Origin of the sequence: Rhodococcus sp. ACPA1 (assembly GCF_002300195.1) — a bacterium.
GTDB lineage: Bacteria > Actinomycetota > Actinomycetes > Mycobacteriales > Mycobacteriaceae > Rhodococcus_F > Rhodococcus_F opacus.
Window position 1 is genome coordinate 344,013 of sequence record NZ_NSDX01000001.1, and the last position, 55,898, is coordinate 399,910.

Genomic DNA, 55,898 nt, shown 5'->3' on the forward strand with positions numbered 1-55,898 from the left:
GCCACAGTTGGTGCTGCCACGTGTCCGGGGTGATCGGGACGGCCGTGAGGATCGGCCACAACCAGATGAAGTTGGCGACCACGAGCCCCACATAGAGGCAGACGGCGAGCAGGCCTGTGGTGCGGCGTTCGAACGACGCCTTCGCGCTTCCCAGGATGTCACCCAGGACCAGCGCGAGACCCATCACCATGAACGGCGCCAGCGCCACCGCATAGAAGTAGTACATCTGGCGGTCCAGGGTGGTCAGCCACGGCAGGAACGCGGCGCCGTAGGCGGTGAGGACGGTGGCGTACCGCCAGTCCTTCCGCACCACGGTCTGCCACAGCGCCCACGCGAGCATCGGCAGTGCCAGCCACCACATGGCGGGCGTCCCGATGAGCATGACGGCCTTGACGCAACTCGACGCTCCGCAGCCGGTGACGTGATCGCCCTCGGCGAAGTAGTACAGCATCGGGCGCAGACCCATCGGCCACGTCCACGGCTTCGACTCCCACGGGTGATGATTGCCCGCCGAATTGGTGAGGCCTTCGTGGAACTCGAGGACGTTGCCGCTGTAGTACCACAGCGAGCGGAGCGCGCCCGGCACGAACGACCAGGGGCCGCCCGTCCCGATCTCGTTGCCCACGGCATGCCGGTCCACGCCGGTCTCGCTGGCGAACCACGCCCAGTAGCTGGCGAGATACATGAACAGCGGCACGACGACGAGCGCGTACAGCGCCGGGCCCACGTCGCGGACGCCGGCACCGAACCACGGGCGCCGCACCCCGTAGGCGCGTCGGGCCGACACGTCGAATGCGACGCTGAGCAGCCCGAAGAACACGATGAAGTAGACGCCCGACCATTTGGTGCCGCACGCCAGACCCAGCATGATCCCGGCGCCGAATCGCCACCAGCGCACACCGAGGCGTGGGCCCCAGTCGCTGTCGCCGATCCGGCCCTCGTCGTATACCCGGGCCATCCGCTCGCGGACCTGGTCGCGGTCCACGATCAGGCAGCCCAGAGCGGCGACGGCGAACAGTGCCAGGAAGATGTCGAGCATGCCGAGCCGGGAGGACACGAACGTGACGCCGTCCGCGACCAGCAGGATCCCGGCGAGGCCGCCGATCAGAGTGGATCGGGTGAGCCGGCGGACGATGCGGATCACCAGGAGGACCATGATCGTGCCGGCCACCGCGGAGGCGAAACGCCAACCCCAGCCGTTGTAGCCGAAGATCGCCTCGCCCATTGCGATCAGCTGTTTGCCGATCGGCGGATGCACCACCAGTCCGTAGCCGGGGTTGTCCTCGAGCCAGCCGCCGGTGAGCACCTGCCAGCCCTGCGGCGCGTAATGCTTCTCGTCGAACACGGGAGTGCCCGCGTCCGTCGGGTATCCGAGCATCGTGAACCGGGTGATCGCCGCGATCGCCGTCACGAACAGCGTGACCACCCAGCCGCGGGCGCGGTCGACGGGACCGAAGTCGGGGGGAGGCACGAGCGGCGCCGGTCCGACCATGGACGGCTGTCGTGCGGAGGGCGTCGGTCGCTCGTCCGTCAGCATCGTCACGCCGCAATCGTAGGCTGTGGGTCATGACTGGTCGCCTAGTGCTCGCCGCAACGCCGATGGGGGACGTGGGTGACGCCTCGCCGAGGCTGCGTACGGCGCTCGGGACGGCCGACGTCGTCGCCGCCGAGGACACCCGCCGCACCAAAGCCCTCGCCTCCGCTCTCGACGTGACGATCACCGGCAAGGTCGTCAGCTTCTACGACCAGGTCGAGACGGCCCGGCTGCCCGCCCTCGTCGCCGACGTCGCGTCCGGCAAGACCGTTCTCCTCGTCACCGACGCCGGCATGCCCTCGGTCAGCGACCCCGGGTACCGGCTGGTGTCGGCGTGCGTGGCCGAGGATCTGGCGGTGACGTGCCTGCCCGGACCGTCGGCGGTCACGACGGCGCTCGCGCTGTCCGGGCTGCCCGTCGAACGGTTCTGCTTCGACGGCTTCCCGCCCCGGAAGCAGGGCCAGCGCAAGACGTGGTTGCAGGCACTGGTCGCCGAGCAACGCGCCTGCGTGTTCTTCGAGGCGCCACATCGGCTCGCCGACTGCCTGGCCGACGCGGTCGAGGTGCTCGGTGGAACCCGCCGCGCCGCCGTCTGCCGGGAACTGACCAAGACGTACGAGGAGGTCCGCCGCGGCACCCTCGCCGAACTCGCCGAGTGGGCCGCCGACGGTGTCCGCGGCGAGATCACGGTGGTGGTGGAAGGTGCCACGCTCGTTGCGTCAGACCCCGCCGACCTCGTCGACGAGGTGGAGCGACTCGTCGCGGACGGCACCCGGCTCAAGGACGCGTGCGCGCTCGTCGCCACCACCGGTGTGTCGAAGCGGGAACTCTACGAAACGGTGCTGGCCTCCCGGAAGGACTAGGCGGCCTGCGAGCGCTACCGCCGGAGGGCACGCTCCCCGGGAGCCAGCGAGGCGTCGTCGGCGGCCGCCTGCCCGGCGTACCAGCCGTTGGCGTCGACGGCCCTGCCGCGCGCCTTCTTGGTACGCGGAAACAGACGGTCGAACTCGGCGTCGACGGCCTCGGACTTGGTGGCCAGAATCGGCAGCAGATCGTCGACCGGGATCGACGCCTCGTCGGCGGCCTCGGCCGTGGCCCGGCTGTCGGCGTCGCGCAACCGCTGCCCGATGCGACTGGCGAAGCCCGCGAGGAAACCCTTGCGGAACGACGTGGTCCGTGAACCACCGCGACTGTCGGCGTCCGCGAATTGCATTGCGCGCGTCGCCTGCACGAGCAGCGACGTGAACAGCATGTCGACCTGCTGGAGGTCGAGGGGGGTTCCGACCACGGTCGCGATGGCGAGGGAGCTGAACCACACGGCGCGCACCCGGTTGGAGTCGCCGATCTCGGTGAGAAGGTGGACCTTCTCCTTGACGTACGGATTCTCCAGATGGATGCGGCGACTGTGCACCGCCGTGTTGCCCGCCCCGTTCTGAGTGTGGAGGAGAGCGGAGTTGATCGCGTAGCGCGTCATCAACTCCTGCGCCTTCGCGGTGAAGATCTCCGCCTCCTCCGCGAAATCGGTGGCCTCGGCCTTCGCGAGCAACCCGCGGATCCTGTTGAGCACCTTCGCGTCGGCCTCGGTCTCACCCGGCACCGCCGCGGCCGGGTCGGCGACCCGCACGACTGGCCACGTCGACGGCGGGGGAGCGAGCACCGTCCAGCCGGGCAGGTTCGTCCACGTCAGCGACAGGTCGGTGAGCTGGTAGACGGAGTGGTACGGGTCTTCGAACAACAGTCCGGCCGCGAGCGCCCGAACGTCGGGACCGTCGACCGGAACCCGCCCCGCCAGGTGCGACGCGCCCGGGTACTGCTCGCCGATGGTGCGGAGTTGCTCCACCCAGTCCCGCGGCGCCCGGTGCGCGGCGCGCGTGCGCTCCGCCTCGTGCAGCACCAGCGCCGCCGCCAACGCTGCGTCGGACGGCTCCTTCGATCTCCGCGCCAGATGCACGACGTCGGCGGGCTGCCATCCACGCTCGTACGCGGCCGACAACTCACCCATCAGGGTGTGGACTGCCGCCGCGGCCTGAGGGCTCACTTCGTCGTCGAACACGCGCGCTCCGTTCCCGAATCCACCGTGAGGAGATCGAATGTATGTTCTATTCGGCGTCATGGGGAGAGTGTGCATGCGGGGTCCGACAAAAACGGACCCCGCGTGGATCAGTCCTCCACGTAACGCGGGAACACGCCCGACGGCGCCGGCAACGGGGTGCCCGCCACGATGCGCGTCGGAAGGTCGCTGAACTGCCGCGCGTCTGCCTTCTGGCCCAGTAGGTCGAGGATCTTCTCCGCGGCGTCCGGCATCACCGGCTGCACGAGGATGCCGACGATCCGCACCACTTCGAGCGTCACGTACAACACCGTCGCCATCCGCTCCGGATCCGTCTTCCGCAGAACCCAGGGCTCCTGCTTGGAGAAGTACCGGTTGGTCTCGCCGAGAACCGACCAGATCGCCTCCAGCGCGAGATGCAGTGCCTGGACGTCGTATTCGGCGCGAACCCGCACGAGCAGCGCATCCGCCTGCGCGAGCATCGCCGCGTCGTCCTCGGTCAGCTCGCCGGGGGTCGGGACCTGGGCGTCGCAGTTCTTCGCGACCATCGACAGCGACCGCTGCGCGAGGTTGCCGAGCTCGTTCGCCAGGTCGGCGTTGATCCGGGTGACGATGGCCTCGTGGCTGTAGCTGCCGTCCTGGCCGTAGGAGATCTCGCGGAGCAGGAAGAAGCGCACGGCGTCGAGGCCGTACTGCTCCACCATGGCGACGGGGTCGACGACGTTGCCGACCGACTTCGACATCTTCTCGCCCTTGTTGTAGAGGAATCCGTGCACGAAGACGCGCTTCGGCAGTTCGATTCCCGCCGACATCAGGAACGCCGGCCAGTAGACGGTGTGGAACCGGGTGATGTCCTTGCCGATGATGTGCAGGTTCGCAGGCCAGAACTTGCCGAACTGCTCGGAGTCGGTATCGGGGTATCCGGCGCCGGTCAGGTAGTTGGTGAGCGCGTCCACCCACACGTACATCACGTGCTCGGGATGCTCGGGGACCGGAACGCCCCAGTCGAACGTCGTGCGGGAGATCGACAGGTCCTTCAGTCCGCCCTTGACGAAGCTGACGATCTCGTTGCGCCGCGTCGCGGGCGCGATGAAGTCGGGGTTCTCCTCGTACAGGCGGAGCAGCTTGTCCTGGTACTCGGACAGCTTGAAGAAGTACGTGGACTCCTCGGTCCACTCGACCGGGGTGCCCGTCTCGGTGGACAGGCGTGAACCGTCGTCCTGCAGCGTGGTCTCGGCCTCGGTGTAGAACGCCTCGTCGCGGACCGAGTACCAGCCCGAGTACGTGTCGAGGTAGATGTCGCCGTTTGCGAGCATCTTCTGCCAGATCGCTTTGCTGGCTTCTTCGTGATCGGCGTCCGTGGTGCGGATGAACCGGTCGAAGGAGATGTTCAACGTCTTGTCCATGGCCTCGAACACGTCCGAGTTCCGCGCGGCGAGCTCACGGACGTCGATGCCTTCCTTGGCCGCCGTCTGCTGCATCTTCAGGCCGTGCTCGTCGGTTCCCGTCATGAAGTAGACGTCGAACCCGTCCAGACGCTTGAAGCGTGCGAGGGCGTCGGAGGAGATGTACTCGTAGGCGTGGCCGATGTGCGGGACGCCGTTCGGGTACGCGATCGCCGTCGTCAGATAGAAAGGTGGCCGCGAGGCGGTGGAATCAGCAGCATTCATGGTGCGACCACTCTATCTGCGCGCCGCCGTTTCGTGACGCGCAGATTCGGGTTCTAGGCCGGTCCGGTGCCGTCCTCGTCGGTGACGGTGCGTGACTCGTACGCCGCGCGGGCCGACTTGTTCGTGGACCTGACCTGGTCGGGAACCATCCGGCGGATCGCGAAGTCGCGGGCGAACTGCGGAAAGACGGTGACCAGCCGGGCCAGCGGACCGACGTACCGGGGGATGGTGACCTCGAACCGGGGCCGGTGGATCACCGCGACGACGGTCTTCGCGACGTCGGCCGGTGTCAGCAATTTTGCCGCGCCCGTCGCGGTGCCGGCCGCGAGTTCGGTGTCGACGACACCGGGCATGATCACCGAGATCTGCACGCCCGACCCGCGCAGCTCCTCGCGGACGCCGGTCAGGTAGCCGAGGACGCCGTGTTTCGTCGCGGCATACGTCGACTCGCCGGGTGGCGCGACCTTGGACGCTACCGACGCCACCGTGACGATCTGACCGTGGCCGCGCGCACGCATCGCCGGCGCCGCCAGTCTCACTCCGCGGATGACCCCGTGCAGGTTCACGGCGAGCTGCCGATCCGTCGCGGATTCGGGTTCCTCGTCGAACTTCCCGACCCACATCACGCCCGCATTGTTGACGAGCACGTCGATCGGGCCCCAGTGATCCCCGACGGCCGTGAGGAATGCCGCGAACGACCCGGTGTCGGTGACGTCCAGTTCGAGGCCCTCCACCGTTCCGCCCGCCCGGCCGAGTTCGTCCGCGGTCCGGCGGGCCGCGGCGCCGTCGACGTCGCCGATCGCGACCCGGGCGCCGGCCAGTGCCAGCTGTCGGGCGATCTCCCGCCCGATTCCTCTCGCACCGCCGGTCACCGCGATCACGCGGCCGTTCATCGAGCTCGAAGTCATGGACACGGCTCCCTCCCCGTCGGGGAGAAAGTACCGCATGTGACACGTGCGGCGGCGGCGTCGACAATGTCCGCATGAGCAAAGACCGTCCCGCCCCGGAAGCCCCTGCGCCGCTGTTCCCGCTCGTCGATTCGCACACCCACCTCGATGCGTGTGGCGCCTCGGACGCCGCGAGCGTCACGGCGATCGTCGACCGGGCCGCCGCGGTGGGGGTGGAGCGGGTGGTCACGGTGGCCGACGACCTGGCGGCCGCGCAGTTCGCCGTCGACGCGGCCCACTGGGATCCCCGTGTCTATGCGGCCGTGGCCATCCACCCGACGAGGGCGAACGTGCTCGACGACGTGACCAGGGCGGAGATCGAGCGACTCGCCGGCGATCCCCGGGTGGTCGCGGTGGGGGAGACGGGACTCGACTTCTACTGGCCCGGGAAACTCGACGGCTGCGCCACGGTCCCCGAGCAGACGGAGGGCTTCCGCTGGCACATCGACCTCGCGAAGCGGCTCGGCAAGACGCTGATGATCCACAATCGGGAGGCCGACCAGGCGCTGCTGCAGGTGCTGCGCGAGGAGGGTGCGCCGGAGACGGTGATCTTCCACTGCTTCTCCTCGGGCGCCGAGATGGCGCGCGAGTGCGTCGACGCCGGTTACGTCCTCAGCTTCTCCGGTACCGTCAGTTTCAAGAACGCGAAGGCATTGCGGGAAGCGGCCCCACTGGTGCCGTCGGATCAGCTGATCGTCGAGACGGATGCGCCGTTCCTCACCCCGCACCCGTTCCGGGGCGCCCCGAACGAGCCGTACTGCCTGCCGTACACGGTCCGGGCGCTCGCCGAGATCCGTGGCGAGGATCCGGACGACCTGGCGAAGGCGTCCACCGCGACCGCCGAGCGCGTGTACGGCCTCCGGCCCGTGAGTGGTTAGCGAGTCCCTGGACTCGTCGAGCGCGCACAGGGCCGAAGGCCCTAAGTTGAAGTTTCAACTTAACCACTTTAGGATCGTTGCCTGTTCAACCACTGGTCGTCCCGGTCGCGCGGGGACACCTCGATGAAAGGCACATCCATGAACAACCCCGCAGTTCGAAGCCTGGGAATCCTCGTCGCCCGCGTGGGCATCGGCATCATCTTCCTCGCCCACGGCTGGCAGAAGGCCTTCACCAACGGACTCGACGCCACGACCGCCGGCTTCGAGGCAATGGGAGTTCCGGTTCCCGGGATCTCGGCCTTCCTCGCGACGTGGATCGAGCTGATCGGCGGAATCGCACTCATCATCGGAGCGGCCGTCCCGATCTTCGGCATCCTGCTCTTCCTCGACATGGTCGGCGCCTTCTTCCTCGTGCACGTCGACAAGGGAATCTTCGCGAGCGAGGGCGGCTACGAGCTGGTGCTGGCGCTCGGCGTCGGCTCGCTGCTGCTCGCCGTCGTCGGATCGGGCCGGTTCGGTGTCGACGGACTGCTCGGCGACAAGGTGCCGTGGGCGGCGAAGGAACGCGCCGCCGTCTGACCGCATGTGAGTGGCGAAGCGTCCCCCGGCACGCTTCGCCACTCACATGTCAGAGGACCTTGTTCAGGAAGTCCTGGGTACGGGACTGCTGCGGGTCGCCGAAGATCTGCTCCGGAGTTCCCTCCTCCACCACGTAACCGTCCGCCATGAAGATCACCCGGTCGGAGACCTCGCGGGCGAAGCCCATCTCGTGTGTGACCACGACCATCGTCATGCCGCCCTTCGCGAGGTCGCGCAGAACCTGCAGCACCTCGCCCACCATCTCGGGGTCCAGCGCGCTGGTGGCCTCGTCGAACAGCATGATGTCCGGGTTCATCGCCAGGGCCCGCGCGATCGCGACGCGCTGCTTCTGCCCACCGGACAGGTTCGCCGGCTTCGCGTCCGCCTTCTCCGCCAACCCGACCTGCTCGAGCAGCCGGACCGCCGTCGCCCGCGCCTCGTCCTTGGAGGCGCGCTTGGTCTGCACGGGCGCGAGCATCACGTTCTCGATCGCCGTCATGTGCGGGAACAGGTTGAAGTGCTGGAAGACCATACCGATGTGCTGACGCACCCGGTCGATGTCGATCTTCTTGTCGCTCACGTCGAACCCGTCGACCACGACCTTGCCGCCGGTGATGTCCTCGAGCCGGTTGAGGCAGCGCAGGAACGTGCTCTTGCCGGAGCCCGACGGTCCGATCACGCAGACCACTTCACCGCTCGCGATGTCGACGTCGATGCCCTTGAGGACCTCGTTGTCGCCGAACGACTTCTTCAGACCCTTCACCCGGATCTTCGGGTCGGCGGTCTCGGCCTTGTTCTCTGTCACCGGTGTCTCGGTCACTTGTTGATCCTCTTCTCGAGCCGGTTCGACAGCTTCGTCAACGCCATGATGATGATGAAATACATCACGCCGATGATCAGCCACATGTTGAAGGACTGGAAGTTGCGGGCGATGATGATCCGCCCGGTCTGAGTGAGCTCGGCGAGCCCGATCACGGACAGGATCGACGTGTCCTTCAGCGTGATCACGAACTGGTTGATGTACGAGGGGATCATCGTCCGCACGGCCTGCGGCATCACGACCTTCTGCATCGACTTCAGGTAGCTGATGCCGAGGCTCCGGGACGCTTCCATCTGGCCCTTGTCGACGGACAGGATGCCGCCGCGCACGATCTCGGCCATGTACGCGCCGGCGTTGAGGCTCAGCGTGATGATGCCCGCCGTGAACGCCGACATCTGGAAGTCCAGTGCCGCCGGGATGCCGAAGTAGATGAAGAAGGCCTGCACCAGCAGCGGGGTGCCGCGGAACACGTCGACATAGGTGGTGCCGATGCCGCGCAGGACGATGTTGGTCGACACCCGGAACAGGCCGAAGATCGCGCCGAGGACGAGCGCGATGGCGATCGAGACCACGGTCAGGACGATCGTGAGCCACAGGCCCTCGAGCAGCAGCGGGTAGGTGCTCTTGATCAGGCCCAGGATCGAGTTGTCGTCGTCGGAGGCGTCGGAGTTGAGATAGGTGTCGAGGATCTCGTCGTACTGGCCGCTGGCCTTCAGGTTGGCGAGCCCGGTGTTGAACTCTTGCAGGAGCTGCGCGTTCTGGCCCTTCGCGACGGCGAACCCGTAGCTGGCGCCGGGGACCTTGTCGGTGACCGTCTTGAACCCGTTGCCCTGCTTGATGCCGTAGGCCAGGACGGGGTAGTCCTCGAACACGGCCGCCGAGTTACCCGTGCGGACCTCGTCGAACATGCTCGACGAGTCGGCGAAGTACTTGGTGGTGAAGCCGTACTGGTCCTTGATGGACTCCGCGTACGTGGCGCCCTCGGTGCCGTTCTTGACCGCGACGGACTTGCCGCGCAGGTCCTCGTACGAGGTGATCGAGTCGTTGCTCTCGAGCACGCCCATCTGCACGCCCGACTCGAAGTACGGATCGGAGAAGTCGAACGTCGCCTTGCGGGCGTCGGTGATCGACATGCCGGCGATCATGCCGTTGGCCTGACCGCCCGTGACCGCCTGGAGTGCGGCGTCGAATCCGACGGGGTTGACCTGGTAGGTGAACCCCTGGTCCTCGGCGATGGCGGCGAGGAGGTCCATGTCGATTCCGACGAGCTTGCCGCTCTCGTCCTGGAACTCGAACGGGGCGAACGTGATGTCGGTGGCGATGGTGTAGTTGTTGCCCGGTGCGGGCTCTTGTGCGCCGGCGAGGCCGGGCGCGACGAGTGTGACGAGCAGCGTCAGCGCGGCGATCACCGCGGGCACTCTCGGACGTCTGACGAGTCTCAGAAGTCGATCGGATCTGCTGCGCACGGAACCCCAGCTTTCTCAGTCAGTAGTGCCCGGTCGCTTCCGGGCTTCTTGGTGCATGTCGCAAGATACTGCGTTTTGCACGTGGTCCGGACCAGAAGCGATCCTTCGCGGTGAAGCGAAAACTGTCCCCGATCTCAACCTTTTCGTGATCTCACACGCAGGTCGTAGCGGCAAAGTTGCCAGACCATCGCCGATTCGTTACCGTACCGTGATCAAACCTTCGCCAGCCTTGGGATTTCATGTGTCGCCTTTAGCCAGAATCAACAACGCCAAATCGCCCCTTCTCTACGTAGTCGTCGCGGCACTGCTCGCGACGCTCGTCGTGGGCGGTGCGCTGGCAGTGGCGCGGCACAAGACCGTCACGCTCGACGTCGACGGCGAGACCATCTCGCTCGGCACGATGGCCTCCGACGTCGGCGGCGCGCTCGACGACGCCGGGTACGCCGTCAGCGAGCGTGACGCGGTCGCCCCCGCTGCCGACGCGTCGCTCTCCGACGGCGACACCGTGGTGTTGCGGCGTGCCCGCGAGATCGACCTGACGGTCGACGGGCAGCCGAAGACCGTGTGGACCACCGCTCTCACCGTCGACGACGCGCTGAAGCAGTTCGAACTCGCCGACGACGTCCACGTCTCGGCGTCCCGCTCCGAGCGCCTGCCGCTCGAGGGCACCGCGCTCGAGGTCGTCAACGCCAAGCTCGTCAAGGTCGCCGACGGTGGCGCACCGCTCACGGACGTCCGACTGGCAGCCCCCACCGTCGGTGCGCTCCTCGCGGCCAACGGCGCGCCGCTCGAGCAGGCCGACACCGTCGTTCCGCCCGCCGACGCCCCCGTCGTCGAAGGCGCCGAGATCCACGTCACCCGCGACCGCACCGAGACGCGCACCGAGACGCTGCCCATCGCACCGCCCGAGAACCGCGTCGAGGATCCCGCGCTGGACAAGGGCAAGACCGTCGTCGAGAACCCCGGAGTCCCCGGCGAGCGCACCGTCACCGCATCCGTGAAGACGGTCAACGGGGTCGAGGCCGGACGCCAGGAACTCAGCTCGCAGGTGCTCCGCGAGCCCGCGCCGGCACTGGTCAAGGTCGGCGTGAAGGAACTCGCCATCTCCAACGCCTCCACCTGGGATTCGATCGCGCACTGCGAGGCCACCGGCAACTGGGCCATCAACACCGGCAACGGGTTCTTCGGCGGACTGCAGTTCACCCAGAGCACCTGGGAGGCGTTCGGCGGAAGCCAGTACGCCGCCCGCGCCGACCTCGCATCCCGCGAACAGCAGATCTCCGTCGCCGAGAAGGTCCAGGCGGCACAGGGCTGGGGCGCATGGCCCGCCTGCACCAGCAAGCTCGGACTCCGCTGACGGTCTGAAGTAAAGGAACACGATGTCGCCCTTCGCGAAGATCAACTCGGCTCGCTCGCCGCTGCTCTACACCGTGGTGGCCCTGCTTCTCGCCACACTGATCGCAGGCGGAGTGATGGCCGTGGTCCGGCACAAGAACGTCACACTCGACGTGGACGGCGAGAAGATCTCGCTCAGCACCATGACCACGAGCGTCGACGCCGCCCTGTCCGACGCCGGGTACTCGATCACCGACCGCGACGTCGTGGCACCGGAGCGCGACGCGACCCTGTCCGACGGGGACACCGTGGTGCTGCGCCGCGCGCGTGAGGTGTCGCTGACGGTGGACGGTCAGCCCAAGACGGTGTGGACCACCGCGCTCACCGTCGAGGACGCGCTGAAGCAGTTCGAACTCGGCGAGGACGTGCACGTGTCCGCGTCCCGTTCGCAGCGACTTCCGCTCGACGGTGCGGCCCTCGACGTGCTCAATCCGCTCGTCGTCGAGCTCGCCGACGGCGCGCTGCCGGTCACCGACGTGCGCATTGCCGCGCCGACGGTCGGGGAGTTCCTCGCCGCGCACGGCGCACCGCTCGAGCAGGCCGACACCGTCGTCCCGGCTGCGGACACTCCGTTGACCGAGGGCATGGACGTGACCGTCACGCGCGACCGCACCGAGACGAAGGTCGAGACGTTGCCGCTGGCTCCGGAGGAGCAGCGCATCGAGGACCCGACGATGAACAAGAGCCGCACCGTGGTCGAGAATCCGGGACTGCCCGGCGTCCAGGACGTCACGTTCGCGGTCAACACCGTCAACGGCAAGGAAGTCGGACGCAACCAGGTGTCCGCGACGGTCACGACGCCGGCTCAGCCGAAGGTGATCCGTGTCGGCGCGAAGCCGGGCACCGAGGTGCCGCCCGTCGAGAACGGTTCGGTGTGGGACGCACTCGCGCAGTGCGAGGCCACCGGCAACTGGGCCATCAACACCGGTAACGGATTCTTCGGCGGCGTCCAGTTCGACCAGAACACGTGGGAGCGTCAGGGCGGACTCAAGTACGCGCCGCGCGCCGACCTCGCCACCCGTGAGGAGCAGATCGCCGTCGCGTCGAAGACGCAGAAGACGCAGGGCTGGGGAGCGTGGCCGTCGTGCTCGGGCAGGCTCGGCGTGCGTTAAAGTTCGCCTGGTGTCCGAAGCCGAAGTACCCCCCGTCGCTCGAGGTCAGGCCGCACTGCTCGGCCCCGCCGAGGTGCGCGCGTTAGCCGAGGAGTTCGGCGTGCGCCCCACCAAGCAGCTGGGGCAGAACTTCGTGCACGACGCCAACACGGTGCGCCGCATCGTCGCGACCGCGGGCGTGGGACGCGAGGACACGGTGCTCGAGGTCGGTCCCGGGCTCGGTTCGCTGACGTTGGCGCTGCTCGACGTCGTCGACAAGGTGGTCGCCGTCGAGATCGACCCCAACCTCGCGGCACGACTGCCGGTCACGGTGGCCGACCGGGCACCGGAACTCGCGGACCGGCTGACGGTGGTCGGCGCGGACGCGATGCGGGTCAAGCCGTCCGAGATCCCCGGTGAGCCCACGGCTCTCGTTGCGAATCTGCCGTACAACGTGGCGGTGCCCGTGCTGCTGCATCTGTTCTCCGAATTGCCCAGTCTCCGAACCGCTCTGGTGATGGTGCAGGCCGAGGTCGCCGACCGGCTGGCGGCGTCGCCGGGCAGCAAGATCTACGGTGTGCCGAGTGTGAAGGCCAATTTCTTCGGCGCCGTCCGACGTGCGGGCGCCGTCGGGCGCGCGGTGTTCTGGCCCGTTCCGAAGGTCGAGTCGGGTCTGGTGCGCATCGACCGGTACGCCGAACCGCCGTGGCCCGTCGACGACGAACACCGCCGCCGCGTGTTCGCCGTCATCGATGCGGCTTTCGCTCAGCGCCGCAAGACTTTACGGGCCGCGCTCGGCGGTTGGGCCGGTTCACCCGCGGAGGCGGAGCGACGACTGCGCGAGGCCGGCATCGCACCGTCCTCCCGCGGCGAGACCCTCGACGCCGCGGCCTTCGTGCGTCTCGCCGCCACCCAGCCGTGAGTACTTGTCAACCGCGGGACGTTAATAAGCACTCACAGGGGGAATCCCACGGTCATCGGCATCCCGCCGTTCTCGACGGTGCAGGGTCAGGCGTGGCCGGTTCCGGGACGACCGGGGTCGGCGCTCGTTCGCTCGAATGCCTACGCGGGGCTGACCGGCGTGCACGGTGAACTCCTGGTCGGCTGGGTCAATGTGAATACCGGGGCCTCGGGGTCGTACCGGGTGAGCAAGGACTTTCCGCAGTTCGCCGGCTTCTACGACGAGCGCATCGTGCCCACCGGCAGCGGGACCGTCGTGGTGTCGGTGACGGGGAGCGTAACCATCCTTCCCGGTCAGGGTGCGCCGTGGGCGCCGGACGGGATCGTGGCACCCGTTGCGCCCGGTGTGTACGCCAATTTCATCCCCTGACCTGCGCGACTTCGGCCCGGGGGAGACAACCGACCGGATGTGTGGTTCACTATTGGAGGTCGTAAGTTTTGTGTTTGTGTTTCCCACGCTCGCAAATCGATGGTTGCGAGCGTTTGGACGTCCTCCACAGGAATTGTCATAGACGGTCGTGTTCAATGACCCAGGTAACCGAGCCGGTTGCTTGAAGAAGTTACTGTGTTAGAGGAGATTTACATGGCAGAGGGCATCGTGAAGTGGTTCAACTCCGAGAAGGGGTTCGGCTTCATCGCCCCCGAGGATGGCAGCGCTGACGTGTTCGTCCATTACTCGGAGATCCAGAGCGGCGGCTTCCGCACGCTCGAGGAGAATCAGCGCGTTTCGTTCGAGATCGGCCAGGGCAACAAGGGCCCGCAGGCCACCGGCGTCACCCTGATCTGAGAACGGCCATGACTTCCCGGTTCGCCGGGACATGACGTTCGAGCAAGGCCCCACTCGTCAGAGTGGGGCCTTGACTCGTTTCCGACCGGCTACGCCGACCGCAGGTGAGCGGCCTGATACCCGAGATTCATGGCGCAGACCAGCCAGAGTTGCAGCGCGGAATTCTCCGACGGACCGAACAGCCCGATCACCGCAGCGGCTCCGAGTGCAGCAGCGACGAAGAATGTGGCCGTGCCGAGCGCCCGCCGAGGCCTCGACGAGAAGATCACCACACCCGTGACGAAGAGCGCCCACAGCGTGGTGGCGAGGATGGTCGTGGCGACGAACCAGGCCGTCGAATACCTGCTCGGCCACGTCCACGGCTGGGTTCCGTTGTCGAGGGTGCACACGAACGCCAACGAGAACGCCATGATCACCACCGTCGCGCCCCCGAGCGCCAGATGGCCCCCGACGAGCACCTTCCCGACTGCTCCCGTCCCCGCAGGCGCCCGCGCGCGCCCCTCCTCGACAATCGTGTGCTGCATCCCCGACTAACCCGACCTTTCTGTCGTCACCTGGTTGGACGCCGCGCAGGACCGTTCGGTTCCCACGGATTTTCGGTCCGCGGTGACGGCTGAACGGCGTCTCGGTCAGGCGTTACCGTAGCGGTCGGCGAAGAGGCGGTGACGCTCACCCACCCGTCGGCACTCTTCGCGCAGCTCAGGAGGGTCGAGGACGGTGAAGTCGACGCCGAATGCGCTGAGCCAGTTGGCTATCGACGGGACGGAGTCGCCGCCGAGCGCCACCGCGCATCGTCCGTCGGGCATTTCTTCGAGAGTTCCCCAGTCTTCGTGCACCAGGGTCGCGATCTCGTCGATCGACGCGTGCAGCAGCACCCGTGCGCGGATCCGGGTGACGGCCCGGTTGATTCCGCGTGCAACGAATTCGGCAGCGCCGCCGGGCGGCAGGTCGCGGGGCACGAACCGCGGTCCCGTCGGGATCTTCGGTGTCAGGCGGTCGACCCGGAACGACCGCCAGTCCGCGCGGGTGAGGTCCCAGGCGACGAGGTACCAGCGCAGCCCGGCGCGGACGAGCCGGTACGGCTCCACTTCACGGCGGCTCTCGGTGCCGTCGTGGGTGCTGTAGTCGAATCGGAGTCGTTCGTGGTTGTGGCACACCGAGGCGACGGCAGACAGGACCTGCGCGTCGACGGCGCTCTTCGCGGGCTCGCGGTGGACCACGTCGACCTGCAGCGCCTCGAGGCGGTGTCGCAGTCGGGACGGCATCACCTGCCGGAGCTTGGTGAGCGCTCGCATCGACGCCTCCCCGATGCCGACCACGGAGCCGGTCGCGCCGGATTGCAGGCCGAGCGCGACGGCCAGGACTTCTTCGTCGTCGAGCAGCAGGGGCGGCATTTCCGCGCCCGCGCCGAGCTGGTAGCCACCGCCCACCCCGACCGTCGCGTCGACGGGGTACCCGAGGTCGCGGAGTTTCTCGACGTCTCGCCGGACCGTGCGTGGGGTGATGCCGAGTCGGTCGGCGAGTTCTGCCCCGGACCAGTCCTTTCGGGTCTGGAGCAGGGACAGCAGCCTGAGGAGTCGTGCCGAAGTTTCCCGCATGCATCTCAGGATGCCATCGATAGAGGACATCTTCTGTCCTCTATCGACGGCGGGTAACGGTAAGTAACGATTTTCCCACCAGCCCCACGAGTGTCACTACACTGGCGCCGACGCTCCACGGACCATCGCATGTGTACTTCGTGAAAATCCGACGGAAAGGTCTCAGCGTGACGCAGTTTCGTGTTCGGCCCATTTCTTCAGCAGTCAGGGCGCTGCTTGCCACCGTCATGACCGCCGCCTTCTGCCTGGCTCTGGCGGTCTCGACCACCGCGACGGCGTCCGCCTCGGCCGCCGACCTCTTCAACAGCGCGCAGGGCAGATTCGCCGCAGGTGACACCCGTGGCGCCCTCGCGGACATCGGTGGCGCCGTCGCCGGAGAACCCGGCGACACCAATGCGCTGGCGTTGCAGGCCATCTACGCCGACGCCGCAGGCGACCTGATCACCCGGGAGACCGCGCTCGCGCGGCTCGGCGCGATGGACGGTGGGATGCGCGCCGGCGTCGACGGGATGCTGAACGCGATCAGAATTGCGTCGTTCACGCCACCGAACCCACTTCCGGCCATCCAGGGTCCGTCCACCGCGATCGTCGTCCTCGGTTTCGGACTGCTCCCCGACGGCGCGATGCGACCGGAATTGATCAACCGTCTTCAGGCCGCGCTCGTCCAGTCGTGGGCCTCGCCGATGTCGCCGATCATCGTCACCGGCGGCAACCCTCAGAACGGCATCACCGAGGCGGCCGCGATGCAGGGGTGGTTGCAGTCGCACGGTGTCCCGGCGCAACGCATCCACCCCGAGCATCGTGCCGGATCGACGGTGGGCAACGCGCTCAACTCGGTTCCGCTGGCCCGCTCGCTCGGTGCGGGCGGCGCGATCATCGTGACGTCGGCCAACCACATCCGCAGGGCAACGGTCGATTTCAACGTCGCCGGACTGCCGGTGGTCGGGGCGATGAGCGCGATCACCAGCGCCGGTCAGCTGATCGCCGAAGTGATGCCCCTGACCAAGGACCAGCAGCTCGGCATGTACCGCGATGCGATCAGGGTGTTCGGCATCCCCGCCGGCTACTGACGCGACTCGTACTCGGCCACGACCGGCGGCTGCTCGACGGGATCCGCGCCGCCGGGGCCGAGCCTTCCGTGGACGGCGTCCTGCATCTTCTGCTTGTCCAGCTGGCCTTCCCAGTTCGAGACGACGAACGTGGCGACACAGTTGCCGAGGAGGTTCACGAACACACGCATCGAGTCCATGATCCGGTCGGCACCGAGCAACACCGCGACCGCCGCGACGGGGAAGATCCCGAGCGCGGTCGCGGTCGCCGACAGCGCGAGGAACGACGACCCGGGTACGCCCGCCATGCCTTTCGACGTGAGGAGCAGGATGAACAGCGCGCCGAGCTGGTCGGCGACGGACAGGTCGTGGCCGGTGGCCTGGGCGAGGAACAGGGTCGAGATGGACAGATAGATCGCGGCCCCGTCGAGGTTGAACGAGTATCCGGTCGGAACCACGAGGCCGGTGGCGGCCTGCGAGTTCCCGGCGCCGACGAGCTTGGTCATGATGCGGGGAAGAACTGCCTCGGACGAGGCGGTTCCCAGCGCGAGACCGAACTCCTCCTTGGTGTAGCGGATGAACGTGAAGATGTTCAGTCCCACGGCGAACTTCGCAATGAGTGCGAGGACGAGGACGAACAGTGCTCCGGCGAGGTAGCAGCACGCGATGAGCGCGGCGAAGCTCCCGAGGGTGGAGATTCCGTACTGGCCGATGATGAACGCCATCGCGCCGAACGCGCCGATCGGGGCGAGCCGCATGATCCAGCCGATGATGATGAAGATGATGTGGCTGAGGTGGTCGACGAATTCGAGGACCAGCGGGGGACCGTGCTCGCCGTACTTCGCCAGCGCGATACCGAAGAGCACCGCGAAGAAGAGGACCTGCAGCAGTATATTGTCGGCGAAGGCGCCCACCACGCTGGTCGGGACGATGTCCATGAGGAACTCGACGGCGCCGGGGAGTTCACCGCCGCCGGTTTTCTCCGCGATCTGCTCGGTGCCGTCGGCGAGGGTGGCCGGGTCGATGTCGAATCCGGCGCCGGGCTTGACGATGTTGCCCATCACCAGCCCGAAGAGCAGCGCGAACCCGGTGACGGCGGTGAAGTAGATCAGTGCCTTCACGCCGATCCGTCCGACGGCCTTGACGTCGCCGACCTTGGCGATTCCCGTCACGACCACCGTGAAGATCAACGGCGCGATGAGCATCTTGATCAGCTTGACGAACGTGTCGCCGATCGGTTTGAGCTCCGACCCCACCGTCGGCCACAGCCAGCCGAGGGTGATGCCGCCGACGATTCCGACGAGGAGCTGGACGAACAGGTTGGTGTACCAGGGCGAGCGCGTCCGGGTCGTCGACGCGTCGCCGCCGGGTGGGGGATGGGCGGCAGTGGAGATGGCCATGGGGGAACGCTAGGAAGGCGCTGTGACGGGTTCGTGTCACGAATGTTTCCGCGGTGAGAACGGCGGCCGTTCCGGGCGTGGGCGGTGCCACACTGCAGTTCGTGGCAGTATTGCGACGCACCGACCGCAGGAGGACACATGCGCTTGTCGCCCCACGAGCAGGAGCGTCTGCTCCTGAGCTACGCCGCGGAACTCGCGCGCAGGCGCCGGCAACGCGGCCTCGTGTTGAACCACCCCGAGGCGGTGGCCCTCATCACGGATCACATCCTCGAGGGGGCCCGCGACGGCCGGTCGGTGGCGGAGCTGATGGTGTCCGGTCGTGAGGTGCTCACCCGGTCCGACGTGATGGAAGGCGTCCCGGAGATGCTGCACGACGTGCAGGTGGAGGCCACGTTCCCGGACGGCACCAAGCTCGTCACCGTCCACGATCCGATTGCGTAGGGGTGACTGTGATTCCAGGTGAAGTCTTGTGCGCCGAGGGCGTGATCGAGCTCAACGAGGGTTCTCCCCGCACCGAACTCGCGGTGGTCAACACCGGGGACCGTCCGGTCCAGGTCGGGAGCCACGTTCATTTTCCGCAGGCCAACCACGCCCTGCAGTTCGACCGTTCCGCCGCCCACGGGCTGCGGCTCGACATTCCCGCCGGCACCGCGGTGCGCTTCGAACCGGGTATCGCGCAGACGATTTCACTCGTACCCCTGCGCGGGACCCGTGAAGTGCACGGGCTGAGCCTCACTCCTCCCGGAAAGCTGGACGCGTCATGACCGAACTCAGCCGCGCACGCTACGCCGAGTTGTTCGGTCCCACGACCGGCGACCGCATCCGGCTCGCCGACACCGACCTTCTGATCGAGATCACCGAGGACCGCAGCGGCGGGCCGGGACTGGCCGGCGACGAAGCGGTGTTCGGTGGCGGAAAAGTGTTGCGCGAGTCCATGGGCCAGGGTCGCGCGACCCGCGTCGAGGGCGCGCCCGACACGGTGATCACCGGCGTGGTGGTCGTCGACCACTGGGGAATCATCAAGGCGGACGTCGGTATTCGGGACGGACGCATCGTCGCGCTCGGCAAGGCAGGCAATCCCGACACGATGTCGGGGGTCCACCCCGATCTGGTGGTGGGTCCGTCCACCGAGATCATCGCCGGGAACGGCAAGATCCTGACGGCAGGCGGTATCGACTGTCACGTGCACTTCATCTGCCCGCAGATCATGGACGAGGCGCTGGGCGGCGGCATCACGACGATGATCGGCGGCGGCACCGGCCCCGCCGAGGGCAGCAAGGCCACCACCGTCACCCCCGGTTCGTGGCACACCGCCCGGATGCTGGAGGCACTCGACGGCTGGCCGATGAACATCGCGCTGCTCGGCAAGGGCAACACGGTCAGCTCCGAGTCGATGTGGGAGCAGCTGCGCGGCGGCGTCTCCGGGTTCAAGCTGCACGAGGACTGGGGTTCGACTCCGGCGGCCATCGACGCGTGTCTCACCGTCGCGGACGCTGCGGGAGTGCAGGTGGCCCTCCACTCGGACACGTTGAACGAGGCCGGTTTCGTCGAGGACACTCTCGCGGCCATCGCCGGACGCGCTATCCACGCCTATCACACGGAGGGGGCGGGGGGCGGCCACGCGCCGGACATCATCACGGTGGCCGCGCACGGGAACGTCCTGCCGAGTTCGACCAACCCGACCCGGCCGCACACGGTCAACACCCTCGACGAGCATCTCGACATGCTCATGGTGTGTCACCACCTGAGCCCGAAGATCCCGGAGGATCTGGCGTTCGCGGAGAGCCGCATCCGGCCGTCCACCATCGCGGCGGAGGATCTGCTGCACGACCTCGGCGCCATCTCCATGATCGGCAGTGACTCGCAGGCGATGGGACGCATCGGCGAGGTCGTGTTGCGCACGTGGCAGACGGCGCACGTGATGAAACGGCGGCGGGGTTTGCTGTCCGGCGACAATGGCGCCGACAACCAGCGCGTCCAGCGGTACGTGGCGAAGTACACGATCTGCCCCGCCGTCGCGCACGGGTTGGAGGCCGAGATCGGATCGGTCGAGGTCGGCAAGCTCGCCGACCTGGTGCTGTGGGATCCGGCGTTCTTCGGTGTCCGGCCACACGCGGTGATCAAGGGCGGGATGATCGCGTGGGCTGCGATGGGAGATGCCAACGCGTCCATACCGACTCCGCAACCGGTGCTTCCGCGTCCGATGTTCGGGGCGGCGCCCAAGGCTGCGGCCGCCACGTCCGTGCATTTCGTCGCTCCGCATGCCCTCGAGGACGGACTGGCGGATCGGCTCGACCTGAGCCGTCGACTCGTCCCGGTCGCGAACGTGCGGTCGCGGGGCAAGGCCGACATGCCCCGCAACGACGCGCAGCCGCGGATCGAGGTGGACCCGGACACGTTCACGGTCCGCATCGACGGCGACGTGTGGGAAGAGCAGCCGGCGGCGGAACTGCCGATGGCCCAGCGATACTTCCTGTTCTGATGCGCCTCGCTCACCTGATGTCCCTTGCCGATTCGAGGCTGCCCACGGGCGGTCACGTGCATTCGGGCGGCATCGAGGAGGCCGTCGCGAGCGGTGTCGTCCGCGACGTCGCCACGATGGAGGCGTTCCTGCGGCGCCGGATCCGGACCGTCGGGCTCGTCGGGGGATCGATCACCGCGGCGGTGTGCGCCGGCAGGCTCACCGCCGAACACGCCGACGCCGAGATGGATGCGCGAACCCCGTCCCCGGCGGCGCGGTCGTCGTCGCGGGCGCAGGGGAGAGGTCTGCTGCGCCTGGCCCGCACCACGTGGCCCGAGCACGACTGGTCGCCGCTCGGCACCCGTCCGCACCTGCCCGTGGTCTCGGGGGTGGTCGGAACGGTCACCGCGGTCGGACCCCGGGAGGCGGCGCTGGTCGTCGTCTACACCACCATGACCGGGTCCGCGATCGCCGCGCAGCGTCTGCTCGCTCTCGACCCCGCGCAGGTCGCCGCGTGCACGTTCGCGCTGTCCGACCTGTGCGACGACATCGCCGGCCAGTGCGTGACCGGACTGTCCAGCGTGTCCGACCCCTTCATGGATGTCGTCGCCGAGCGGCACGTTCTGCGGGACCGCCCCCTGTTCGTGTCGTGACACTCAGCTGTACCCCAGTAAGGAGAGATCAACCATGCCACCGCATTTCATCGATGGTGAACCCCACGACCATCAGCACGACCGTCCCCGGCGGGTCCGGGTGGCGGGGGAGCCGGTCCGGATCGGGATCGGCGGGCCCGTCGGATCGGGCAAGACGGCGCTCGTCGCCGCGTTGTGCAGGCAACTGCGCGAGGAGTTGTCGCTGGCCGTGCTCACCAACGACATCTACACCACCGAGGACGCGGACTTCCTGCGCCGCCACGCCGTGCTGCCGGACGAGCGCATCGCCGCGGTGCAGACCGGTGGGTGCCCCCACACGGCCATCCGCGACGACATCACCGCCAACCTCGACGCCATCGACGACCTGATCGCGGCCAACCCGCCGCTCGATCTGATCCTGGTGGAGTCGGGCGGCGACAACCTCACCGCGACGTTCTCCTCGGGCCTGATCGACGTGCAGATCTTCGTCGTCGACGTCGCGGGCGGTGACAAGGTTCCCCGCAAGGGTGGTCCCGGCGTGACGTTCTCGGATCTCCTCGTGATCAACAAGACGGACCTCGCCCCCATGGTCGGAGCCGATCTCGGGGTGATGCGGCGCGACGCCGAGCAGGTCCGCGAGGGAAGGCCCACGGCGCTGATCTCGTTGACGGAGGACCCGTCGTCCGGCCCGGCGCTGGAGTGGGTGCGCGAGCAGGTGCGCACCCTCGCCGACGTGCACTAGTAGTGCGCACCGAACTGACGATCGTCGCGTCCCCCGACCGCAGTCCGCGGATCTCCGCGGTGGGGGGACTGGCGGCGCGGATCACCGGCCGCGACACGGTCCACGTGATCGGCACCGCGGCGACCCCGCTCGGCGGCGACCACTGGGACGTCACCGTCCGGGTGCTGTCGGGTGCCCGGCTGACGCTGCGCAGCGTCGCGGCGTCCCTGGCCCTGCCCGGCCGGGGTCGTGTGCTGTCCACGGCGCAGTGGTCGGTGGAGGTCGAGGACGACGCCGAACTCGACTGCGCGCTCGAACCCACGGTGATCGCGGGCGGCGCGGAGCATCGCGTCGAGACAGCGGTGTCCCTCGCCGAGTCGTCCACGTTGCTGCTGCGTGAGCGGGTGCAGATCGGCCGGGCAGGAGAGACGACGGGACGCTGGGTCGGGGTCACCAACGCCGATCTCGGCGCCCTGCCGCTGCTCCGGCACCAGCTGGAACTCGGCGTCGGCACCGTCTCACACGACGTCCTGGACGGCCCGGCGGCCGTCACGAGTGAGCTGCGGTACCCGGACGACCGGCCCGCGGACGTCACCGGCGGCATCCGGTCGGCGCGGACCCGTCTGCCCCTCGCCCGGGGCGGCAGCCTCACCACCCGGCTCGGCCCGCACCTGTGACGCGGTGAGTGGCAAAGTGCGTGATGGTGCGCATTTCCGCACCCGTACCGGGAGCGCCTAAGCTCTACCCTTGTGCTTTCCGTCGTTCCTCGCCCCGTCGTAGTCAGGGCCCCGTCCAAGGTCAATCTGCATCTGGCCGTCGGGGACCTGCGCGACGACGGCTATCACGAGCTGAACACGGTGTTCCAGGCGCTCTCGCTCAGCGACACGGTGTCGGTGGTCCCCGCGGAGACGCTGTCGGTGACGGTCCGCGGCGAGGACGCCCGCGTCGTGCCCACCGACAGCAGCAACCTCGTGTGGCAGGCCGCCGAGATGCTCGCGGCCGAGTCGGGGCGGCGCCCGGACGTGGAGATCGCCATCGACAAGGGCATCCCGGTGGCCGGGGGCATGGCCGGCGGCAGCGCGGACGCCGCGGCGACGCTGGTCGGGCTCAACGCGCTGTGGCAACTCGACCTGTCGCGGGAGGAACTCGACGGGTTCGCCGCGAAGCTCGGCAGCGACGTTCCGTTCTCCCTCCACGGTGGCACCGCGGTCGGGACGGGACGCGGCGAGCGACTTCTGCCGGTGCTCTCCCGCAGCACGTTCCACTGGGTGCTCGCGCTCGCGAAGGGCGGCTTGAGCACACCGACCGTGTTCCGGGAGCTGGACCGGCTGCGTGCCGACGGGAATCCGCCGCGACTCGGCGGACCCGAAGACCTGATGCACGCGCTCACCACGGGCGACGCCGCAACGCTGGCCCCGCTGCTGGGCAACGACCTGCAGTCGGCCGCGCTCTCGCTGAATCCGGGTCTGCGGCGGACGCTGCGTGCCGGGGTCGCGGCGGGCGCACTGGCCGGCATCGTCTCCGGGTCGGGCCCGACCTGTGCCTTTCTATGTGCTGAAGCGGATGCCGCGGTCCGGGTCAGCGCAGAACTCGCAGGTGCGGGGGTGTGTCGCACGGTGCGGGTCGCCAGCGGACCCGTACCGGGTGCCCGAATAATCAACGACGCGGCGGAGGGATCGCACTGATGGCGAATCTGATCAATCTCGAGCAGGTATCGAAGTCCTTCGGCATCAAGCCGCTGCTCGATTCGGTATCCCTCGGAGTGCAGGAAGGCGAACGCATCGGCGTCGTCGGCCTCAACGGCGGTGGCAAGACGACCATGCTCGAGGTGCTCGCCGGAGTGGAGGCGCCCGATTCCGGACGTGTCAGCCGGGTCGGCGGCCTGCGCATGGCGGTGGTGACCCAGCGCGGCGTCCTGCCGCCCGGTTCCAGCGTCGGCGACGTGGTGCTCGGACCGCTCGGGGTCGCCGACCACGAGTGGGCCGGCGACGCCCGCATCCGGTCGATCCTGGCCGGCATCGGCATCGACAACCTGGGGCTCGAGGTGTCGGTCGACGGGCTGTCCGGTGGTGAGCGGCGACGCGTCGCACTGGCCGCCGCGCTCGTCCAGGACCTCGACCTGCTGGTGCTCGACGAGCCGACCAACCACCTCGACGTCGAGGGTGTGCAGTGGCTGGCGGAACATCTCGTCAGCCGTCGCAGCGCGCTGGTGGTCGTGACCCACGACCGGTGGTTCCTCGACACCGTCGCCAACCGCACGTGGGAAGTGGTGGGCGGCAAGGTCGAAAGCTACGAGGGCGGCTACAACGACTGGATCTTCGCCCGGGCGGAGCGCTCCCGGCAGGCCGACGCGTCCGAGGAACGTCGCCGCAACCTCGCCCGCAAGGAATTGGCCTGGCTGCGGCGCGGTGCCCCCGCCCGCACGTCCAAGCCGAAGTACCGGATCGAGGCCGCCGAGGCGTTGATCGCGGACGTCCCACCGCCCCGCGACAACGTTGCGCTGGCGTCGTTCGCGCAGCGCCGGCTCGGCAAGGTCGTCATCGAACTCGAGGATGCGCGCCTGGAGACGCCGGACGGCCGGGTGCTCGTCGACGACCTCACGTGGCGGTTGGCGCCGGGGGAGCGTGTCGGCCTGGTCGGCGTCAACGGCTCCGGCAAGACGACGCTCCTGCGCACGCTCGCCGGGGAGATCTCGCCGGCGTCGGGCAAGCGCATCCAGGGGCAGACGGTGCACATCGGCTGGCTCCGTCAGGAACTCGACGACCTGCCGACGAACATGCGGGTGCTCGAGGCCGTCAAGGACGTGGCCGAGCGGATCACGTTGGGCGACAAGGAGGTATCGGCCGGGCAGCTCGCCGAACGGCTGGGATTCACTCCGGCCCGGCAGCGGACACCGGTCGGTGACCTGTCCGGTGGCGAGCGTCGCCGGCTGCAGCTGACCCGTGTGCTGATGTCGGAGCCGAACGTGCTGTTGCTCGACGAGCCGACCAACGACCTCGACATCGACACGCTGCAGCAACTCGAGGACATTCTCGACGGCTGGGCGGGCACGATGGTCGTCATCAGCCACGACCGGTACCTGATCGAACGCATCTGTGACTCCACGTGGGCGTTGTTCGGCGACGGCAAGCTGACCAACCTGCCCGGCGGGATCGAGGACTACCTGCGTCGCCGGGCGAAGATGGTCGACACCGGCGCACCGTCGGTGGCGTCGACGGCAACCGGTGCGTCGGCCCCCAAGCAGGTGCGGGACGGGGCCGCCGAACGCGCCGCGCGCAAGGAACTGTCGCGTCTCGAGCGGGCCGTGGCGAAGCTGGACGACCGGGAACGGAAGCTGCACGAGAAGCTGGCGGAGGCGGCCACCGATCCGGACAAGCTGCAGAAGCTCGACACCGAGCTCAAGCAGGTCGTCGCGGAGAAGGAAGCCACCGAGGAACAGTGGATGGAGCTGGCCGCCGAGCTGGATTAGCGACCCCGCCCGGTCACCACTCGATCCGGTAGTCGTACATCCAGCGCAGACTGTCGCGGCGGCCGACCATCCGCATGGCGGTCGGCAGGGTCAGGTCGCGGATCACGCGCCCGACCGGTCCGGGTGCCTTGCCGCTGCCGTTTCGTCTGCCCTGGGCGACGATTCGCTCGACCCGGGTGCGCCGTGCGGTCTCGTACGCTGCCAGGGCGACGGCGGTGTCCCGGTTGTCCCGCAGGCATCGCGCGAGGACGACGGCGTCCTCGATGGCCATGGAGGCGCCCTGCCCGGACGACGGGGACGTGGCGTGTGCCGCGTCCCCGATGATCACCATCCGCTCGTTGCGCCACCTCGGCACGGTCGGAAGGTCGTAGGTGCTCCAGTTCCGGATGATGTGCTCGGTGGCGTCGATGATCTGCAGGGCGGGTCCGGCGTCGCGCGAGAACAGCTCGGTCAGTTCGGTGCGCTGCTGCTCCGGCGTGATCGAGGCGAGTTCGCCTGCCGTCGGTTCCGTGCGGCGTCCGGGGTTGGCGAACCACCAGACGTCACCGCTCGGATGGATGAGGTAGCCGAAGAAGCACCGCTTGCCGAAGTGGAAGTGGGCCGCGCCGGGTTCGCCGTCCAGGGTGAGGCCGGTCGCGAATCCTCCGGTGTTGAGCAGGCCGAGATACCGGGGGTCGGGTGCGTGCGGGTCGAGGATGGACCGGGTGCGTGACCGGAGCCCGTCGGCGCCGACGAGCAGATCGCCGTCGGCCGATGTGCCGTCCGTGAAGTCGGCGTGGACCCGATCGCCGTCCAGGCGGGCGTCCCGGAGTTGCTTGCCGTATTCGATGCGTACTCCCCGTCGCAGTGCCTCGTCGCGCAGGGTGCGGTAGAGGTCTGCGCGGCGCAGCGTCTGGGACGGCGTTCCGAACGAGGTGAGGCCTCCGTTGTCGAACTCGGCCAGTTGTTTCCCGCTTCCGCTGACGATCCGCATTCGGCGGGTGTCCATCCCGAGTCCGGTGACCTGACGATCGAGATCCAGTACGTGCAGTCCCTCCAGACCGTTGGTCGCGAGGGTCAGGAATGCGCCCACGCCGTCCGCGCCGTGGTCGTGCGCTTCGTACACCACGGGGTCGAGTCCGGCCCGTTGCATGGCCATCGCCGTGACCGGTCCGGCGATGCCTCCTCCGATGATCAGCACCTTGTTAGTCATAAAGTGACTATACATAAAATGACTAACGCACTGTCGCGGATATGCTCGACGAATGTCCTCACCGCGTAGATCCGTGCTGGCGATGGCCGTGCTGTCGATGCTGTCGGAAGAGCCGATGCACGCCTACCGCATGCAGCAACTGATCAAGGAGCGGCACAAGGACGAGGTCGTCAACGTCGCGCAGCGCAACAGTGTGTACCAGACGATCGAACGCCTGCTGCGCGACGGATTGATCGAGGTCGAGTCGACGGAACGGGCCGAGAATCGGCCCGAACGCACGACGTACCGGCTCACCGGAACGGGTGCGGCAACGTTGACCCACTGGCTGCGGGGGATGGTCGCGGAGCCGGTGCGCGAATTCCCGGAATTTCCGGCCGCGCTGGCGTTCCTGCCGAGTCTCGACTCCGGCGACGCACTCGATGCCCTGCGTTCGCGGATCGCGGTTCTCGAGCAGCAACTGGCCGGGCTCGACGCCGGCCTCACCGAGGCCGGGACGTTTCTTCCGCGACTGTTCCTCGTCGAGGACGAGTACCGGCGGGCGGTCCTGGTCGCCGAACTCGACTACGTCCGGTCGCTGGCCGACGACGTCGCGAAGGGCGAACTGCGCTGGTAGGGCGGCGGCCGTCAGAACCGCAGCGACAGGATGCCGTCGCGGTCCGTGATGTGAACGGTCCGCCCGATCACCGACCGTGCCGGGGTCTCGGTGAATGCGGACAGCGCGACCGCCTCCTCGGCGCCGGTACGTCCGGACAGACGCCGGCCGTCGGGGGTGTGCGCGACGACGAAGCCGGTCGCCGGGGCGCCGTCCCGCCCGTACTCCACCGTCGACGTGACGATGTCGGCTCGTCCTTCGTAGCCGGTGACGAGTTCCGGCGCCTCCGACGCGAGTTGCGCCGGTTCCGGATCGCCGACGTATCCATCCGGGTGCGGGGCGCCCGCCAGCAACACGACGTGCTGGTACGTCAGATAGCCGCCGTTGCCGTGGACCAGCGCCGGTCCCGCGCCTTCCCGCAATCGGCGGGTGACCTCGGCGATCGAGTGCAGCGTGTGACTGTTGAGGGGACCGCCGAAGAAGGAGTGGCCGCCCGTCACGCTCGGCACGATGCCTGCGGGCAGGCCGAGCGTGCGGGCCAGTAGCTTCGGCACCACCGGGAAGCAGCTGTACGCGTCGACGATGTCGAGTTCCGAGGCGTCGATCGAGGTCCGCGACAGTGCCCGGTGCACCGCGTCCGTCATAGCCATGGACGTGCCGAAACCGTTGCGGCTCAAGACGTCCACGGGATCGGTGGCTCCCGCGCCGCCCCACACGTACACCGTGCGGTCTTCCGGAACGCCGTGTTCGCGCGCGACGGCCAGGGAGCACACCAGCACCGCGGCGGCCTGATCGACGAACGGCATGGCGTTGAGCATCAACGGGTACGGCTCGCACACCATCCGGTTGCCCGGACCCACCGTGGCGATCTCCTCGGCGGAATACACCTCGGACGTCCACGACGCCGGGTTCTTCGCCGCCAGTTCGGAGAAGGCCGAATACATCCGGGCCGACTCCGCCAGCGACTCGTCGGGGCCGAGGCCCGACTCGTGCGCGACCCGGTTCTCGAACAGCGGATACACCCGGGTCGGAACGATCAGGCCCGCGCGCTGCATCGCGGGACTCCCGAGATCCGCCGGATCGAACGCGGGAGGACCGCCCGGCGCCGACGCCCAGCCCAGCGTCGCGGGATCGGTGCCCGACTTGCGCAGCGCCGTCATGGTCGCCTGCGACTCACCGCCGACGAGGAGCGCTGCCGACGACCGGCCCGAGGCGATGTCGTCGCCGATGCGGTCGAGGAGCGCCGCGGGCCAGTGGCCGCCGATCGGGGACGTGCTCGACCGTGGTGACGGCAGATTCAACCGGGCGGCCAGCAGTCCGGGGAGGTCGTCGTACGACCAGCTGACGGTCTTCACCGCATGGATTGCGTCGATTCGGGAGCCGAGGGTCGCGGAGCCGCTGTCGGCGAGGGCGGCACGTGCGGCGTCGGTGATCAGGTCGAGCGGTTCACGCGGGGCTGCCGGATCGCCTGCACGGCCGGAGCGGATGTCGCCGACTCCGACGATCACCGGTATGCGGGCCGGATCCATGGATTCCCCTCTCACGTGACCACGTCAGCGTCACGATAGCGTCGGGCGGGTTACCTGTGGATTCGGGGTCACAGCAATCCCGTCCGGCGTCCGGCGTCATTGGACCCTTCGGATCGAAGGGTGCTCGGATAGATGCCTAAAAGTGCTGTGCAGCAGAGGGATTCGAACGCCGATGGACTGAGGCGCGGGACCCTCGGGCGGTGGGAGCCTGCGGGCTCAGGCCCTCGCCGAGTGAGGGTAGCCTAAGGTAGTGTGAACAGCGTGCTGTTGCGTAGGCCATGCAGTCATTTCGTAACCTTTTCGTGTCCCGGATCACGGCCTGAATATGCATGATCTGGGCAAAACGGGGGAAACCAAGGCGAACCTGCAGATTGTCCGACTAATCTGCAGTCCAGGGCTTGCATGTTCGCTGCACAGGAGGCGGGGGTCATGGATCTCGAAGCAATCAAACAGATCGAGCAGCTCAAGCACCGTTATTCACGTGCTCTCGACACGAAGTCGTGGGTGGAGTTCGCCGACACGATGGTCCCGGACGTCACGGCGACGTACAGCGAATACCTCACGTTCGATTCCCGTGACTCATTCGTGTCCTTCCTCGAGAACACTCTCGGGACCCACGTCATCACCGAGCATCAGTGCGGCCAGCCCGAGATCACCGTCACCGGTGACACCGCGGTAGGGGTGTGGTTTCTCGCGGACACCACGCTGATTCCCGAGGACGGCATGCTGCTGCGCGGGTCTGCCTATTATCACGATCGTTATCTTCGGTGCCCCGACGGAAACTGGCGGATCACGCACACCGGTTACGAACGCACCTGGGAATCGGTTGCGGCGCTCTCCGATTTCCCGAGTTTCCGGCTCACGTCCAACAAGTGGGCGATGTTGCAACCTCCGGCGTCTGCCTGAGGGAGCACACTGGGACTCGACGCACCGCGGACACTGGGAGGTGACGATGGCTCCGGAAGTCCCCGTTCCCGGCGCGCTGCCGTATCTGACGGTGCGGCGGGGTGTCGAGGCCATCGAGTGGTATTCCAAGGTGTTCGGCGCCGAGGTGGTGGGCGAGCCGATCGTCATGGAGGACGGCCGGGTCGGTCATGCGGAACTGCGGTTGCCGAGCGGCATGATCTACCTCGCCGAGGAGTTCCCCGAGATGGGTCTGACGGCGCCGGAATCGGGTTCGACGTCGGTGAGCCTGATGTTGTCCGTCGACGATCCCGATGCCGTCCTGGCGGGTGCCCGCGACGCCGGCGGCAAGGTGGAACGGTGGATCTCGGAGGGCCACGGACACCGCAACGCCACACTCATCGATCCGTTCGGTCACCGCTGGATGCTGGTGGGGCCGACGGATCCGGCCGCGTCGGTCTGAAGCCCGGGCCGCGGCTACTGTCGGCACATGCCGACCACACCCGACCGTTCGTCGTTTCCGGACACCCGCGCGTGGATTCGCGCCCTGCCCGCTCTCGGCGGCGAGACGCCTCCGCCCGTCGACGCGCTTCCGGAGTCGCCGACAACACTGTTTCTCGACTGGATCACGCAGGCCGCGGTGGCCGGTGTTCCGGAACCGCACGCCGCCGCGCTGTCGACCGTCGATTCCGACGGCAACCCGGACGCACGTTTCCTGCTCCTCAAGGACGTCACGGAGCAGGGCTTCTGGTTCTCGGGTGACACACGCTCGCCGAAGGGGCGTGAACTGGCCACGAATGCCGTTGCGGCGCTGTCGTTCTACTGGCGAGAACAGGGTCGGCAGGTGCGGGTGCGCGGTTCCGTCGTCGAGGGCGATCCGGCGCTCTCCGCCCGCGACTTCCGCGAACGGTCGGTCACCGCGCGGGCCGTGGCCGCGGCCAGTCGTCAGAGCGAGGTCCTGGATGATCCCGCCGAATACGAACGCGCCGTCGCGGCGGCGGTGGCCCGCATCGAGGCCGACCCCGACTTCGTGTCCGGAACGTGGCGGGCATGGTGCATCGTCCCCGACAGTGTCGAGTTCTGGCAGGCGGACGCCGGGCGCAGGCACGTGCGCCAGCTCTACCGCCGCGAGTCCGGCCGGTGGATCCGCGAGGTGCTGTGGCCCTGACGGCGCCCGGCGGCGGGGGTCAGCGTGCGGTCGCGGACGGCGAGCGCAGGTCGACGACGATCGACTGGCCGTTCAGCTCGGCATGGATCTCGGGGCGCTCGAACCCGGCCGCGACGAGGTACTCGCCGAGCAACGCCAGCAGTTCGTCGGCGTCCACGGTGGGATCGGCGGAGTGACTGCTCGCCGACGCGAGGTGCTCCTCGAGCAGTTCGGTGTGTGCAAGACGGCCCGCGACTCGCACGGCTGCCACTCCCATCGCGTTGCGTCGCATGACGGTGCGCCCACGAGATTCGAGCGACGCCGTCGAGTCGGAGGCCTCGGCCGGCTCCTCGGTGCTGTGCGAACCCGAGCTGCGCGTCGGCAGCGGGAAGGTGAACGTCTCGGCGGAGCTGGTCGTGGACTTGCCGTTGCCGTTGCCGTTGCTGCCGGTCAGCCCGCCCGTGCTCGGTTCAGCGAAAGGGGACTCCGATGCCGAGTTCGTGCCGGCGGAGCCGTTGCTGCCCGATCCGTTGGTGGAAATGCCGTTCTCCATCGTGTCGCTTCCTGCTCGTGGCCAAACGGGTACCGCGCAAAGCCCGTCAGTGTGCTCGATTCGACCTGAAAGCTACCAGGAGGGTCCGGCGGGCCGCACGCCTCGACGGCGCACGGCGCGGCCCCGGTCGGTCTCGGGTGCACGGTGCCGTCACGTCATCGCACCCCCTCGGCCCTCAATTCCCGGGCCCAGGCGGACGCGTGCTTCGTGAGCACGCCGGCGATCCGCTCCAGCTCACCCGGGTACGACGCGACCTCGGCGGGCATGGACACGCTGAGGGCGTCGGTGGCGGGGATTCGGTAGGGCACGACGGTTGCGATACACACCACGCCGACCGTCCCCTGTTCTCGTTCCAGGGCCCACCCGCGGTTGCGCACCTCGCCCAGTTCGGTGACGAGGTCGTCGATGTCGACGATGGAGTTCTCGGTGAATCGCTCGAGTTTCGCCGGCAGCATCTCCCGGACCTCGCTGGTCGTGAGCTCGGCGAGCAGGGCCTGCCCGAGCGCGGTGACGTGACACGGCAGCTTGCGGCCGACGCGGTGCATACGCCGAACCTCGACCTTCGAACCGCGGCTGGCGAGATAGATGACGCTGGCCTCGTCGCGCCGCGCGAAGTGGACGGTATGACTGACTTCCGACCGGAGCGCCTCGAGCACCGCTGCTGCCCTCGAGACGACCGAATCCTTGTCGAGATACGACGTGCCGGCGAGCAGCGCATGGGTGCCGATGCCGTAGCGCGACCCGGACTCGTCGGCTTCGATCCACCGCAGATCCTTGAGCGTGCGCAGGAGGGCGTGCAGGCTCGAGCGCGGATACTTGCACGCTTCCTGCAACTCGCCGAGGCTCATACGCGTCGGCGATGCGGCGAGCGTCTCGAGGATGTGGATGGTGCGCTCGGCAGATTTGACCGGCTGGGTCTCCGGCGCTGCCCCACGCATGTCTTCTGTCACCATGAAGACACTATCTCTCATTCTGAACGCGATATCACCTACTGACCCGTGTTCGGTGGCGGCGACGTGGCGCATTCAGTACTCCGCGACGAGGTTGGCCGCGATGTAGTCGAGATCGATGTCCTCGCCGAGACCCGGTCTCTGCGGCATCGCCACCATGCCGTTCTCGTCGACGGGGTCGACGATGGAATTCAGGTGCGGCGGCACCCAGTCGTAATCCACGTGCGGGTGCAGCAGACCGCGCTCGTACCACTGGACGTTGTTGCCGGCTCCGACGAGCGCGAGGTTCGGGGCGCCGTTGCCGTGGATCTCGCATTCGAGTCCGAAGCCCTCGGCCATGTGCATCGTCTTCAGGGCCGGTGTGATGCCACCACCGTTCATGGCCCCGACCCGCAGGATGTCGCACGCCTCGTTCGCAATCCAGTCGGCACGGGATCGGTGCCGGCCCGGCGTGGTCTCGGGTCCGATCACCGGGGTGTCGATCTGGTCGGCGAGCCACTTGTACGAGCGCAGCGAGAACTCGTCCATCGGCTCCTCGAACCAATCGAACTTCAGCCGGTCCAGCTCGCGACCGAGCCTCAGAGCGTCGGTGCGCGAGTACCAGTGGTACCCGTCGAGCATCAGCGAAAAGTTGTCGCCGACGGCATCACGCACGGCGGCACACGCGTCGATGTCCCGGGTCAGATTCGGGGAGCCCGGCAGCGGAGGCATCCAGGTGTGCAGCTTGATGCCCTGGTAGCCCTGCCTCTTCAGCGCGACCGCGAAGTTCGCGTAGTCCTCCGGGGTGGCGAGGCCGCCGTCGATGTCGTCGCCGCACATGGTGCTGGCATACGCCTTGATCTCGGTGCGCGCACCGCCGAGCAGCTTCCACACCGGCGTGTCGAACTTGTTGCCTGCCAGGTCCCACAATGCCTGGTCCAGGTAGCTGCAACTGTGCTCGGGAAGTTCGACCGCCCGTGTGCGCTGACGAATCGCGAACTTCTTGTCCATCGCCTCGCGTGCCAGCGGATCGGAGCCGATCAGGACGGGCCGGAAGTGCTGCTCCACCTGGTCCTGCCGAAGGTAGTTCGGCTTGCCCAGTACGTAGCCGCTGACGCCGTCGGAGTCGGTGATCCGCAGGAGCGCCCCCGTCGCGGGCACGGACGGGCCGGGATGGCGATGACCGTACGAGTCGACCGAGGTGCGTGCCTCGGTCTTGAAAACCTGCACGGCGACTTCTGTGATCACGCTGGACATGGTGATTCGCTTCCTGTTCGAAATCTTCTACTTGCCCTGGCGGGCGATGTACTTGGCCATGGAGCGATCGAGTTTCTCGGCGAAGTCGTCGGCGAAATCCTGTGCGCTGAGCTGCCCGATGAGCACCTTCTGCCACTGCCCGAGCATCTGCACCTGAACGATCTTCCCGAAGTCGGGCAGGTAGTCCGGAGGGGTGACCAGTACGGTTGCCGGGTCGTCCAGTGCTGCGAGCGCAGCCTGCACCGACGGCATGTTCGCGAACTCGGGAGCCGAGCGCGCAGTCTTGTTGACCGGGATCTGCCCGACGCGCTCGTTCCAGTACGCCTGCGATTCCTGGGACGTCATGAACTCGACGAACTTCCACGCCGCGGCCTGATGCCGGCTGCTCTTGAACACCGTGTACGACGGGAACGGGTCCGTCATGACGGTGCGCTTTCCGTCCTCGTTGCGCGGCAGCGCCACAGCTCCGGCCTTGTCGCCGAGAGCCTTCTCGTGGTTGCTCAGCGAGCCGAGGTTGTGCTGCATCATGGCCACCGAACCGCCGCCGAAGCTGGCGACCATCTGCGGGAAGCCGTTGTTGACGTCGGCGGTCGGGGTGTCGACGTCGTAGAGCGCCGCGAACCGTGCGATGGCGTCGACCATCTCGGGACGGTTCAGCGTCGACTCGCCGTCTTCGAAGAAGCTCTCGACACCGGTGCTGGCGAACATGTACTGCAGCAGCGGGTAGATCGATCCGGCGCCACCGCGGATGGTGAATCCGTAACGGCCGTCGTCCTTGTCGGTCAGAGTCTGTGCGGCCTCGTAGAATTCGTCGTACGTGTCGGGGGGTTCGATCCCGGCTTCGGCGAACCAGTCGGCGCGGTACCAGAGGGTGGCGTTGTTGCTGGTGTAGGGGAGACCGTACAGGTGCTCACCGCCGCCGGATTCACGTGCCGACTCGAGAATTCCGGCGTCGTATTCGTCGTGCTGCGGTGATGCCGCCACGAAGTCGTCGAGTGAGATGACGGCGTTCTGGGCGACGAGCGGGGCCAGGTAGGCGGTCGAGACTATCCCGAGGTCGGGCGCCGAACCGCCGGCGAGCGCAGTCTGGTACTTCTGCTGGGCGCTGTCCGACGGCAGGCCGACGTATTCGATGTCGATGCCGGGGTTGGCGGCCTCGAACCGCCGGATGAGCTCTTCGTAGAGGGGAGTGCGGTCCGGTCCGGCGTTGTTGTCCCAGAAGGTGAGCCGGGCGTTGTTCGGGTCGCCGAGTGCTCCGTCGGGCAGGGAGGTTTCGGAACTGCAGGAGGCGAGCACGAGCGTGGCCGCCGCGCCTACCAGGGTGGAACGCAGGAGGGTTCGCCGGTTCATGTGGGTCCTCTTTTCGAAAGTCATGGTCAGCCCTTGACCGCGCCGGCGCTCAGGCCCTGGACGAGGTACTTCTGGATGACGGCGAAGACGGCGACGACCGGCACCGCGGCGATCAGACCGCCGGCGGCGAGAACCCCGAAGTCGACGTTGTAGGAGCCGATGGTGTAGCTGAGTCCGACCGGCAGCGTGAACTTCTCCTGGCTGCTGATGAACATCAGGCCGAACAGGAAGTTGTTCCAGCTGCCGATGAAGGCGAACGATCCGACGGCGATCAGGCCGGGTCGCAGCAGCGGCAGCATGATGATGCGGAACGCGCGCAGGCGCGAGCAGCCGTCGACCATCGCGGCTTCTTCCAGTTCTACCGGAATCTGCGCGATGAAACCTGCCATCAGCATGGCGGCGAGTGGAAGCTGGAACACGGTGTCGGCGATGATGAGGCCGGTCAGGTTGTTGACGAGGTTCATCTCGCGGAACACCTGGAACAGGGGGATGAGCAGCATGGCGCCGGGCACGAACTGGCTGCAGAGCAGGGCCATCACCAACGGGATCTTGGCGCGGAACTTGAAGCGGGCCAACGCATATCCGGTGGCAAGTGCGACGAACGTGGTCAGGACTAGGGACAACGCGGCAACGATGAGGCTGTTCTTGAAGAAGAAGCTGAAGCCGAGGGTGTTCCACACGGTGTCGAAGTGCTCGAACGTGATGGGCCAGGGGAGCATCGAATTCGATCCGGCGGGCCGGAAGGCGAACACGATCATCCAGTAGAAGGGGACGAGAGTGAAGAGCAGGTACAGCGCGAGCGGCAGTCCGACGCTGAACATGCGGGGCTTCGTCTTGTGTACGCGCAGCTTCCCGGTGGTGTCCGGTTCGGACAGCGCAACGGCGGGACGATCGGTGGTGGTGGTCACGACGGTCAGACCTTCTCACTGTTGAACTTGCTCAGGCGCAAGTAGAGGATCGAGCAGAACAGCAGGATCACGAATGCGACCGTGGTGAGTGCCGAGCCGTATCCGAAGTCCTGGGCGGTGGTTGCGAGCTGTGAGACGTACAGCGGCAGTGTCGTGGTGACGTCGGCCGGGCCACCCGCCGTGAGGGTGTACAGCAGATCGACGTTGTTGAATTCCCACACACCGCGCAGCAGCGTCGACAGGATGATGACGGCCTTCAGGTGCGGGAGGGTGACGAAGCGGAACCGCTGCCAGCGGTTGGCGCCGTCCACGTTGGCCGCCTCGTACAGGTCCTTGGGGGCGCTCTGCAGCTCGGCCAGGATGAGAATGGCGAAGAACGGCACACCACGCCACAGCTCCGCGACGCCCGTTGCCCAGAACGCGGTGTCCGGATCGGCGATGGGAGCGGCAGTGCCGTCACCGATTCCCATGTTGCCGAGAAGCTTGAAGAGACCGGTCGACGGGTTGTAGATCAGCAGCCAGATGCCGGTGGTGAGGACGCCGGACACCGCCCAGGGGGAGAACACGAGGGCGCGTGCCAGGCCGCGGCCCCGGAACACCTCGTTGACCAGCAAGGCCAGTCCGAGTCCGAGGATCAACTGGAACACGACCTGGAATCCGACCCACTTCGCGGTGGTGACCAGGCTGGTCCAGAAGAGGGAGTCGGCGAACATCAGCCGGAAGTTGTCGAGGCCGGCGAAGCCGTTGTCCCACGGCGTCGTCGGGTTGTAGTACTGCAGGCTGTAGTAGAAGACGCTACCGACCGGGTAGAAGATGAAGACGGCCAGCAGGATGACCACCGGTGCGATCAGGATGTAGGGGGCAGAGGCTCTGCGCCATGCCGGTCTGCGACGAGTTCGACCGGGAGAGGCCGGCGCCGCCGGCGCGGACTGCCCTCCTGGCCTGGGGGAGGTGGTGGTGACCATGGTGCACGCTCCGAAGTTCGGTGCCGGTTGCGCCGGCGGGTCAGGGGATTGTGGCTACTGCTGCTGAGGCGAGATCACGGAGGTGGCTCGTCAGCGTGGAAGGTGATGGGAACGACGCGGCGTCCGACCTGCCCGAGGTGCCCGGTGTGCGTAAGGGTTCCGTGGGCGGTGCCTGCGCTCGCGCGTTCATGTATGTGAACTCACGTCCTCTATGTGAATTGTCGAACTCACTATGACGGCAGTCACAAGGTCTGTCAAGGGTGTTCGCCTAGACAGTGCGGGCGAGCCACTCGGCGGCCTCGACCTGCATTTCGGCCGAAAACCGGTGTCCGCCTGCGAACCACTGCGTAGTGAGCGCCCCGAACCCGTCGTATGCCCGGCGCAGCACGGCCTCGGAGTCGCGCATTCCCTGGCGGCTGAAGTGGGAGTCGTCCAGCGCGAACTGAACCAGTAGCGGCCGCGGCGCATGGCATGCGGCGATCTCGGGCCAGTCGCACACCGCCGGCAGGCCCGGAGTGACCATCAGCCACGTCGTATCGTCTGCTCTGCCGTCCGCGACATCCGCGAACGTGCTCATCATCGCGGTGATCACCCCCGCTCGCAGGCGTGTCGAACACGCCAGTAGATGTGCGACGCGCGCGCCGCCGCCCGAGAATCCCGCGGCGGCGACCCGGTTCGGATCGACACCGTCGGTCGTGAGGAGCACGTTCAGCGCCCGAAGGTCCTCGGCGACGACCGTTCCGGCGAGCGAGGTGCCCGTCAGGGCGGCGGTTTTGGCGAGTCCGTGTTCGTGCTCGCGCGCTGCCGCGTCGTATCGGCGCCGACGGATCCCGGGGGTGTCCGGACCGGGTGGGAAGGCGGCGTATCCCGCTGCTGTGGCTCGGTCCGGTAGTTCCGGCCAGGGCACCCGCCGGCTGCCCCAGGGGAACACGTCGTGCACGAGGACGACGAAGCCTGCGTGCACGAGTCCTGTTGCGACCGACCTGCCTTCGTAACCGCGGGTCCGGAGTCCGGGGATACCCGGTGGGGCTCCGCCGGGACCATCGGCCACCTTTTCCTTGCCGTAGAACTTGACGCCGTCGTGTGCGTGCATCAGCAGGACCGCAGGGCGGGCCGTGGTCTCGCCTCCGTGGTCGGGGCGGAGGAGCCAGCCCGCGGTGTCGGGGCCGTCGTCACCGGCCGCCCAGGTGAGTTCGCGACCGGCGACGCCGTGTCGGATCCACGACCTGCCGTACGTCACGCCGGGTGTGTCCGCCGCCGATTCGTCCGTCACGCCGAGGACCTCGCGAACGGCGTCGCGTCGCGCGTCGTACGGGGTCGGTCGTGGACAGTCGGCCGAATGGTGTGTTCCCATGTGTGAACTCCGTCTTGTCTATCGAACTCTGTACTCGAACCGTTGAGGGGAACCGCATGTCCGGAAGAACAGTCGATCGCATCGTCGCGCACGCGTATCCGTGGGACGTGCTCGGTGATCCGCACTTCGTCGACCGAGCGCGCGCGCTCGGAGTCGCCGAGATCTCACTCGCCGCCAGCTATCACTCGACCCGCGCGGCAACCCCGTTGCATCCCGCCCACAAAGTGGTCGACGCGCATCACGCCGCGCTGTACCGGCCCATCCGACCTGCTGCGTGGGACGGGCACGCGGTCACGGCCAGGGCGGCGACGTGGGGCGGATCCGAGGATGCGTTCGCCGATGCGGCTCGCATCCTGATCGACGCGGGCATTCGCGTGAACGCATGGATCGTACTGTCCCACAGCACTGTTCTGGGTCACGCGCATCCCGACGCCACCGTCGTCAATTGCTTCGGAGACCGCTACCCCTACGCGCTCGCGCCCGGGCACCCGGACATCGTCCGGTACGCCCGCACCCTCGCGGCGGAGGCGGTGCGCGGTGTCGACCTGCACGGTGTGTCGATCGAAGCATGCGGACAGCTCGGGATCGCCCATGTCGGCCCGCACGAGAAGACCGATGGCGCATTTCCGGGCATCGGCGACACGTTGATGTCGATCAGCTGCACCGAACGGGAACGCGCACTGTGGGCGGAGCGGGACGTCGATCCGGACAAGATGATCGCGAAGCTGCGGTCCGGCGTGGATGCGCTGTCCATGGGGACGCTCGCTCCGGACGCCGCGATCACCGACATCCTCGGTGAGGCGGAGGCGGACGCGGTGCTGTCCGTGCGCCACGCGGACGCCGATGCTCTCCGGGGTGCGGTGCTCGGCGCCGTACGCGCCGAGATCCCGTCGGCCCGCGTCACGCTGCACTGCCATCCGAACCCGTGGAAGACCGGGCCGTCGCCCGCGCTGACCTCGGCAGCTTCGGCAGACGTGGACGCCGTGCTCGTCTCGGCCTGGCCGGGGACGGCCGAAACCGTCGCCGTCACGAAGGGCACCCGGGCGATCGTCGGGGAGGCCGTCGACGTCGGCGCCTACGTGTCGGTGCTGCCGCCGAAGAATCTCGACGACGTGAGCAGCCATGTCGCGGCCACGGTCGCGGCTGGAGCGAACGAGCTGCACCTCTATCACCTCGGGTTGGTCAACAAGGTGCAACTCGACGCGTTGGGGCGCATCGTCGGCGACTACTCCGTCTGACGCGGACGGGGTGGGCACCGTCGCTGGTGCCCACCCCGGCTCGGCGTCAGCGCATCCGTTGTCCGAGCGGGTGGTCGCAGAACGCGCCGCCGACACGCTGGAGGATCGGATCGTCGAACGTCCATTCGTGATCGGCCAGGAACTCGTCGGCGAACACCTCTGCGTCGTCCTGAGGTTCGTATCCGATGGCTGCACCCTCTGCTGCGGACCACCAGCTGCGGGTGTTCCGCGAGATACCCCACACGGTGTGAAATCCCTTGGCGGAGTCGGACAGTGCGGCTTCGATCAGGCGAGCGGTGTCGGCCGGTGACATCCAGGAGGCGAGGCCGCGGTAGTTGGGCGGCCGGTCGAAGCTCGAGCCGATCCGCAGGTTGACGACGTCGATGCCGAAGCGATCGTGGTACAGCCGGCCGAGCGCCTCGACCGCTGCCTTGCTCCAGCCGTAGAACCCGTCCGGACGGGGCGGGACGTCGCCGGGCAGCGCGTTCGAGCCGGCTTCCGCGTGTGTCCAGAAACCGACGGCGTGGTTGCTCGACGCTGCGATCACGCGCGTCACTCCGTGTGCGACGGCGGCCTCGAACACCGCCTGGGTGCCGTCCACGTTGACGGACAGAATGTTCTCCCACGAGTCCTCGGTGCTGAGTCCGCCCAGGTGAAGTACGGCGTCGACGCCGTCGACCGCAGCAGCTACGGCGGCGCGGTCGGTGACCGAACCCTGGACGAACTCCTCGTGTTCAGGGTCGATGTCGGTGATGTCGGCGATGTCGAACAGGCGCAGGGTGCGGCCGGGTTTGCGGAGCAAGGGTCGCAGCATCTTGCCCATGTTTCCTGCCGCGCCGGTGATCAGCAGACGCGAGGTGGTGTCGGTCATGTCTTCTCGTACCTCTCTGGGGGTAAGCCTTGTAATGCACATCACGGTAGTACATACTTCGAAACGAAGTCACTATCTTGACGAAGATTCACGTATGTGAACGGATCGTCTGACTCACACTCCCACTCGGATCGTCCGGCACGTTCCTGCCGGTGAAGGGACACCCACCATCATGGCAACAGTCGCATTCCACGGCGTCACCAAATTGTTCCCCGGCGGCGACAAGGCCGCGGTCGATCACCTGGACCTCGAAATAGAGGACGGCGAGTTCCTCGTCCTCGTCGGACCGTCCGGTTGCGGCAAGTCGACGTCGCTGCGCATGCTTGCGGGACTCGAAGACGTGGACCGGGGCACGATCGCCATCGGCGGCAACGATGTCACCGAGTTTCAGCCGAAGGACCGTGACATCGCCATGGTCTTCCAGAACTACGCTCTCTACCCGCACATGACGGTGGGCGAGAACATGGGCTTCGGTCTCCGCATCGCCGGCGAGGACAAGGCGGAGATCAAACGACGCGTCCAGGACGCGGCCAAGATCCTCGACCTCACCAAGTTTCTCGACCGCAAACCCAAGGCCCTGTCCGGTGGCCAGCGGCAGCGAGTGGCCATGGGGCGCGCCATCGTTCGCAAGCCACAGGTGTTCCTGATGGACGAGCCTCTGTCCAATCTCGATGCCAAACTGCGCGTGCAGACCCGTGCGCAGATCTCGGCGCTGCAGCGTCGTCTCGCCACCACCACCGTGTACGTGACGCACGATCAGGTCGAGGCCATGACGATGGGCGACCGCGTCGCCGTCCTGAAAGACGGCGTGCTCCAGCAGTGCGACACTCCACGCCGCATGTACGAGCACCCGAACAACGTCTTCGTCGCCGGGTTCATCGGCTCGCCCGCGATGAACCTTCTCGAACTTCCGCTCGTCGACGGCGGTGTCAGCTTCGGCGGTTCCGTGGTCCCCGTTCCGCGTGGTGCGATTGCCGGTATCGGTGAAAGCTCGGTCACGCTCGGAGTGCGTCCGGAGGATCTCGTGATCACCACCGGCAGCGGACTCGACGTCACCATCGACGTCGTCGAAGAACTCGGCGCCGACGCGTACGTGTACGGCCAGGCGGACATCCACGGGCGCAGGCAGCCCATCGTCGTGCGCGCCGACGGTCGCATCCCACCGAGGCGCGGAGAGGTGATCACGCTGTCGTACGCGGCCGAGCGCACCCACCTGTTCTCCACCGTCACCGGTGAACGACTCGTCGACTAGCAGCGACCCCGTTCTCCGACGTACACCCGACCGCAGAATCATCAAGGAGCAACCATGCTTGACGGCGTTCTCTTCTTTCCTGTCACCCCGTTCGACGGCAACGGCGACGTCGACCTTCCCGCACTGGCACAGCACATCGAATCCGGCGTCGCGGCCGGACCGGGTGGGGTGTTCGCCGCGTGCGGCACCGGCGAGTTCCACGCACTGTCCGCGGCCGAGTTCCGGACCGTGGTGGAAACGGTGGTCACGGCCACGAAGGGCCGTGTCCCGGTCTTCGCCGGTGCCGGTGGAGCCCTCCCCGTCGCGAAGGAATTCGTGGCCATCGCCGAGGATGCGGGAGCGGACGGCATCCTGCTCCTGCCGCCCTATCTCGTCGGCGCGCCGGCCCTGGGCCTGGTGGAGTACGTGAAGCAGGTGTCGGAGGCGAGTGACCTCCCGGTCATCGTGTACCACCGAGCGAACGGCCAGTTCACCGAGCGGAGTGCTCTCGCGGTGGCGCGACTGCCGAAGGTCGTCGGGTTCAAGGACGGCGTCGGTGACCTCGACCTGACATCACGAATCGTGCGTACTCTGCGTGATTCTCTCGGCGACAAAGAATTTCAATTCTTCAACGGACTCCCGACCGCCGAGGTCTCGCAGCAGGCCTACCGGAGCATCGGAGTCGCGCTCTATTCCTCCGCGACGTTCGCATTCGCTCCGGACGTGTCGCTCGCCTACTACCGGGCGCTCGAGGAGGACGACACCGAGCTGGTCGACTCGCTCAACCGCGAGTTCTTCCATCCGCTGGTCCGGCTTCGCGACACCACCCCCGGCTACGCAGTCGCTCTGGTGAAAGCGGGCGTGACGTTCACCGGCCTCGACGCCGGCTCGGTGCGAGCGCCGCTCGTCGACGCCAGCGCCGAGCACCGGTACGAATTGGAGCAGATCGTGGCGGCGGGGCGGAAGGTGCTGGCGCAGTAGTGTCTTCGATCCATCGGCGGGATACGGACCCCGTCGATGGATCGAGGCTTCGAACGTAGGTCAGCGCCTGGGGGCGCTAGTCGGCGGCGGCCACGAGAGGCTCGAGCGTGAGGTCGGGCAGCTCCTTCTGGATGTACTGCAGGCGCCACTTGTCGCTGACGAGAGCCAGCATCACGCCGTCCGAGCGGGTGAACACCTCGACACCGCGCTGACGGTTCAGCTCGTCGGCCGACTCGGCGTCCGTGCGCCGCGCCAACGCGTAGCCCAGCGGTTCCATCCGGGCCTCGACGTTGAACTCGGCCTTCATCCGCGCCGCAACCACCTCGAACTGCATCGGTCCGACCGCGGCCATGACGGGTGAGGCGTCGCCGCGGAGGTCGTTGCGGAGGATCTGCACGACACCCTCGGAGTCGAGCTGATCCACGGCCCGCCGGAACTGCTTGTACTTGCCGGCGCTCTCGGCCCGCAGGATGGAAAAGTGCTCGGGAGCGAACGACGGGATCGGCGGGAACTCCACCTTCTTCTCGAAGAACAGGGTGTGGCCGGGGGCGAGTGCGGTGGCGTTGACGAGTCCCACCACGTCGCCGGGGTACGCCGACTCCACGGTCGAACGCTCGCGACCGAACACGGTCTGCGCGTACTTCGTCGTGAACGGCTTGCCGGTCTGGGCGTGGGTGACCACCATGCCGCGCTCGAACACACCCGACACGATGCGCATGAACGCCAGCCGGTCGCGGTGCGCGGTGTCCATGCCGGCCTGGACCTTGAAGACGACCGCGCTGAACGGGTCGGTGACCTCGCGGGGAGTGCCGCCGACGTCCTCCCGGGCGCGCGGCGGCGGCGCCAGCTCGACCAGCGTGTCGAGGATCTGGCGGACACCGAAGTTGAGCATCGCCGACGCGAAGATCACCGGCGACGTCTGGCCGCCGAGGAACAGCTCCTGGTCGTGATCCTGACCGGTGGCCGACAGCAGCTCGCTCTCCTCCGCGGCGGTCTCCCATTCGGAGCCCTCCTTCGCGAGGGCGGCGTCGGCATCCATGACCTCTTCGGGGGCGATCTTCGCGCCACCCGCGGTACGCGTGAAGCGGATGTACTCCCGCGGAGCACCGTCCTCGCCGCGCCGCAGCAGGCCCCGGAAGTCGCCGGCGATGCCGACGGGCCAGTACAGGGGAGTGGGGGTGAGCCCGATGCGTTCCTGGATCTCGTCGAGAAGCTCGAGCGGCGTCTGGCCCGGCCGGTCCCATTTGTTGATGACGGTGATCACCGGGATTCCGCGGTGACGGCACACCTGGAACAGCTTCAGCGTCTGCGGTTCGAGGCCCTTCGCGGCGTCGATCAGCATGACGGCGGCGTCGACCGCGGTCAGAACGCGGTACGTGTCCTCCGAGAAGTCGGAGTGACCGGGAGTGTCCACCAGGTTGATCACGTTGTCGACGGGCTCGTCCGCCGACGCCTCGGTGGAGCGGTAGTTGAACTGCAGGGCGGTGGAGCTGACCGAGATGCCGCGGGCCTTCTCCATCTCCATCCAGTCGGACACCGTCGACTTGCGGCCCGCCTTGCCGTGGACCGCGCCCGCTTCGGAGATGACCTTCGCATGGAGCGCGAGAGCCTCCGTCAGCGTCGACTTACCGGCGTCGGGATGCGAGATCACGGCGAACGTGCGGCGACGCGACGCCTCCGCACGGACACCCTTCTCGGATTTCCCCTCCGGTGAGCCGGACGTGGCGACAGGCGCCGCCTCGGCTGGAATGGTGTCGGCCGAGTCGGACGGGGTAGTCAACGAAGAACCTCTCGGGGGACGTGATGCGTGCAGGAAGGCCGTGTGGCCGCATACCAGGTTACTCGGGTGCCGAACACGAACGCGCAGCACAGTCACATCCAGGGAGGAGTAACGATCGGAGGCCGGTGAGGGATTTATATGGGTGAGTCGTCGGGGCGCTCCGGAGTTCACCGTTTCTGCGTTCGGACACCCGTATGTGCAGGAGGAAGACTGTGAGCAAGTTCACCGACGAGATGTACGCGACCGCGGCGAGCAGCACCCGTGGACTCAACACGGGTGAGCCCGACGCGCCGCTGCGGCAGCCGTGGGGCGAGATCCACAAGGCCGCGCGCCGCATGGCGGGCGCGCTCGCCGAAGCGGGTATCGGACACGGCGACGCCATCGGCATCCTCGCCGGTCAGCCCGTCGACATCGCACCCTCCTGCCAGGGCACCTGGATGCGAGGCGCGTCCGTCACCATGTTGCATCAGCCGACGCCGCGCACCGACCTGGCCGTGTGGGCCAAGGACACCGAGACCGTCATCAACATGATTCAGGCGAAGGCCGTCATCCTCGGTGCGCCGTTCGACGCCGCCAAGCCGCTGCTGGAGGAGCGCGGCATCACCGTGGTCACGGTGGCCGAGCTGAACGAGGGCACGGAGATCGACCCGGTCGAGACGTTCGAGAGCGACATCGCGCTGCAGCAGCTCACGTCCGGTTCCACCGGTTCCCCCAAGGCCGTGCAGATCACGCACGAGAACTTCTACACCAACGCCTACGCCATGATCGACCGCATCAAGTTCTCCATCGAGGACGACGTGATGATCAGCTGGCTGCCCCTGTTCCACGACATGGGGATGGTCGGGTTCCTGAGCGTGCCGATGCAGGTCGGCGCGGAGGTCGTGAGCATCACCCCGATGGACTTCCTCCGCACGCCGCTGCTGTGGGCGGAACTGATGGGGAAGTACAAAGGCACCGTGACGGCCGCCCCCAACTTCGCGTACTCGCTGCTCGCCCGCCGCCTCAAGCAGGCGGAGGACGGCGCCGTCGACCTCAGCACCGTCCGGTACATGTGGAACGGCGCCGAGCCCGTCGACCCCGAGACGATGACCAAGCTCGCCGAGGCGGGCGCCCGCTTCGGCCTGAACCCGTCCGCACTCGCCCCCGTCTACGGCATGGCCGAGACCACCCTCGCCGTCTCCATCCCGGATCCGGATCAGGGCCAGGTCCTCGACCTCGTCGACCCGGATCTCCTCGAGGCGATGCAGCGCGCCGTCCCGTCGAGCAAGCCGAACGCGCGTGCCCTCGCCACCCTCGGAAAGATGGTGCCGAACCTGGAGGGACGCGTCGTCGACAGCGAAGGGGAGCTGCTCCCGACCCGCGGTGTCGGCATCATCGAGGTCCGTGGCAAGGCGGTCACCCCCGGATACATCACGGTCGACGGTCACAAGCCCGCACAGGACGCGGACGGCTGGCTGAACACCGGCGACGTCGGCTACTTCACCGAAGAGGGCCTCGTCGTCGTGTGCGGCCGCGTCAAGGACGTCATCATCATGGGTGGCCGCAACATCTACCCGACGGACATCGAGCGGGCCGCCGGCACCGTCGCCGGAGTGCGTCCCGGCAACGCCGTGGCCGTCCGCCTCGACGCGGGGCAGAAGCGGGAAAGTTTCGCCGTCGCGGTGGAGACCAACGACTATCAGGACCCCGAAGTGGTCAAGCGCATCGAGCACGAGGTCGTGCATGCCGTGTTCTCCGAGGTCGGCGTGCGACCGCGCACGGTCGCGGTCCTCGGGCCCGGCAGCATCCCCAAGACGTCGTCGGGCAAACTCCGCCGCGCCACGTCGGCGAATCTGGTCCACTAGGCGCTCCGCGCCCGTGCGTGGTTGGAGAGTCCAGAGACTCGTTAACCACTCACGGGCGCGAAGCGCCTAATGCAGGCGGTTCTGCGCAGCCTCGAGCCCGACGCGCAGGACCAGCTCGACGGCGTCGGCGGATTCCTCGCAGACGAGGTCGAGTTCCTTGCGTTCCACCGAGGAGAACGGCTTCAACACGTACGACGCCGGATCCATCCGTCCGGGGGGACGGCCGATCCCGACGCGGGTGCGCAGATAGTCCTTGGTGCCGAGTGCGCTCGAGATGGACCGCAGGCCGTTGTGCCCGCCCTCACCGCCGCCCTGCTTGAGGCGAATGGTCCCGAAATCGAGGTCGAGTTCGTCGTGGATGACCACGATGTTGCCCGGATCGACGGAGAAGAACCGGGCCAGCCCGGCGACGGCGGAACCGGACAGGTTCATGAACGACCGCGGTTTGGCGAGGATGGTCGGACGGCCCTCGAGTCGACCCTGAACGATCTCGGCGCCGCTCTTCTTGTGCGCGCTGAACTTGCCACCCATGCGAGCGGACAGCACGCCGGCCACCATGAAGCCGACGTTGTGCCGGGTCTTCTCGTATTGCGGTCCGGGGTTGCCCAGACCCACCACCAGGGCGGTGTCTTCACTCACCGACAGGGTCCTTCCATGCGTGAGGGGGTCGTGTCAGACGACAGCGGCGCGTCACCCCGGACAATCCGGGACGACGCGCCGCCGACATCAGTGCGGTTGCGAGAGGATCAGCTCTCGGCGCCCTCTTCGGCCGGAGCCTCGGCGGGCTCGGCCGCGGCTTCGCCGGTCTCCTCTTCGAGGTCGGCAGCGGTCGGGGCTGCGACGACGTTGACGATGAGCAGTTCCTCGTCGGCCTGCAGGGTGGAACCCTTGGGCAGCTCGAGCTGGTTTGCCAGGATCTGGGTACCGACCTCGAGGCCCTCGACCGAGACCTCGATCTGCTCGGGGATGTGCAGCGCGTCCGCCTCTAGGGAGATGGTGGCGGCGTCCTGCGCGACCAGGGTGCCGGCAGCGGCCTCACCGGTGACGACGACGGGAACGTCGACGGTGACCTTCTCGCCCTTCTTGATGACCAGGAGGTCGGCGTGCTCGATGTAGTTGCGGATCGGGTGAACCACGACCGACTTGGTGAGCGCGACCTGCTCCTTGCCCTCGATGTCGAGGGTCAGGATGGCGTTGGTGCCGTGCGCGCGCAGGATGGCGGCGAAGTCGCGGGAGGGGACGTTCAGGTGGCGGGGGTCCTCACCGTGGCCGTACAGGACCGCGGGGACCTGGCCGTCGCGGCGCGCGCGGCGGGCGGCACCCTTGCCGAACTCGGTGCGCACGGCGGCTACGAGGCGATTTTCGTCAGACATGGTGAAACGGCTCCTACAACTCACGGTGGTAACTGGCGGGCGGTTCGAGTCGACGAGGGACGAACACGCGACGGCCAGGAGCGAAACGCTCGAGCAGAGCCGTCGCCGCGTCGATCACGGTGAGCCAGCTATTTGGAACTTCTGGTTCACCCTCGCCGAGACAACTTATGGAACTCTACCGGATGGCCCGCTGACCTGCTAATCGGGTGTCGTCGGGCGGGCTGCGCGACGACGAGGTGAGGCCGGTGCAATCCGGCGCGACCCTGCCGCCCGTCCCTGTGGCCCGTATCCCCGAGGTATCGAACTTCTCGATTCCCGACGGCGGCGAGTGGCGCGCCTGGACCTGGTCTGGTGCGACCACCTGCCGTACCTGAACTTCCCCGACCACTGGCCGGTGTTCACCCCCAAGGACAGCTCGCGAAGTGGTTCGAGTTCTACGCCGACGCAAGGGAACTCAATATGTGGATGGAACCGAGTTCACCCGCGGCAGCTATGACGACGCCACCGGTGAGTGACCGTGACCGTTGCCCGCGACGACGGCTCCACCCGCACGGTGCACCCACGGCACGTCGTCGTCGCCGGTCAATCGCGGCACTACTCGAAGTGTCCGGCCGTCCGGATCAAGGCCCAGCAGGAAGGAGTGCAGCCGATCCGATGACGGACAGTGGTGTGGCTCACAACGCCGGGGGTAGCCTCGGCGTTGTGAGCGCTGAACGTCCGACCGCCGACCGGCTGACCGCAGTGGCAACCGGTGTGGATCTGCCGCGACATGCTCGGCTGCTCAGCCGGGTGCACGACGCCGTGCTGTCCGGGCAGCAGCCGCCCGTGCTGCCCCGGGACGTGGTGGCGCGGTCGTGGTCCCGACTGCAGGCGGGCGGTGTGAGCCCGGACCACTGCGCGGAGGTGGAGCCCGCCGACTTCTCCGAGATCGAGGCGCGGCGTACCCGGACGGCGCTGCGCACGGTGCTCCCGGAACTGCGCAGCACGTTGACGCAGGTCGCCGACGATGCGAACTTCATCGTGGTCATCGCCGACGCCGACGGTGTCCTGTTGTGGCGGGAAGGATCCCGCGGGGTCCGGAAGGCGGCCGACGCCCTCGGGTTCACGGAGGGTGCGCGCTGGGCGGAGCAGGCGGTCGGGACCAACGCGATCGGCACGGCACTGATCGAAGATGCTGCAGTGCAACTGTTCTCGGCCGAGCACTATGCGCCCTCGCATCACGGCTGGTCGTGTACCGGGTCGCCGGTGCACGATCCGCGCACCGGGGAGATCCTCGGCGTCGTCGACATCAGTGGGTCGGCGATGTCGATTCACCCGACCACGGTCGCGCTCGTCCGCACCGCCGTGCGTCTGGCCGAGGCGACACTGTGGCGTGAGCACACGGCGCAACTGGACAAGTTGCGCGGCCGGGCGGCACCGTTGCTCGCGTCGGCCGGCGGTCCGGCGCTGGTCGTCGACAAGCACGGGTGGGTCGCGGAGGCGAGTGGCATCGCGGCGCCGGAGCGGGTCGCGCCGCCGAGCCTGGACCGGCCACTGCTCGTCCCGGGGCTCGGGCTGTGCGTGCCCGAGCCGCTCGGCGACGGCTGGCTGGTGCGCAGGCGCGTCGACGGGGCGGCCATCGAACTGGAACTCGACCTCGGTGATGCGCCGCACGTGACGGTCCGGGGCGACGTCAACTGGACACGGGCGCTCTCGCCCCGGCACGCCCAGATCCTGCGGGTGCTGTCGGTCGCGGGACCGGCGGGCGTCGACGCCGCCTCACTCAGCGAATCGTTGTTCGGCGACCGCGACCACGTGGTGGCGGTCCGCGCCGAGGTTTCGCGTCTGCGCAAGAGTCTCGGCGCGGTCCTGAGCACCCAGCCCTACCGGTTCGCAGCCGGTGTGACGGTCCGGCTCGTCGGGTAGTCCGGTCAGGCCTGCCCCGCCGCACTGATCCCGGCGCGGCGGCCGTAGAAGCTGCCGTCGCCGAGGGAGGTGCCGCTGGCGTAGCCGCCGGCGCACACGCCGGACGTGCACCGTCCCGCCGCGAAGAGGCCGGGGATCGGTTCGCCGGAGACGTGCAGTACCTCGGAGTTCACGGTCGTCCGCAGGCCGCCGAGCGTGAAGCCGAGGGTGAACCCGCGCAGGTCGAGTGCCGCGACGGGGGTGCCGATCGGCTTCACCCACTCGGACTTCTTGTGCAGCAGCGGGTCCGACCCTTCGGCGGCGTGCTTGTTGTAGACCTCGACGGTCGACTGCAGAGCGCCGGCGGGCAGGTCCATGTCCGATTCGAGTTCCTCGACGGTCTCCGCCGCCCACTTCGGTTGGACGCGCAGGAACGGCGTGGCCGTGGTGGCGGCCGCGCCCTCCTCGTAGGACGCCTCGTCGATGACGAGGAACGCCTGGTTGTCCTGGTGGAACAGGGTCATCTGGCCGATCCGTCCGGAGTACGTGTCCTCCGGAACGTAGCGCTGCCCCCGGCCGTTGACCAGGATGCCGCGGACGATCAACTGGGGGTCGCAGACGAACGCGACCTCGGTGGCGTCCATGTGGGCGAGATCGGCGCCGAGGGCCTGCGCCATGAGGATCGACCGTCCGTCGTGCTCCTCGATGGCAGCGCCGGGGCGGCCGATGAGCCGCGGCGCGTGGGCCTCGATCATCTTGTCGTTGTAGGCGAAGCTGCCGGTGGCGAGGACGACGCCGCGGCGCGCCCGCACGGCCACCTCCTTGCCGTACTGCTTGGCGACGATCCCGACGACGCGACCGGTGTCGTCCGTGACGAGCGTCTGGACGCGCATGTCGTATTCGGCTCGGACCCCGAGCTTTTCGGCCGTCTCGACGAGCGGCTTCATCAGCATGTAGCCACCGCCCTTCTCGCCGGTCCGCTTGCCGTCCATCTGCGGAACGTGGCCGCGCGGTGCGGGAGTCGCGATCTCGTTGAAGGGCGCCGCGTTCTCGCCGCCGGAGTACATGAGTCCGTCGTCGAACGGGGGCTCCCAGCCGGGTTCGCCCCAGAAGCTCTCCTTGAACGGGACACCGCAGTCGACGAGCCAGTTGTAGTGCTCGACGCTGCCCTCGCAGTAGTCGGTGATCTTCTCCTCGTCGGCACCCGGGCCGAGCGCCGCCATCATGAACGTCTTCATGTTCTCGGGGGAGTCGTCGAACCCGCACGCCTTCTGCAGCGGCGTCCCGCCGCCGAGGTAGATGAAGCCGCCCGCGAGGGCGGCGGCACCGCCCCAGCCGCTGGTGCGTTCGAGGACCAGGACGTCGGCGCCGGCGCGCGCCGCCTCGATGGAGGCGGACACACCGGCGATGCCGTAACCCGCGACCACGACATCGGCCTCGTAGTCCCACTCGGTGACCGTTGCTGCGGACCGGGGGCGGATCGGTGTGGCGTCGACCATGGGTGGAAGTCCTCTCGGGCGGTCACAGGCGAAGTGTGACGTGGGTAACTCCCAGACTGTAACCTGTTACAAAACGGGGCCCGGAGCATCTCCCAGTCAGTGGGACGTCGTTTCCGGGAGGGTCGTGGGTGCCCGTTTACTCCCGCAGGTCCGTGACGCCGGTGAGTTCGTAGTGCAGTGTCTTCGTGCGTAACAGCCGGTGCGCGAGATGAACCCCGATCCGTTGCACCACGGGGAACCTCTTGTCGATCAGGGCACCGGCAGCCTGTGCCTCCGGGCCGGAAAGCAGTCGCGCCGTGGCCTGCGCCTGCGCACCCGTCGGCTTGCCCGCCCACGTGCACGGACGGATGCGGACCTCGGGGAAGTTGCGCAGCCGCTTGTTTTTGGACGCCCGGCCCGGGGTGCGGAAGTACGCCCGATCGCCGTCCACGACGAGGTTGACCGGAGTGTCCACCCACGAGCCGTCACGCTTGCGCGTCTGCAGTTGCACGACCTTCTCCGCGGCGAAGCGTGGCAGCGCCGGTGATCCCTGGTCTGTCATCGTGAAGTCCTGGTTCTCGGGTGAGTTCCAGCGTACTGCCCTAGTTTGCGAGTGTCCGCACCTCCGCGAGGAACCGGTCGAGGTCGTCCGGGGAGCAGAAATAGTGCGGCGACGCCCGCACCACGGCGTCCAGTCCGCGGGCGCTCATGTCCAGCAGCGTCGATCCGCGCAGGCTGGCCGTGACGGTGACGTTGCGGGCGGCCAGCTGTTTCCGGACGTCGCCGGGATCGAACCCGTCGACGGTGAACGAGACGATTCCGCAACGGCGGGCGCCGAGGTCGCGGACGGTGACACCGGGGGTCGCCGCGAGCCCCGACCGGAGGTGCTCGGCCCCGGCCGCAACGGCCGCCTCGACCTCGTCCACCCCGAGGTCGAGGAGATAGTCGGCCGCCACCCCGAGTCCGAGGCGCGCGGCGACGTCGCATTCCCAGAATTCGAACCGGCTGGCATCGGTGGCGAGCCGGTACGCATCGGCCGCGGTCCACTCCGCGCTGTGCAGGTCGAGGGCGGCCGGCTCGAGGGTCGCGGCCAGTTCCGGGCGGACGTACAGGAAGCCGGTGCCCCGCGGCGCACGAAGCCATTTGCGGCCCGTGGCGGAGAGCGCGTCGACACCCAGCTCGCCCACGTCGAGGGCGATCTGACCGACCGACTGGCACGCGTCGAGCAGCACGAGCGCGCCGTGCGAGTGTGCCAGCTCCGACACCTCGCGGACGGGGTTGACCAGACCGCCGTTGGTGGGCACGTGCACGAGGGACACGAGACGGACCCGGTCGTCGAGAAGCGTCTCGAGGGCGGCGACGTCGATCTGGCCTGCCGGGTCGCTGGGGATCACGTCGACCGTCGCGCCCACGGACCGGGCCCGTTGCAGGACGGCGATGGCGTTGCTGGCGTACTCGACCTCCGAGATCAGCACGCGGTCACCGGCCCGGAGCGGGACGGCATGGAAGAAGTCGTTCCAGGCGGTGGTGGCACTGTCCACCAGGGCGATGCTGTCGGCGCTCGCTCCGATCAACCGGCCCAGAGACGACTTCACGGCGGCGAGATCGTCGGCCCGTTCGGCGGCCGCGACGTAGCCGCCCACGTCGGCCTCCCGGCGCAGGTGCGCGAACACGGCGTCCAGGACCGCGGTCGGCGGAAGCGAGGAGCCCGCGCTGTCGAGGAACACCTTGTCGAGGCAGCCCGGGGTGTCCCGTCGCGCCTGCTCGAGGTCGAGCATGTCCGATACCTCCCTTTTCGCAGTGAATGGACTCGAACGTACCTGTGCAGGTTCCTCGAAAAGTATGCCGTTGGGGCGTGCATCGACGGCCGAGGCGCTCTAATGTCGATAACGACGTTCAGGCGGCGCCCGAAGGGGAGGGTCGAATGGCTACTGCAGTTCAGTCCGTCGAGGCAACGTGTTTCACGTCGCGGCCGGCGGCGGAGGCGTACCTGGGTGGTGTGTGCTTCAAACTTGGGCCACCGCAGCTGATCGGCGCGGAATTGGAGTGGCTGACCGCGCAACTGCCGGAATACGTGCGCCCCGACCTCGCCACTCTCGCCGAAGCTCTCGGGCCGCACACCCCCAGAACCATCGATCCCTCTTCTCCTGCTCAGCCCCTCCCCGGTGGCAGCGCCGTCACGGTCGAACCCGGCGGACAGATCGAACTGTCCAGCGCCCCCTATTACTCCGCACGCGAATTGTGCGACTATCTCGCCGCCGATCAGGCGGTTCTCGCGGACTTGTTGTCGTCCCGATCGATCCTCATGTCGTCCGAGGCCGCGGACACCCGCCGGCCCGCGCAACGTCTCCTCCAATCGCCGCGGTACTGCGCGATGGAATCCCGCTTCACCGGCATCGGGCCATTCGGGAAGCTGATGATGTGCAACACCGCCGCAACGCAGATCAGCGTGGACGCCGGGGCCGATCCGGTTGCGGTGGAGAAGCGGTGGCACCTGCTGCACGCCGTCGGACCCGCATTGATCGCGGCCTTCGCGTGTTCGCCGCGGCTCTACGGGGTACCCGACGGGCAGTGGGCGTCGCAGCGGATGCGAACCTGGCTCGAACTCGATTCGCCACGCACCACCGGAACCCCGCACATCGCGGACTATGCGGGGTGGGTGCTGGACGTGCCGTTGCTGTGCATCCGCAACGACGGAACGGACTGGACTGCGCCCGACGGTGCAACTTTCGCCGACTGGGTCGAGGGCGCGCTGGACGACGTGATCGGACGCCCGACGCCCGCCGACCTCGACTACCACCTCACCACCCTGTTTCCGCCCGTCCGTGCGGCCGGTCATCTCGAGGTGCGCTACCTCGACGCGCAACCGGGCGACCAGTGGCGGGTTCCCATCGCGGCGATCGACGCACTGCTGTCGGGTCCGGGTGCCATGGCCGAGGCGCTCGACGCGGCGCTGCCCACCGCCGAACGCTGGCGGGACGCGGCCGAGTTCGGTCTGGCCGACCTCGAACTGCGCGCTGCGGCAACAGCTCTGCTGTCACTGGCGGCGGCATACTCGCCCGACCCCGAATTCGTCAGGCTGCTCGATGCTGCCGCCGAACGATGTTGCCGGGGCCAGGCACCGAGCGGGGAACGCTGATGGGTACCCGCGAAAAGATCGGGACGGTGTTGACACGGGCGCGGGAGCGCACCGCCGGGTTGACGGACTGTGTGGACGGGGAGGACCTCGTCGCACAGCATTCCCCGTTGATGAGCCCGCTCGTGTGGGATCTCGCGCACATCGGCAATCAGGAAGAGTTGTGGCTCGTGCGGGACGTCGGGGGCCGGGAACCGGTCCGCCGCGACATCGACGAGTTGTACGACGCATTCAAGCATTCGAGGAACTCGCGGCCGGCCTTGCCGCTGCTGAATCCGGACGAGGCGAGGGAATACATACGTACTGTTCGAGACAAGGCGTGGGACGTGCTCGACCGCAGCACGTTCCGGGGCCGGCCGCTCGAGGAGAACGGATTCGCGTTCGGCATGATCGCACAGCACGAGCAGCAGCACGCCGAAACGATGCTCGCCACCCATCAACTGCGCTCCGGTGCAGCAGTGCTGGCCGCGGAGAGCGCGCCGCGTGTCGGCGGGGCGATCGACGAGGACGAAGTGGTGATTCCCTCCGGCGAATTCACGATGGGAACGTCGGACGATCCGTGGGCGCTCGACAACGAGAGGTCCGCGCACCCCGTGCACGTTCCGGCGTTCGTGATCGACGCCGTCCCTGTCACCAACGGCCGTTACCTCGAGTTCATGGACGACGGTGGTTACGCACGGCCCGAATTGTGGAGTGAGCGGGGATGGGCGCACCGCCTCGAAGCGGGGTTGGACGCTCCCCAGTTCTGGGAGAACGACGGCTGCGGAACGTGGTGGCGCCGGCGGTTCGGGGTGACCGAGCCGATCCACCTCCAGGAACCGGTCGTGCACGTCTGCTTCTTCGAAGCCGAGGCGTTCGCGCGCTGGGACGGCAAGAGACTTCCGACCGAAGCCGAATGGGAGAAGGCCGCGCGATGGGACCCGTTCACCGGCCGGTCGCGCCGATTCCCCTGGGGTGACGACGAACCCGACTCCTCGCTGGCCAACCTCGGGCAGCACCACCTCGGACCCGCGGTGGTCGGGGCATACCCGTCGGGGGCGTCCCCGCTCGGCGTCCATCAACTGATCGGCGACGTGTGGGAGTGGACGTCGTCGCCCTTCGAGCCCTATCCCGGTTTCTCGGCGTTCCCCTACCGCGAGTACTCGGAGGCGTTCTACGGCGGCGACTACCGCGTGCTGCGCGGCGGTTCGTTCGGCACCGATCCGGTGGCATGCCGTGGGACGTTCCGCAACTGGGACCACCCGATCCGCAGGCAGATCTTCGCCGGATTCCGCTGTGCCCGGGACCTTCCGGGAGACGACCGCTGAGATGTGCCGACACCTGGGCTATCTGGGACCGGAACAGTCGGTGGGCGACCTCCTGAGTCGCGGCGAGAACTCGCTACTGCGCCAGTCCTACGCGCCACACGACATGAGGGGTGGCGGAACCATCAACGCCGACGGATTCGGTGTGGGGTGGTGGGGAACGGACGGCCTCTCCCGCTACCGCAGTGCCCAGCCGCTGTGGTCCGACCCCGTCGTGCGAGAGACGTTGCCGAACATCCGCGCCCGCGCCGTGATTGCCGCCGCGCGGTCGGCGACGGTCGGGATGCCTGTGCAGCACACGGCCTGTGCACCGTTCTCCGACGAGACCTGGGCCTTCAGCCACAACGGGGTGGTGCGCGGGTGGCCGGAGTCGCTCGGCGCGCTCGCCGCGGAGCTCCCCGTGAGCGACCTGCTGCAACTCGAGGCACCGACCGACTCGGCCGCGTTGTGGCTGCTCCTGCGCCGGGCGCTCGGCGAGCAGGACCCCGAGAAGGCGATGAGTGCGCTCGTGCAGGACGTCGTCGCTGCGGCCCCGAACTCGCGATTGAATCTGCTGCTGGGCAACGGCAGCGAACTGTGGGCCACCACCTGG

Annotated in this window: 55 protein-coding genes (2 of these 55 cut by a window edge); 30 read left to right on the forward strand and 25 right to left on the reverse strand. The window is 67.9% G+C overall.

Going from position 1 to position 55,898, the window contains the following annotated elements:
- On the reverse strand, window positions 1-1,492 hold the 5' portion of the coding sequence (locus CJ177_RS01485) for a dolichyl-phosphate-mannose--protein mannosyltransferase (RefSeq protein WP_095867437.1). Its footprint begins 17 nt before the window's first position; only the first 1,492 of its 1,509 coding nucleotides appear in the window; its start codon is at window positions 1,490-1,492; its stop codon lies off the left edge, out of view.
- 74 nt (window positions 1,493-1,566) lie between these two features.
- On the opposite strand from CJ177_RS01485, the gene rsmI reads away from it, so the two are divergent.
- Window positions 1,567-2,397, forward strand: a complete 831-nt coding sequence (gene rsmI / locus CJ177_RS01490) for a 16S rRNA (cytidine(1402)-2'-O)-methyltransferase (protein WP_095867151.1) — start codon at window positions 1,567-1,569, stop codon at window positions 2,395-2,397.
- A 14-nt stretch (window positions 2,398-2,411) separates the two neighbouring features.
- Here the strand turns inward: rsmI and CJ177_RS01495 are convergent, their stop codons facing one another.
- The 3 genes from CJ177_RS01495 to CJ177_RS01505 are packed head-to-tail and all read right to left on the reverse strand — an operon-like array spanning window position 2,412 to window position 6,201.
- A complete protein-coding gene (locus CJ177_RS01495) occupies window positions 2,412-3,647 on the reverse strand; it encodes a DUF2786 domain-containing protein (RefSeq protein WP_043943668.1) in 1,236 nt (411 codons plus the stop codon).
- Window positions 3,648-3,694: 47 nt separating this feature from the next.
- Window positions 3,695-5,254 carry a methionine--tRNA ligase gene (gene metG / locus CJ177_RS01500; RefSeq protein ID WP_005238729.1) on the reverse strand — a complete coding sequence of 520 codons (1,560 nt, stop codon included), beginning with the start codon at window positions 5,252-5,254 and terminating at the stop codon, window positions 3,695-3,697.
- 53 nt (window positions 5,255-5,307) lie between these two features.
- Window positions 5,308-6,201, reverse strand: a complete 894-nt coding sequence (locus tag CJ177_RS01505) for an SDR family oxidoreductase (protein WP_061042730.1) — start codon at window positions 6,199-6,201, stop codon at window positions 5,308-5,310.
- A 35-nt stretch (window positions 6,202-6,236) separates the two neighbouring features.
- On the opposite strand from CJ177_RS01505, the gene CJ177_RS01510 reads away from it, so the two are divergent.
- Window positions 6,237-7,079, forward strand: a complete 843-nt coding sequence (locus tag CJ177_RS01510) for a TatD family hydrolase (RefSeq protein ID WP_005238731.1) — start codon at window positions 6,237-6,239, stop codon at window positions 7,077-7,079.
- A gap of 138 nt (window positions 7,080-7,217) precedes the next feature.
- Window positions 7,218-7,658 (forward strand): DoxX family protein, encoded by a 441-nt coding sequence (locus tag CJ177_RS01515; protein WP_025432116.1) that lies wholly within the window; start codon window positions 7,218-7,220, stop codon window positions 7,656-7,658.
- A 49-nt stretch (window positions 7,659-7,707) separates the two neighbouring features.
- On the opposite strand, the gene CJ177_RS01520 is transcribed toward CJ177_RS01515, so the two are convergent.
- Both CJ177_RS01520 and CJ177_RS01525 read right to left on the reverse strand, forming a co-directional pair.
- The gene (locus tag CJ177_RS01520) at window positions 7,708-8,478 is read right to left on the reverse strand and encodes an amino acid ABC transporter ATP-binding protein (RefSeq protein ID WP_025432117.1); all 771 of its coding nucleotides are present in this window, start codon (window positions 8,476-8,478) and stop codon (window positions 7,708-7,710) included.
- Window positions 8,475-9,944: an amino acid ABC transporter substrate-binding protein/permease gene (locus CJ177_RS01525; protein ID WP_373418917.1), complete on the reverse strand. Its 1,470-nt coding sequence runs from the start codon at window positions 9,942-9,944 to the stop codon at window positions 8,475-8,477. The genes CJ177_RS01520 and CJ177_RS01525 overlap by 4 nt, the downstream gene beginning before the upstream one ends.
- 241 nt (window positions 9,945-10,185) lie before the next feature.
- Here CJ177_RS01525 and CJ177_RS01530 point away from each other — a divergent pair, with 241 nt between their 5' ends.
- The 5 genes from CJ177_RS01530 (at window position 10,186) to CJ177_RS01550 (ending at window position 14,177) form a co-directional block, all read left to right on the forward strand.
- Window positions 10,186-11,301: a resuscitation-promoting factor gene (locus CJ177_RS01530; protein WP_005238735.1), complete on the forward strand. Its 1,116-nt coding sequence runs from the start codon at window positions 10,186-10,188 to the stop codon at window positions 11,299-11,301.
- Window positions 11,302-11,323: 22 nt separating this feature from the next.
- Window positions 11,324-12,451 (forward strand): resuscitation-promoting factor, encoded by a 1,128-nt coding sequence (locus CJ177_RS01535; protein WP_005238736.1) that lies wholly within the window; start codon window positions 11,324-11,326, stop codon window positions 12,449-12,451.
- A 10-nt stretch (window positions 12,452-12,461) separates the two neighbouring features.
- Window positions 12,462-13,352 carry a 16S rRNA (adenine(1518)-N(6)/adenine(1519)-N(6))-dimethyltransferase RsmA gene (rsmA, locus tag CJ177_RS01540; protein WP_061042733.1) on the forward strand — a complete coding sequence of 297 codons (891 nt, stop codon included), beginning with the start codon at window positions 12,462-12,464 and terminating at the stop codon, window positions 13,350-13,352.
- A 78-nt stretch (window positions 13,353-13,430) separates the two neighbouring features.
- Window positions 13,431-13,760, forward strand: a complete 330-nt coding sequence (locus tag CJ177_RS01545) for a hypothetical protein (protein WP_005238738.1) — start codon at window positions 13,431-13,433, stop codon at window positions 13,758-13,760.
- Between the two features lie 213 nt (window positions 13,761-13,973).
- Window positions 13,974-14,177, forward strand: coding sequence for a cold-shock protein (locus CJ177_RS01550; protein ID WP_005255446.1), 204 nt, complete (start codon window positions 13,974-13,976; stop codon window positions 14,175-14,177).
- 89 nt (window positions 14,178-14,266) lie between these two features.
- On the opposite strand, the gene CJ177_RS01555 is transcribed toward CJ177_RS01550, so the two are convergent.
- Both CJ177_RS01555 and CJ177_RS01560 read right to left on the reverse strand, forming a co-directional pair.
- The gene (locus CJ177_RS01555; protein ID WP_005238740.1) at window positions 14,267-14,701 is read right to left on the reverse strand and encodes a hypothetical protein; all 435 of its coding nucleotides are present in this window, start codon (window positions 14,699-14,701) and stop codon (window positions 14,267-14,269) included.
- Between the two features lie 105 nt (window positions 14,702-14,806).
- Window positions 14,807-15,775 (reverse strand): YafY family protein, encoded by a 969-nt coding sequence (locus CJ177_RS01560; protein ID WP_025432118.1) that lies wholly within the window; start codon window positions 15,773-15,775, stop codon window positions 14,807-14,809.
- Window positions 15,776-16,002: 227 nt separating this feature from the next.
- Between CJ177_RS01560 and CJ177_RS01565 the strand changes: the two genes are divergently transcribed.
- Complete coding sequence (locus CJ177_RS01565; protein WP_061700352.1) at window positions 16,003-16,845, forward strand: YdcF family protein; 843 nt, start codon at window positions 16,003-16,005, stop codon at window positions 16,843-16,845.
- On the opposite strand, the gene CJ177_RS01570 is transcribed toward CJ177_RS01565, so the two are convergent.
- On the reverse strand, window positions 16,839-18,224 hold the full coding sequence (locus tag CJ177_RS01570; protein ID WP_005238743.1) for a C4-dicarboxylate transporter DctA: 1,386 nt from the start codon (window positions 18,222-18,224) through the stop codon (window positions 16,839-16,841). The genes CJ177_RS01565 and CJ177_RS01570 overlap by 7 nt on opposite strands.
- A 138-nt stretch (window positions 18,225-18,362) precedes the next feature.
- Between CJ177_RS01570 and CJ177_RS01575 the strand changes: the two genes are divergently transcribed.
- The 8 genes from CJ177_RS01575 to CJ177_RS01610 all read left to right on the forward strand — a co-directional run bounded on the left by CJ177_RS01575 (window position 18,363) and on the right by CJ177_RS01610 (window position 25,507).
- Entirely contained in the window at window positions 18,363-18,665 is a 303-nt protein-coding gene (locus tag CJ177_RS01575) for an urease subunit gamma (RefSeq protein ID WP_005238744.1), read from the forward strand.
- A gap of 8 nt (window positions 18,666-18,673) precedes the next feature.
- Window positions 18,674-18,988 carry an urease subunit beta gene (locus CJ177_RS01580; protein ID WP_005238745.1) on the forward strand — a complete coding sequence of 105 codons (315 nt, stop codon included), beginning with the start codon at window positions 18,674-18,676 and terminating at the stop codon, window positions 18,986-18,988.
- Window positions 18,985-20,706, forward strand: a complete 1,722-nt coding sequence (locus CJ177_RS01585; protein WP_095867152.1) for an urease subunit alpha — start codon at window positions 18,985-18,987, stop codon at window positions 20,704-20,706. The genes CJ177_RS01580 and CJ177_RS01585 overlap by 4 nt, the downstream gene beginning before the upstream one ends.
- Window positions 20,706-21,338 (forward strand): urease accessory protein UreF, encoded by a 633-nt coding sequence (locus tag CJ177_RS01590; RefSeq protein WP_005238747.1) that lies wholly within the window; start codon window positions 20,706-20,708, stop codon window positions 21,336-21,338. The genes CJ177_RS01585 and CJ177_RS01590 overlap by 1 nt, the downstream gene beginning before the upstream one ends.
- Before the next feature lie 34 nt (window positions 21,339-21,372).
- The gene (gene ureG / locus CJ177_RS01595; RefSeq protein WP_005238748.1) at window positions 21,373-22,059 is read left to right on the forward strand and encodes an urease accessory protein UreG; all 687 of its coding nucleotides are present in this window, start codon (window positions 21,373-21,375) and stop codon (window positions 22,057-22,059) included.
- A 2-nt stretch (window positions 22,060-22,061) separates the two neighbouring features.
- The gene (locus tag CJ177_RS01600; protein ID WP_095867153.1) at window positions 22,062-22,715 is read left to right on the forward strand and encodes an urease accessory protein UreD; all 654 of its coding nucleotides are present in this window, start codon (window positions 22,062-22,064) and stop codon (window positions 22,713-22,715) included.
- A 72-nt stretch (window positions 22,716-22,787) separates the two neighbouring features.
- A complete protein-coding gene (locus CJ177_RS01605) occupies window positions 22,788-23,723 on the forward strand; it encodes a 4-(cytidine 5'-diphospho)-2-C-methyl-D-erythritol kinase (protein WP_005238750.1) in 936 nt (311 codons plus the stop codon).
- Window positions 23,723-25,507, forward strand: coding sequence for an ABC-F family ATP-binding cassette domain-containing protein (locus CJ177_RS01610; RefSeq protein WP_054247602.1), 1,785 nt, complete (start codon window positions 23,723-23,725; stop codon window positions 25,505-25,507). The genes CJ177_RS01605 and CJ177_RS01610 overlap by 1 nt, the downstream gene beginning before the upstream one ends.
- Before the next feature lie 13 nt (window positions 25,508-25,520).
- On the opposite strand, the gene CJ177_RS01615 is transcribed toward CJ177_RS01610, so the two are convergent.
- Complete coding sequence (locus CJ177_RS01615) at window positions 25,521-26,699, reverse strand: NAD(P)/FAD-dependent oxidoreductase (RefSeq protein ID WP_179443144.1); 1,179 nt, start codon at window positions 26,697-26,699, stop codon at window positions 25,521-25,523.
- 52 nt (window positions 26,700-26,751) lie between these two features.
- Between CJ177_RS01615 and CJ177_RS01620 the strand changes: the two genes are divergently transcribed.
- The gene (locus tag CJ177_RS01620) at window positions 26,752-27,312 is read left to right on the forward strand and encodes a PadR family transcriptional regulator (protein WP_061042738.1); all 561 of its coding nucleotides are present in this window, start codon (window positions 26,752-26,754) and stop codon (window positions 27,310-27,312) included.
- Window positions 27,313-27,323: 11 nt separating this feature from the next.
- Here CJ177_RS01620 and CJ177_RS01625 read toward each other — a convergent pair whose 3' ends face one another.
- Window positions 27,324-28,820 (reverse strand): acetyl-CoA acetyltransferase, encoded by a 1,497-nt coding sequence (locus tag CJ177_RS01625; RefSeq protein ID WP_095867155.1) that lies wholly within the window; start codon window positions 28,818-28,820, stop codon window positions 27,324-27,326.
- Between the two features lie 429 nt (window positions 28,821-29,249).
- On the opposite strand from CJ177_RS01625, the gene CJ177_RS01630 reads away from it, so the two are divergent.
- The 3 genes from CJ177_RS01630 to CJ177_RS01640 are packed head-to-tail and all read left to right on the forward strand — an operon-like array spanning window position 29,250 to window position 30,891.
- Window positions 29,250-29,726 (forward strand): nuclear transport factor 2 family protein, encoded by a 477-nt coding sequence (locus CJ177_RS01630; protein WP_009478940.1) that lies wholly within the window; start codon window positions 29,250-29,252, stop codon window positions 29,724-29,726.
- A 46-nt stretch (window positions 29,727-29,772) separates the two neighbouring features.
- Window positions 29,773-30,186: a glyoxalase/bleomycin resistance/extradiol dioxygenase family protein gene (locus CJ177_RS01635; RefSeq protein WP_061042747.1), complete on the forward strand. Its 414-nt coding sequence runs from the start codon at window positions 29,773-29,775 to the stop codon at window positions 30,184-30,186.
- Window positions 30,187-30,213: 27 nt separating this feature from the next.
- Entirely contained in the window at window positions 30,214-30,891 is a 678-nt protein-coding gene (locus CJ177_RS01640) for a pyridoxal 5'-phosphate synthase (protein ID WP_061042740.1), read from the forward strand.
- 19 nt (window positions 30,892-30,910) lie between these two features.
- On the opposite strand, the gene CJ177_RS01645 is transcribed toward CJ177_RS01640, so the two are convergent.
- The 7 genes from CJ177_RS01645 to CJ177_RS01675 form a co-directional block, all read right to left on the reverse strand.
- A complete protein-coding gene (locus tag CJ177_RS01645) occupies window positions 30,911-31,423 on the reverse strand; it encodes a hypothetical protein (protein WP_095867156.1) in 513 nt (170 codons plus the stop codon).
- 155 nt (window positions 31,424-31,578) lie between these two features.
- Entirely contained in the window at window positions 31,579-32,376 is a 798-nt protein-coding gene (locus CJ177_RS01650) for an IclR family transcriptional regulator (RefSeq protein ID WP_005238759.1), read from the reverse strand.
- Between the two features lie 72 nt (window positions 32,377-32,448).
- Window positions 32,449-33,609 carry an enolase C-terminal domain-like protein gene (locus CJ177_RS01655; protein ID WP_061042742.1) on the reverse strand — a complete coding sequence of 387 codons (1,161 nt, stop codon included), beginning with the start codon at window positions 33,607-33,609 and terminating at the stop codon, window positions 32,449-32,451.
- 27 nt (window positions 33,610-33,636) lie between these two features.
- Window positions 33,637-34,959 (reverse strand): sugar ABC transporter substrate-binding protein, encoded by a 1,323-nt coding sequence (locus CJ177_RS01660; RefSeq protein WP_037179041.1) that lies wholly within the window; start codon window positions 34,957-34,959, stop codon window positions 33,637-33,639.
- A gap of 26 nt (window positions 34,960-34,985) precedes the next feature.
- Window positions 34,986-35,867: a carbohydrate ABC transporter permease gene (locus tag CJ177_RS01665; RefSeq protein ID WP_025432120.1), complete on the reverse strand. Its 882-nt coding sequence runs from the start codon at window positions 35,865-35,867 to the stop codon at window positions 34,986-34,988.
- 5 nt (window positions 35,868-35,872) lie between these two features.
- Complete coding sequence (locus tag CJ177_RS01670) at window positions 35,873-36,832, reverse strand: carbohydrate ABC transporter permease (protein WP_005238763.1); 960 nt, start codon at window positions 36,830-36,832, stop codon at window positions 35,873-35,875.
- Window positions 36,833-37,100: 268 nt separating this feature from the next.
- On the reverse strand, window positions 37,101-38,186 hold the full coding sequence (locus CJ177_RS01675) for a hypothetical protein (protein WP_061042743.1): 1,086 nt from the start codon (window positions 38,184-38,186) through the stop codon (window positions 37,101-37,103).
- 56 nt (window positions 38,187-38,242) lie between these two features.
- On the opposite strand from CJ177_RS01675, the gene CJ177_RS01680 reads away from it, so the two are divergent.
- The gene (locus CJ177_RS01680) at window positions 38,243-39,424 is read left to right on the forward strand and encodes a hypothetical protein (RefSeq protein ID WP_061042744.1); all 1,182 of its coding nucleotides are present in this window, start codon (window positions 38,243-38,245) and stop codon (window positions 39,422-39,424) included.
- Between the two features lie 46 nt (window positions 39,425-39,470).
- Here the strand turns inward: CJ177_RS01680 and CJ177_RS01685 are convergent, their stop codons facing one another.
- Window positions 39,471-40,295, reverse strand: coding sequence for an NAD(P)-dependent oxidoreductase (locus CJ177_RS01685; protein ID WP_061700345.1), 825 nt, complete (start codon window positions 40,293-40,295; stop codon window positions 39,471-39,473).
- Between the two features lie 172 nt (window positions 40,296-40,467).
- On the opposite strand from CJ177_RS01685, the gene CJ177_RS01690 reads away from it, so the two are divergent.
- Both CJ177_RS01690 and CJ177_RS01695 read left to right on the forward strand, forming a co-directional pair.
- Complete coding sequence (locus CJ177_RS01690; protein ID WP_061700344.1) at window positions 40,468-41,547, forward strand: ABC transporter ATP-binding protein; 1,080 nt, start codon at window positions 40,468-40,470, stop codon at window positions 41,545-41,547.
- Window positions 41,548-41,601: 54 nt separating this feature from the next.
- Window positions 41,602-42,507 (forward strand): 5-dehydro-4-deoxyglucarate dehydratase, encoded by a 906-nt coding sequence (locus CJ177_RS01695; protein WP_095867157.1) that lies wholly within the window; start codon window positions 41,602-41,604, stop codon window positions 42,505-42,507.
- 76 nt (window positions 42,508-42,583) lie between these two features.
- On the opposite strand, the gene CJ177_RS01700 is transcribed toward CJ177_RS01695, so the two are convergent.
- Window positions 42,584-44,287 carry a peptide chain release factor 3 gene (locus CJ177_RS01700; RefSeq protein ID WP_005238769.1) on the reverse strand — a complete coding sequence of 568 codons (1,704 nt, stop codon included), beginning with the start codon at window positions 44,285-44,287 and terminating at the stop codon, window positions 42,584-42,586.
- A 212-nt stretch (window positions 44,288-44,499) separates the two neighbouring features.
- Between CJ177_RS01700 and CJ177_RS01705 the strand changes: the two genes are divergently transcribed.
- Window positions 44,500-46,131 carry a fatty acyl-AMP ligase gene (locus tag CJ177_RS01705; protein ID WP_025432121.1) on the forward strand — a complete coding sequence of 544 codons (1,632 nt, stop codon included), beginning with the start codon at window positions 44,500-44,502 and terminating at the stop codon, window positions 46,129-46,131.
- A gap of 66 nt (window positions 46,132-46,197) precedes the next feature.
- Here CJ177_RS01705 and pth read toward each other — a convergent pair whose 3' ends face one another.
- Together pth and CJ177_RS01715 are read right to left on the reverse strand one after the other, a co-directional pair.
- Window positions 46,198-46,770 (reverse strand): aminoacyl-tRNA hydrolase, encoded by a 573-nt coding sequence (gene pth / locus CJ177_RS01710; RefSeq protein WP_005238771.1) that lies wholly within the window; start codon window positions 46,768-46,770, stop codon window positions 46,198-46,200.
- A 107-nt stretch (window positions 46,771-46,877) separates the two neighbouring features.
- Window positions 46,878-47,504, reverse strand: coding sequence for a 50S ribosomal protein L25/general stress protein Ctc (locus CJ177_RS01715; protein WP_005238772.1), 627 nt, complete (start codon window positions 47,502-47,504; stop codon window positions 46,878-46,880).
- 517 nt (window positions 47,505-48,021) lie between these two features.
- Between CJ177_RS01715 and CJ177_RS49310 the strand changes: the two genes are divergently transcribed.
- A complete protein-coding gene (locus tag CJ177_RS49310; RefSeq protein ID WP_179443146.1) occupies window positions 48,022-48,162 on the forward strand; it encodes a hypothetical protein in 141 nt (46 codons plus the stop codon).
- Complete coding sequence (locus CJ177_RS01730) at window positions 48,159-49,409, forward strand: GAF domain-containing protein (protein ID WP_043943670.1); 1,251 nt, start codon at window positions 48,159-48,161, stop codon at window positions 49,407-49,409. Before CJ177_RS49310 ends, CJ177_RS01730 begins: the two co-directional genes overlap by 4 nt.
- Before the next feature lie 5 nt (window positions 49,410-49,414).
- On the opposite strand, the gene CJ177_RS01735 is transcribed toward CJ177_RS01730, so the two are convergent.
- From CJ177_RS01735 to CJ177_RS01745, 3 genes are all read right to left on the reverse strand, one after another.
- Entirely contained in the window at window positions 49,415-50,887 is a 1,473-nt protein-coding gene (locus CJ177_RS01735) for an FAD-dependent oxidoreductase (protein WP_005238775.1), read from the reverse strand.
- A gap of 136 nt (window positions 50,888-51,023) precedes the next feature.
- Window positions 51,024-51,428, reverse strand: a complete 405-nt coding sequence (locus CJ177_RS01740) for a PPOX class F420-dependent oxidoreductase (protein WP_061041535.1) — start codon at window positions 51,426-51,428, stop codon at window positions 51,024-51,026.
- Between the two features lie 40 nt (window positions 51,429-51,468).
- Window positions 51,469-52,644, reverse strand: a complete 1,176-nt coding sequence (locus CJ177_RS01745; RefSeq protein WP_095867158.1) for an aminotransferase class V-fold PLP-dependent enzyme — start codon at window positions 52,642-52,644, stop codon at window positions 51,469-51,471.
- Between the two features lie 146 nt (window positions 52,645-52,790).
- Here CJ177_RS01745 and egtA point away from each other — a divergent pair, with 146 nt between their 5' ends.
- The 3 genes in view from egtA to egtC are tightly spaced (at most 1 nt apart) and all read left to right on the forward strand, a layout consistent with a single transcriptional unit that may run on beyond the window.
- The gene (gene egtA, locus CJ177_RS01750) at window positions 52,791-54,005 is read left to right on the forward strand and encodes an ergothioneine biosynthesis glutamate--cysteine ligase EgtA (RefSeq protein WP_005238778.1); all 1,215 of its coding nucleotides are present in this window, start codon (window positions 52,791-52,793) and stop codon (window positions 54,003-54,005) included.
- Window positions 54,005-55,309 carry an ergothioneine biosynthesis protein EgtB gene (gene egtB / locus CJ177_RS01755; RefSeq protein WP_095867159.1) on the forward strand — a complete coding sequence of 435 codons (1,305 nt, stop codon included), beginning with the start codon at window positions 54,005-54,007 and terminating at the stop codon, window positions 55,307-55,309. Before egtA ends, egtB begins: the two co-directional genes overlap by 1 nt.
- A 1-nt stretch (window position 55,310) precedes the next feature.
- Window positions 55,311-55,898, forward strand: partial view of an ergothioneine biosynthesis protein EgtC gene (gene egtC, locus CJ177_RS01760; RefSeq protein WP_005238780.1) — the 5' portion only. The gene runs 159 nt beyond the window's last position; the window shows 588 of its 747 coding nt (coding positions 1-588); it begins with the start codon at window positions 55,311-55,313; the stop codon falls past the right edge of the window.

Bases quoted from the DNA above. Each gene is read 5' to 3' on its own strand.
- CJ177_RS01715 (WP_005238772.1), bottom strand. From the start codon at position 47,504: ATGTCTGACGAAAATCGCCTCGTAGCCGCCGTGCGCACCGAGTTCGGC.
- CJ177_RS01675 (WP_061042743.1), bottom strand. From the start codon at position 38,186: ATGGGAACACACCATTCGGCCGACTGTCCACGACCGACCCCGTACGAC.
- CJ177_RS01740 (WP_061041535.1), bottom strand. From the start codon at position 51,428: ATGACAGACCAGGGATCACCGGCGCTGCCACGCTTCGCCGCGGAGAAG.
- CJ177_RS01630 (WP_009478940.1), top strand. From the start codon at position 29,250: ATGGATCTCGAAGCAATCAAACAGATCGAGCAGCTCAAGCACCGTTAT.
- CJ177_RS01655 (WP_061042742.1), bottom strand. From the start codon at position 33,609: ATGTCCAGCGTGATCACAGAAGTCGCCGTGCAGGTTTTCAAGACCGAG.
- CJ177_RS01570 (WP_005238743.1), bottom strand. From the start codon at position 18,224: ATGGCCATCTCCACTGCCGCCCATCCCCCACCCGGCGGCGACGCGTCG.
- CJ177_RS01590 (WP_005238747.1), top strand. From the start codon at position 20,706: ATGCGCCTCGCTCACCTGATGTCCCTTGCCGATTCGAGGCTGCCCACG.
- rsmI (WP_095867151.1), top strand. From the start codon at position 1,567: ATGACTGGTCGCCTAGTGCTCGCCGCAACGCCGATGGGGGACGTGGGT.
- CJ177_RS01635 (WP_061042747.1), top strand. From the start codon at position 29,773: ATGGCTCCGGAAGTCCCCGTTCCCGGCGCGCTGCCGTATCTGACGGTG.
- CJ177_RS01495 (WP_043943668.1), bottom strand. From the start codon at position 3,647: ATGACGCCGAATAGAACATACATTCGATCTCCTCACGGTGGATTCGGG.
- CJ177_RS01640 (WP_061042740.1), top strand. From the start codon at position 30,214: ATGCCGACCACACCCGACCGTTCGTCGTTTCCGGACACCCGCGCGTGG.
- CJ177_RS01575 (WP_005238744.1), top strand. From the start codon at position 18,363: ATGCGCTTGTCGCCCCACGAGCAGGAGCGTCTGCTCCTGAGCTACGCC.
- ureG (WP_005238748.1), top strand. From the start codon at position 21,373: ATGCCACCGCATTTCATCGATGGTGAACCCCACGACCATCAGCACGAC.
- CJ177_RS01515 (WP_025432116.1), top strand. From the start codon at position 7,218: ATGAACAACCCCGCAGTTCGAAGCCTGGGAATCCTCGTCGCCCGCGTG.
- CJ177_RS01670 (WP_005238763.1), bottom strand. From the start codon at position 36,832: ATGGTCACCACCACCTCCCCCAGGCCAGGAGGGCAGTCCGCGCCGGCG.
- CJ177_RS01535 (WP_005238736.1), top strand. From the start codon at position 11,324: ATGTCGCCCTTCGCGAAGATCAACTCGGCTCGCTCGCCGCTGCTCTAC.
- CJ177_RS01550 (WP_005255446.1), top strand. From the start codon at position 13,974: ATGGCAGAGGGCATCGTGAAGTGGTTCAACTCCGAGAAGGGGTTCGGC.
- egtA (WP_005238778.1), top strand. From the start codon at position 52,791: ATGGCTACTGCAGTTCAGTCCGTCGAGGCAACGTGTTTCACGTCGCGG.
- CJ177_RS01735 (WP_005238775.1), bottom strand. From the start codon at position 50,887: ATGGTCGACGCCACACCGATCCGCCCCCGGTCCGCAGCAACGGTCACC.
- CJ177_RS01615 (WP_179443144.1), bottom strand. From the start codon at position 26,699: ATGACTAACAAGGTGCTGATCATCGGAGGAGGCATCGCCGGACCGGTC.
- CJ177_RS01660 (WP_037179041.1), bottom strand. From the start codon at position 34,959: ATGAACCGGCGAACCCTCCTGCGTTCCACCCTGGTAGGCGCGGCGGCC.
- CJ177_RS01555 (WP_005238740.1), bottom strand. From the start codon at position 14,701: ATGCAGCACACGATTGTCGAGGAGGGGCGCGCGCGGGCGCCTGCGGGG.
- CJ177_RS01730 (WP_043943670.1), top strand. From the start codon at position 48,159: ATGACGGACAGTGGTGTGGCTCACAACGCCGGGGGTAGCCTCGGCGTT.
- CJ177_RS01685 (WP_061700345.1), bottom strand. From the start codon at position 40,295: ATGACCGACACCACCTCGCGTCTGCTGATCACCGGCGCGGCAGGAAAC.
- CJ177_RS01565 (WP_061700352.1), top strand. From the start codon at position 16,003: ATGACCGCCGCCTTCTGCCTGGCTCTGGCGGTCTCGACCACCGCGACG.
- CJ177_RS01620 (WP_061042738.1), top strand. From the start codon at position 26,752: ATGTCCTCACCGCGTAGATCCGTGCTGGCGATGGCCGTGCTGTCGATG.
- CJ177_RS01585 (WP_095867152.1), top strand. From the start codon at position 18,985: ATGACCGAACTCAGCCGCGCACGCTACGCCGAGTTGTTCGGTCCCACG.
- CJ177_RS01695 (WP_095867157.1), top strand. From the start codon at position 41,602: ATGCTTGACGGCGTTCTCTTCTTTCCTGTCACCCCGTTCGACGGCAAC.
- CJ177_RS01745 (WP_095867158.1), bottom strand. From the start codon at position 52,644: ATGCTCGACCTCGAGCAGGCGCGACGGGACACCCCGGGCTGCCTCGAC.
- CJ177_RS01625 (WP_095867155.1), bottom strand. From the start codon at position 28,820: ATGGATCCGGCCCGCATACCGGTGATCGTCGGAGTCGGCGACATCCGC.
- metG (WP_005238729.1), bottom strand. From the start codon at position 5,254: ATGAATGCTGCTGATTCCACCGCCTCGCGGCCACCTTTCTATCTGACG.
- CJ177_RS01560 (WP_025432118.1), bottom strand. From the start codon at position 15,775: ATGCGGGAAACTTCGGCACGACTCCTCAGGCTGCTGTCCCTGCTCCAG.
- CJ177_RS01505 (WP_061042730.1), bottom strand. From the start codon at position 6,201: ATGCGGTACTTTCTCCCCGACGGGGAGGGAGCCGTGTCCATGACTTCG.
- CJ177_RS01650 (WP_005238759.1), bottom strand. From the start codon at position 32,376: ATGGTGACAGAAGACATGCGTGGGGCAGCGCCGGAGACCCAGCCGGTC.
- CJ177_RS01610 (WP_054247602.1), top strand. From the start codon at position 23,723: ATGGCGAATCTGATCAATCTCGAGCAGGTATCGAAGTCCTTCGGCATC.
- CJ177_RS01680 (WP_061042744.1), top strand. From the start codon at position 38,243: ATGTCCGGAAGAACAGTCGATCGCATCGTCGCGCACGCGTATCCGTGG.
- CJ177_RS01510 (WP_005238731.1), top strand. From the start codon at position 6,237: ATGAGCAAAGACCGTCCCGCCCCGGAAGCCCCTGCGCCGCTGTTCCCG.
- CJ177_RS01645 (WP_095867156.1), bottom strand. From the start codon at position 31,423: ATGGAGAACGGCATTTCCACCAACGGATCGGGCAGCAACGGCTCCGCC.
- egtB (WP_095867159.1), top strand. From the start codon at position 54,005: ATGGGTACCCGCGAAAAGATCGGGACGGTGTTGACACGGGCGCGGGAG.
- CJ177_RS01690 (WP_061700344.1), top strand. From the start codon at position 40,468: ATGGCAACAGTCGCATTCCACGGCGTCACCAAATTGTTCCCCGGCGGC.